Here is a 55998-nt window from a genome sequence, read left to right as displayed (position 1 = left end):
ACGACCCGATCGCCGCGCTGCGCCGGGTCGAGGAGGCCGACGCGGCGCTCGACGAGGCCCTGGAGGGCGCACGGGAGCGCGAGTCGGGCACTCGGCGGGCCCGAGCGCTCCTCGATCAGGCGATGCTGACGGCCCGCTCGGCCATCGGGGCGGCCGCCGACTACATCACCACGCATCGGGGCGCCGTGGGCTCCGAGGCCCGTACGCGCCTGGCCGAGGCCCAGCGCCGCTGGGAGAAGGCGCGGGTCCTCGCCGACGCCGGGGACCCGCAGGCCGCCCTCGCGGAGGCCCAGCAGGCGGACGCGCTGGCCCGACGTGCGCAGGAGCTCGCCGAGCAGGACGTCCGGACGTACGGGAACCCGAACGGCCTGGGCGGTGTAACAGGGGTGGGAGGAAGTGGTGGCGGCGGGCTCGGCGGGGCCGTGCTCGGCGGCATCATCCTCGGCGGACTGTTCGGCGGGGGAAGGGGAGGCGGACATGGGGGGTTCGGTGGCGGTTCGGGGCGGGGTGGCGGGGGCTTCGGGGGCGGAGGTTTCGGCGGCGGGCCCGGCAGCTTCGGCGGCAGCGGCACGCGCGGCCGGCTGGGCGGCGGCGGCCGGTTCTGAGAACCGCGCGTCCGGCGCCCCGATTTCTGTCCCTCTCTCTGTTCCTCTCTCTGTTCCTCCCAAGGAGAAGTGCCATGAGCAAGCAGACGATTCTCGGCCGGGTCACCCAGCTGGCGAAGGCCAACATCAACGCGCTGCTGGACCAGGCGGAGGATCCGCAGAAGATGCTGGACCAGCTGATCCGCGACTACTCGAGCAACATCTCGGAGGCCGAGGAGGCGGTGGCCGCGACGATCGGCAACCTGCGGCTGATGGAGCAGGACCACCAGGAGGACGTGGAGGCGGCGAAGGAGTGGGGCGGCAAGGCGCTGGCCGCCAGCCGCAAGGCGGACGAGCTGCGGGCCGGCGGGCAGGCCGCGGAGGCGGACCGGTTCGACAATCTGGCGAAGGTGGCGCTGGGCCGGCAGCTGCAGTCGGAGAAGGAGGCGCGCACGGCGGAGCCGACGATCGCCTCGCAGACCGAGGTGGTGGACAAGCTCAGGACGGGCCTCGACCAGATGAAGGCCAAGCTCGGCGAGCTCCGGGCGAAGCGCGACGAGCTGGTCGCGCGGGCCAAGTCGGCGCAGGCGCAGAACCGCATGATGGACGCGGTGAAGAGCATCGACGTCCTCGACCCGACGAGCGAGCTGAGCCGCTTCGAGGACAAGGTGCGCCGGGAGGAGGCGAAGGCGATGGGCAAGCAGGAGCTCGCGGCCTCCTCGCTGGACGCCCAGTTCGAGCAGCTGGACGCGCTCGGCGACAGCGCGGAGATCGAGGCCCGGCTGGCCGCGCTCAAGGCCTGATCCGCTACTGGCTCGACCGCTGGTCAGAACATGCTGAGAAGCTGCTCCACCGTGGGTTCCGCCGCGTCGTCGCCGTCGGGCAGGGCCAGTTCGAACCAGACGGTCTTCCCGCGCGGGGTGCGGCGGGATCCCCAGGAGGAGCTGAGCAGCCCGACGAGCTGGAGGCCGCGGCCGCCCTCGTCGGTGTCCCGGGCCCGTCGGCGCCGGGGCTGGACCAGGCCCGCGTCCCAGACCTCGCAGACGAGGGTCCGGTCGCGCAGCAGGCGCAGCCGTATCTCGCCCTCGCCGTAGCGGAGCGCGTTGGTGACGAGTTCGCTGACGAGGAGTTCGACGGTGTCGACGAGCGGTTCGAGGTCCCAGGCCTTCAGCTGGGTGCGGGCCAGTTCGCGGGCCCGGCCGACCGAGCGGGGTTCCCTGGGCAGCGACCAGTCGCCGACGGCCTCGCTGGGCAGGCCCTGGATCCTGGCCATGAGGAGGGCGATGTCGTCCTCGCCGTGCCCGGTGTCGAGGCTGTTGAGGACCCGGTCGCAGACATCTTCGAGCGGGCGGGCGGGGTCGGTGAGGGCGCGTCGGAAGGCGCTGAGCCCCTCGTCCAGCGGGTGGTCGCGGGACTCGACGAGCCCGTCGGTGTAGAGGGCGAGGAGGGCGCCCTCGGGGAGCTCGACCTCGACCTCCTCGAAGGGTTCGCCGCCGACGCCGAGCGGCATCCCGGGGGGCACGTCGAGCAGCAGGGCCTCCTCGCCGGGTTCGACGAGCACGGGCGGAAGATGGCCGGCGTTGGCGAAGGTGCAGCGTCGGGTGACCGGGTCGTAGACCGCGTAGACGCAGGTGGCGAGGTAGACCTCGGAGAGTTCCGGGCCACGGGACTTGTGCGTGCGGGACTGCTGGGTGCCGATGGGGGCGCCGAGGCCGCGGGCTATCTCGTCGAGGTGGGAGAGGACCTCGGCGGGTTCCAGGTCGAGCTGGGCGAGGGTGCGGACGGCGGTGCGCAGTTCGCCCATGGCGACGGCGGCGCGCAGGCCGCGTCCCATGACGTCCCCGATGACGAGCGCGGTGCGGTGGCCGGGCAGTTCGATGACGTCGAACCAGTCGCCGCCGACCTCGGTGGCGGTGGTGCCGGGGAGGTAGCGGCAGGCGATGTCGAGTCCCGCGGCCTCGGGGTCGCCGGGCGGGAGCAGGCTGCGCTGGAGGATGAGGGCCCGCTCGTGCTCGCGGCGGTAGAGGCGGGCGTTGTCGATGCAGACGGCGGCGCGGGCCGCGAGTTCGACGGCGAGGGCCCGGTCGCGCTCCCCGAAGGGCTCGCTGCCCTTCGCCCGGGAGAACTGGACAAGGCCGACGACGGTGTCGTGGGCGACCATCGGAACGACCAGGGTGGACTGGGCGAGTTCGCCGTCGGCGCCGGGCACGGTCCGGATCCGTCCGGTCCGCAGGGCTCCGGCGCACGGCGAGTTGAAGGGGTAGCGGTGGACGGCCCCGACCTCGATCGGTACGGGTCCGCAACAGCCGCTGCCTGTCCCGTGCCCCTCGTCGGTCCTGAGGGGGGTGTCGGCGACGGCGCTGGCGAAGGCGACCCTGCGGAGCTCGGCGCTGCCCGCCCCGTAGCCGACGTCGTGGGAGCTGCCCCAGCGGCCGGGCGGTGCCTCGTCGCCGGTCAGCAGGCCCTGGTAGAGGTCGACGGAGGCGAGGTCGCAGAAGCCTGGGACGGCGACGTCGAGGAGTTCGCGGGCGGTGGCCTCCAGGTCGAGGGAGTTGCCGATGCGGGCACCGGCCTCGTTGAGGAGGGCGAGGTTGCGGCGGGCGCTGGCGGCCTCGCGGGCGGCGTTGTGGCGGCGGGTGACGTCGATGCCGAGGCCGGCGACGCCGATCGGGCGGCCGGAGCCGCTGTGCACGCGGTAGAGGTTGATGGACCAGTGCCGGCGGTCCCGGGCGCCGGGGGCGGCGCCGACGATCTGGAGGTCGGTGACGGACTCGCCGGTCTCCAGGACCCGGCGGAGGGCGCTGGTCATCCGGTCGGCCTCGGATCGGGCGAGGTAGTCGTGGACGGTCCGGCCGCGGTGGTCGTCCGCCGAGCCGCCGAAGACGGTGGCGAAGCGCTGGTTGGCCCGCTTCACGGTGAGGTCGGTGCCGAAGAGGAGAAAGCCGAAGGGGGATTGGCCGAAAATCGCCTGGGAGGCGGCGAGGTCGGTCTCGATGCGGCGGAGTGCGCGCACGTCGACGACGATGCACAGCGCGGCCCGCTCGCCGGACTCGGTCTCGCTCGGCATGACGTACATCTCGGCGATGCCGTGGGGTTGCTCCTCACCGGGCATCCGGAAGGGGACCAGGCCCGTCCATTCCTTGCCATCGAGGATCTCCTTGACCCGCCGGTGCCCGCGCTCGCGCAGGTCGGCGGGCATGAAGGCCTCGACCGGGTCCTTGCCCCTGGCCTCCTCGGCGGTCACGCCGAAGAGGTCCACGGCTCGCCGGCTCCACTGCTCGACGAGGCCGTCGGGCCCGATCGAGAAGGACGCGACCCGGATGTAGTCATAGATGGAGCCGGGCGGGCTGCTCTGCCACACGAAGCCGCTCGCCGTCTCGGATATCTCGCTCACGCGACCGTCCCCTCCAGCTCACCGCACCGGACCGGCCATGCCCGCAGTATTCAATACGGCAGGCCCCGACGGCACGACGTTCACGATCACAGGGTGGTCTCGTTCGCTTCGGGCCGAGTGCCGGTGATCGTTGTCCCTCCCTGTTTACTCACCAGGGAGAGCCAGCTCGAACCATACGGTTTTGCCCGTCCTTCCTTTGCGGGTGCCCCAGCGCCGTGCGGAACAGGCCACCAGACCGAGTCCGCGGCCCCCCTCGTCCTCCGGCCCGGCGGGCTTCTCCGTCGGGGGATCCGGAAGTGGATCCGAAACCTCCACGAGCAGTGCGGGGTGCGGGTCGGGCTCGGCACCGTCGAGGCGGGGGCGGACCAGACGGACGCCGATCGGCCCGGAGGCGTACCGCAGGGAGTTGGTCACCAGCTCGCTGACCAGCAGGACGGTCACATCGCCGAGGGCCGCGTCGAGCTCCCAGGCCCGCAGGGTCTCGCGCACCGCGTGGCGGGCGGTGCGCACGGCATTGGCCTCTGCCGGGAAGGTCCACTCGGCACAGTCGCCGTCGGTGTCGATCACACCCGATCACTTCCCCAGCCGCGTGTCAGCAGGAAGGCCCACGTCCCCTTCCAGGGGATCAATCAGGACATACCCGCTATTTGGTGCGGGATATCGTGTCGGGCGCAGCCATGGGCGCATGGTGGCACGAACGGCGTAGGGACTCAGTCGTGCGCTCCGTCGGCGGGAGCCTGCGGGAGCCGCAGCGCGGCCTCGGCGACGGCCGGGCGGTCCTGGTCGAGCCAGTCGACCGAGTCCAGCTCGCGCCGGGAGAGCCAGCGCAGTTCATCGTGGTCCTCCAGCGGACGGGGCACACCGGAGAGCAGGCGGGCGGTCCACACCCGCAGAACGTATCCCGGCTTCAGCGGCCACTCGCCGGGGATCCGCTCGCCCGGTTCGGCCTCGACGCCGAGCTCCTCGCGCAACTCCCTGACCAGGGCCTCTTCAGGGCTCTCGCCCGGTTCGAGCTTGCCGCCGGGGAGTTCCCAGCGGCCGGCGAGCTCGGCGGGGGCGCTGCGGCGCGCGGCGAGCAGGCGCCCCCGGTCATACACGGCCCCCGCGACGACGACCACGACACCGGGGTCGGTGCCGCGGTGGTGCTCGGTGGGATCGGTGGGATCGGTGGCGCGTTCCGTCATGGCCGCGAGCGTAGCCGGGGCGGGACGACGGCCACCGGGCTCAGAGCGCCGGGGTGCCGATCCGCTCGACCCAGTAGAGCTGCTTGTGGCCGCGGTCGTCGAGGCTGTCCGCGATCTTCTGGGCCTCGTCCTTGGTGGCGTACCGCCCCACGCGGTAGCGGTTGCCGTTGTCGTCCTGCCGTATGACAAGCCAGGGAAGAACAACGCCACTGTCAGTCATCAGGCCTCTCCCTCTGCCGGTCCGGCCGTCTCCAACGATCTCCGGGAAACCGCAATCCGCATATGCCGGAGCTTACGCCTGACCTTCACACAGCGGATATGCCTTTTCACAAAGAGATACGAACTGGCCGGTAACCGACGGAGGGAGGCCGAAGCCCACGCCCCTGGAGCGGACCAAGGAGGGGCGCCAGGGAGGCATGAGGAAGAAGGAGGGAGGGAGGCGGGGCCGGCAGTGGAGGGAGGGTGCGGGCGTGACGGCTCGTCGCGCGGCCGTGGCCGCCGGGCGGTCACGCGGTCCGAGGCGCCGTCAACTCGCTCTGAACGCCTCCCGCCGTCGACTCGCCGTGAACGCCACCCGGGCGGCCTGACGGCTCATCGGGTGGCACACACCCCCGGGACCCGGGGGCGAGAGGGGGACGTGCCGGCTCAGCGGACCGGCAGGTGGTACGAGATGCGATAGCGGTCGGCGGGGACCACGACGTCCGCCGTCTCGACGGCCCGCCCCGAGGCGTAGTACGTCCGCTCCACGACCATGACCACATGGCCCGGCACGCCACCGAGCGCGAGGAGCTCCTCGGCGAGGCCGGGGCGGGCGCCGACCTCCTCCACCACGTTGTCCACGACCACGTCGATGGCCGCCATCCGCTCGACGACACCACAGCCGCCCAGCGGACCCTCCTCCGGCAGCATCACCGGCGTCCGGCCGGTGACCGCGAGGGGCTCCCACGAGGTGGAGACCATCATGGGCTCACCGCCGTCCCGGTACACGTACCGCGTGCGCATCACGCGCTCCCCCGGCTCGATGTCGAGCCGGGCGGCCACCTCGACGCTCGCCGGCTCCTGCTCACTGCTCGACTCCCAGGTCCCCCGCGCCCCTTCGGCGGCCTGCTCCTGCCGGAAGGGCGTGGCACCGGACGACGGGCGGTAGCCGGAGCGGGCGATCCGGCGCGGCACCGGACGCTCCCGCACATACGTCCCCGAGCCGGAGCGGCCCTCCACGAGCCCCTCGGCCATGAGCACCTTGCGGGCCTCCAGCGCGACGGTGTCCGAGACTCCGTATTCCTCGCGGATGCGCGCCTGCGACGGGAGACGGGTGTGTGGCGGAAGCGAGCCGTTGGCGATCTTCTCCCGCAGATCGCTCGCCACGCGCAAGTAGGCGGGCTGCTCACCGAACGTCACTGGACACTCCCCTCAGGTTGACTGACAGCTACAGACTGACAACCGAGGGTCGCGATTCGCAAGCATGGGCCAAAGTTTCACTCGATGTGATGACGCGCCGGTCGCAGGCCTTGCTACCTGCGGTCACCGGGAGTAGGCGAGGTTCGGGCGGCGCCACACCCTCGCCGCACCCCGTCACACCTCTTGACCTCTATTGGTACAGACCAATACGTTCCTGCCTGTACGGCACTCTCGCGGCCGTCTCACACGGCCCCTCCCGCACGGCCCCTCCCGCACGGCCCCATCCCGCACGGCCCCTCCCGCACGCGCCATCCCGCCTCGCACAGGAACGAGCCCATGCGCCCCAGAGCCCTGACCAAGCTGACCTTCGGCGCCGCCGCCGCGGCCACCCTCGGCCTTCTCGCCACCCTGGCCCCCACGGCCGAAGCGCACCAGCCCTCCCCCACCTCCTCCGCCTCCTCCGCCGGCCACTCCCTGAAGCGCATCGGGTACTTCACCCAATGGGGCATCTACGGACGGGACTTCCAGGTCAAGGACCTGGAGACCAGCGGCACGGCCGCGAAGCTCAGCCACATCAACTACGCCTTCGGCGTCGTCGGCCCGAACGGCAAGTGCCTCATGGGCAACGAGCCCGGCTCCGACCCGTGGGCCGACTACGTGCGCCCCGTCGACACGGCCGACTCGGTGGACGGCGTCGCCGACACCGCCGAGCAGCCCCTCGCCGGCAACTTCAACCAGCTGCGCGAGCTGAAGGCGGAGAACCCGGGCCTCAAGGTCATGATCTCGCTCGGCGGTTGGAGCGGATCGGCCCACTTCTCCGACGCCGTGCGCACCGACGCCGGCCGCAAGGCGCTGGTCGCCTCCTGCATCGACACGTACATCAAGGGCAACCTGCCCGTCGACGGCGCCCGCGGCGGTGCCGGCGCCGCCGCCGGCGTCTTCGACGGCATCGACCTGGACTGGGAGTGGCCCGGCTCGGAGGGCGCCCCCGGGAACGTGATCCGACCCGAGGACAAGCCCAACTTCACCAAGCTCGTACGGGAGTTCCGCACCCAGCTCGACGCCTACGGGCGCTCGCTGCCGAAGCGCAAGCGCTACGACCTCAGCGCGTACGTGCCCACCGCCCCCGCCAAGATCGACGCGGGCTTCGAAGTCGCCAGGATCATGCGGGACTTCGACTTCGTGAACCTCCAGGGCTACGACTTCCACGTCTCCGGCGAGACGACGACGGGCCAGCAGTCCGCGCTCTTCGCCAAGAACGACTGGAGCGTCGACGGGACCGTGAAGTCCTGGCTGAGGCGCGGCGCCCCCGCCCACAAGCTCGTCGTCGGCATGCCCTTCTACGGCCAGGGCTGGACCGGCGTCACCGGCGGCGGCGACGGACTCGGGCAGCCCGCGGCCGCCCCGGCCCCGGCCACCTGGGCGGCCGGTTCCGAGGACTACAAGCACCTGAAGAAGCTCGCCGACTCCGGCGCGTACAAGCTCTACCGCGGGCAGAAGAACGGCCACGCGTGGCTCTTCGACGGCACCACGCTCTGGACCTACGACGACCCCACCGTGCTGCGCACGAAGGCGTCCTACGTCCGCCAGCGGGGCCTCGGCGGCGCCATGGTCTGGTCGCTGGACGGCGACACCCCCGACGGTGAGCTGATCACCGCGATCGACCGGGGCCTGACCCGGCGCTAGGGGGTGTCCGGAAAGTAGCGCCGTCTGCCCGCAGGGCAGGGCCCGCGCCGTCAGTTCCAGCGGACCAGCGAGACCCGGTGGTCGTCCGCGCCGTCGATGGGCAGGTCGAGCGCGGCGACCTTCACCGGCTGGGCGCCCGGGGTGGCGAACTCCGAGCGGTACAGCACCCACTGGTCGTGGGCGTTCCGGGACAGGAACACGAAGCTCTTGCCGTCCGGGGAGGGCGTCGGGTCCGAGGCGTTCCGGTCGCTCTCGGGCAGCAGTTCCACGATCTTGGTGACGCGCTGGTGGTCCGGGCTGAAGGTGAGCTGCGTGAGGCTGTCGTAGTGGCAGACCAGTGTGGTGTCGTCGCGCCAGAAGGCGGGGTTGCAGTTCTCCGGCTTGTCGTTGTTCCCCTTGCCGAGGGCCGCCGACTCGAACTGCTTGAGGTGCTGGTCGCCGCCGATGTTCGGCCGCCACAGCCCGAGCCCCTCGCTGTCGTTGTGGATCGCGACGACACCGGAGGGCGAGATCGGCGACTGGTACCCGTCGGCCGCCAGGATCGTCCTGGCCATGGCCCCGCCCTTGGCCAGGCGGGCCCCGATCTGCTCGTACGGCACCGACTTCTGGGTAGCCGGACCACCCTTGGCGTCCCGGAAGTACATCGGCTCGCTCGAACCTATGTGATCGGGGTCGGAGTTGTACCAGAGCTCGTCCGTCTCAGGGTGGAAAGCGACGTCCTCCACGCCCAGGTCCTTGCCGAAGGCGTCCGGGTCGGGCGGTGCGATCTCCTGGCCCGTCGCCGTGTCGACGGCGGCGGCCCGGGAGCTGTCGGAGATGCCCGCGAGCATCGAGAGGTCCTTGCTGAACGCAGAGGTCGCCGGCTTCGTCGGGCCGTCGCCCTCGCAGCCGGACGCCGGCTCGAAGTCGCTCGGCGTCACGGCGTAGCGCTCCGCGACCAGCTTCCCGTCCTTGGCGGAGTACGAGCGCAGCGTCACCCCGAAGACGGTGTCGCCCTGGCTGTCCGGCCGGTCCGTGCAGAACATCACCGAGACGGTGCCCTCCTGCCCGAGGGGCGCCTTCTTGACGTCAGCAACGCCCTTGGAACCCCCCTCGGGGGCGTCGCCGAGCGCACCGCCGAGGCCGGTGTCTCCGCTCTCGCCACACGCGCTCAGCAGCAGCGTCGCCGCCGCGAGGGCCAGTCCTGACCTGAACCGTCGTCCCACCGTGATTCCCCGTTTCTTTGCTCATGCATAGTTCTGGCATGATCATTCAACCAGCCCGGGGAGGGGCTCAGTTCACCGTCTCAGGCCGCGCTTCCCGGAGCGTCCGCCACGGGCGGGGTGTCCGTCAGGCCGAGCCCGGCCCGCGCCTTCGCGCCCAGGTCTCCGGGCAGGGAGTCCCAGGCCGGCTCGTACGCCTCCCAGTAGGCGTCGGCGTCGGCCGCCCCTGCCAGCTTCCGCCACTTCCGCGAGGCCGCCGCGAGTTCCTTGTCGAGGGCCTCGACCGGGGCCGTGGAGGCGCCGGGCCAGTCGTGCGCCCCGAGTCCCGCGCGGGCCCCGTCGATCGCCGCGAGCATCTCCCCCGACCACGCCTTGTTGGCCTGGAAGTCCTCGTCGGGGTCCTCGGCCGGCTCCCGGTCGCCCACCGTCTCGATCGGGTTGACGCTCTTCAGGAAATGCTCCTGGTCGGCGGTCAGCGTGCTGGCGTCGGACCGCACCGAACCACTGAAGCGCCCGGTCTCGCTCCCGAACGCGCAGGTCACCGTCCGGTCGCCGAAGCGCCAGCTCTGGGCGCTCGGCATGTAGTAGAACACCAGCACGTCCACGGGGACGGCCCAGGTGTCCAGCGCGTAGGCGGAGTTGATCGCCTCGCAGCGCTTCTCCGACACCGCTTCCAACTCGGACTCGCCGGGCCACTTGTCGTAGCCGGTCAGCTTGAAGGTGCCGGTGGCCTCTCCGTCGTGCGGCTTCGCGCAGTCGACGATCTCTACCTCCGTCGCGTAGTCCTCCAGCTTGCCCTCGTCGCCGAAGCACTGCCCGGCGCGCAGCGAGAACGGGGACTTGGTGCGCGACGCCTCGTTCACGCCCTTCCTGAAGCCGTCCACGGCCGAGCCGATGGCGCCGGTCACGAGGCCGGCGGTGATCAGCAGGGTGCTGACGAGGGAGAGGACGATGCCCGTGACGGCGATCCCCTTGCCCGCCTGGCCCTTCTTCCTGATCTGCGGGAGGGCGATCACGCCGAGGAGCATCCCGAGCGGCGGGAGGCAGCAGACGATGCCGGAGACGAGGGAGGCGATGGCGAGCCCGTTGGTGGTGCGCCGGGGCTGCCCGTACGGGCCGGGGGCGCCGGGCATGCCGGGCACGCCGGGCTGTCCGTAGGGGCCGGCCGCGTACGGCCCCCCTGGCGAGGTGTACGGGCCGGGGGCGGGCCATCCCTGGGACGACGGGGGCTGCTGGGGCGGCTGGGTCGGCTCCACGGCTGGCGTGCTCCTGTTGGGGCGACTGGTGCGAACAGACGAACGAGCGCGCATCGTACGTGGTCGGCCGCCCCGCCGCCCGACCCGGGTGTGCCGAAGGGGTGGTCGCCGGCCGGCGACCACCCCTCGGTGTGAGACGTGGATCAGAACGCATCAGACCGGATCAGAGCCGATCGGAGCGATGAGAGCGACGAGAGCCGTCGGAGCGGATCGGAGGAGCTCCGAGCCGATCAGAACTGCAGGGCCCAGGAGTCGATCTTCCCGGTGTCGATGGACGCGTTGTCCGTGACCCGGAGCTTCCACGTGCCGTTGGCGACCTCCGAGGAGGCGTTCACGGTGTACGTGGTGTTGATGTTGTCCGAGCTGCCGCCCGTGCCGAAGCCCTTCAGGGTGTACGCCGAGCCGTCGGGGGCGATCAGCTGGACCTGGAGGTCACCGATGTAGGTGTGGACGATGTTCACCGGCACCTGGAGGGTGGCGGGGGCGTTGCCCGTGACGCCGCTGACGGTGACCGGGGACTCGACGGTCGCGTTGTCGGCGATGGCGTAGTCCGCGGTGTTCTCGAACTTCTTGCCGGGGGGCGGGGTGGTGCCGCCGCCACCGACGAACAGCAGCCGGTTCGGGGAGCCGGTGCCCGGGTTGGTCACCACGTTCGGCGTGGCGGCGTTCACCAGGGCGGTGCCGACCTGGGCCGGGGTGGCGGTCGGGTTGTCCCCGAGGTACACCGCGGCCGCGCCGGCGACGTGCGGCGACGCCATCGACGTACCGGAGATGGTGTTGGTGGCGCTGTCGCCGGTGTTCCACGCCGAGGTGATGTTGGAGCCCGGGGCGAAGAGGTCCAGGACGGTGCCGTAGTTCGAGAAGCTGGAGCGCGCGTCGGTGTTGGTCGTGGAGCCGACCGTGAGCGCCTCGGTCACACGGGCCGGGGAGTAGTTCGACGCGTTGGCGTTGCTGTTGCCGGCGGCGACGGCGTACGTGACGCCGGACGCGATCGAGTTGCGGACGGCCGTGTCGAGGGTGGAGTCGGCGCCTCCGCCGAGGCTCATGTTGGCGACGGCCGGCTTGACGGCGTTCCGGGTGACCCAGTCGATGCCCGCGACGACGCCGGCGGTGGTGCCGGAGCCGTTGTTGTCGAGCACGCGGACGCCGACGATCTTGGCCTTCTTGGCCACGCCGTAGGCGGTGCCCGCGACGGTACCGGCGACGTGGGTGCCGTGGCCGTTGCCGTCCTGCGCGACGTTGTCGTTGTCGACGGCGTCGAAGCCGTTGAAGGCGCGGCCGCCGAAGTCGCTGTGGGAGATCCGCACACCGGTGTCGATGATGTACGCGGTGACGCCCTGGCCCGCGGTGTCCGGGTAGGTGTAGCTCTGGTTCAGCGGAAGGGCCCGCTGGTCGACGCGGTCCAGGCCCCAGGACGGCGGGGAGGGCTGGGTGGCGTCGATCTTGAAGACACGGTTCTGCGCCACGGACTTCACGGCGGGGTCGGCCGCGAGCTTCCTCGCCTGCGCCTCGGAGAGCTCGACGCTGTAGCCGTTGAGCGCGGAGGTGTACGTCTTCTTGATCTTCGCGCCGTACTCGGCGGCGACCGCGCGGCCCTCGGCGGTCTCGGCCTGCGCCGACTCCTCCAGGGTGACGATGTAGCTGCCCGCGATCGCGCCTTCGGCTCCGGCGTTCTCGATGACGCCCTCCGGGGCCGCCGGTGAGGCGACGGCCGGGAAGGTGGAGGCGGAGCCGAGGGCGAGGGCGGCGACGGCTATGGCCGCTGCGGTGGCGATTCTGCGGCGCGAATCACGCATCACTGACATGTGAGGGGTCCTCCTCATTGGTGGTGCGCTGCTGTGGGGGTACGGCAGGGACATGACAAGACGACGCATCGGTCGCGCCGCCCTCGAAGTCCGGCTACCGAGCGAAAGATTGACCGATCCATAGGAATCTCACAAGAGCTATCGCCACCCCGTAACACCCGTGCCACACGGCTGACATGCTGATCTTCATGACCGCCTACGTGTGCCCCCGCTGCCTGATCCACTCCCCCGACGACGCGCTCACCTGGTGTTGTCCGAAGTGCCGTGGCCCCTGGGACCTGGACTTCACGCCGGCACCGGCGTCGCTGCCGCCACTCACGTCCCTCGCGTCACGTGTGAATTCCTTGTGGCGGTACACGGAGGCACTGCCTCCCATGCCGTGCGGAGCCGAGGTGACCCTCGGCGAGGGCCGCACGCCCCTCGTCCCCCTCACGGAGTCGGTTTCGGCCAAACTCGACTTCCTCATGCCGACCTTGTCCTTCAAGGACCGGGGCGCCGTGATGCTCGCCGCGCACGCCCTGCGCCTGGCGCGGGCCGGAGGCCTCGACCGGGTCGTCGCCGACAGCAGCGGCAACGCCGGCACGGCGATCGCCGCGTACGGGGCACGGGCCGGACTCGACTGCCTCGTGTACGTGCCCGAGGGGACGTCCCCGAAGAAGCTGGAGCAGATCCGGGCGCACGGAGCCCGGGTCGTCGAGGTGCCCGGCGACCGCGAGGCCACGGCCCGGGCGGCGCGCGAGGCCGCCGACGCGCCCGGCACGTTCTACGCCTCGCACGTCTACAACCCGTACTTCCTGCACGGTACGAAGACCTATGTGTACGAGCTCTGGGAGGAGCTCGGCGGCCGCCTCCCCGACACGATCGTCGTGCCCGTCGGCAACGGCACGCTGCTCCTCGGCGCCGCCCTCGCCCTCGACGAGCTGCACCGGCAGGGCCTCACGGAGACCCGGCCGGCCCTCGTCGCCGTCCAGGCCGAGGCCGTCTCCCCACTGGCGGCCGCCTTCCACGCGGGCGCGGACGACATCGCCGCCCCCGCCCCCGCCCACCCGACCCTCGCCGAGGGCATCGCGATCCCGGCCCCGCCCCGCGCCCGCCGGATCCTCCGGGCGGTACGCGAGACGGGCGGCACGTTCCTGACGGTGTCCGAGGACCAGATCCGCACCGCCCAAAGGGACTTGGCGGCCCGGGGTCTCTTCGTCGAGGCGACGGGCGTGGCCTGCTGGGCCGCGGTCACCGCCACCGCACCGCGCCCCGGACTCACCGTGGTGCCGCTGTGCGGGGCGGGCGCGAAGACGGGGCTGGTCGCCTGAGCGAGGGCGGCTCGCGGGCCCCGACTGGACCCGCCCCTCAGCAGGTCCGTCCGCGGTCCGCGACGGTGGATCGGAACTCGTCGACGGTGGATCAGAACTCGTCGGCGCCGTTGCGGAGTTCGTGCGTCCAGTAGCCCGTCTTGGCGGCGGACTCGTTGACCGCGAGGCCGCCGGCGGGGGCCTTGACGACGATGCTGCCCTCGGCCGGGCCGTCGGTGGCGAAGAGGTTCACGTTGAAGCTCTTCACGACCTTGTTGCCCTCGCCCACGCCGCCGAGCGCGACCCGCACGTTGGCGTAGGCCGGGGCGCCGGGCTGCAGGACGACCGGGGCGGCGGGCTTGCTCTTCGCGACCGCCGGGACGTCCTTGGCCGTCTGGATGTCGCCGAAGGCGATCAGCGGGTACTGGAGGAGGGTGCAGGAGCGGCCGGAGGTGTTGGTGGCCGTGAGGGTGATGTGCTCGGTCGGGACCTCGTCCGCCTTCGCCGCGGTGATCCTGATGTCGCCGTAGGCGCAGGCCGGGGCCTTGGCACCGGTGGACGCCTTGGTCTTGGTGTTCGTCTTGGCGGCGGTCTTGCCGCCGGTGGAGCTCTTGCCGCCGGTGCCGGTGGCGGAGGCCTCGCTCACGCCTTCGGAAGCGGAACCTCCGGAGGTGGAGCCGCCGTCCGTGGACCCGCCCGCCGTGGACCCGCCCGCCGTCCCGGCCGCGGCGTCGTCGCCCGTACCGGTGTCCGCCGCGCCCGAGTCCTGCCGCGACTGCGAGCTGCTCGCGCTCCCGGCGTCCTTGGCACCGGCGCCGGTGTCGCCGCCACAGGCGGTCAGGCCCAGCGAGAGGGCGGTGACGGCGGCGGCCAGGACAGTTGCCTTGATGGTCGTGCGCATGGTGGTTCTCCCCCGTGAAACGGTCGGTCGACGCGGTACGTCCGTACTGCGTGCTGCGTGCTGTATCCAGCTTCCGACCCGGCGCTGCCGTCCCGCTTGCGTACCGCTAACGATCCGCTGACAGCCGCGAAAGCTGCTCCGCCGCCCGCGCGGAGCCCTCGGTGAAGCCGGCCGCGTCGGCCGCCGCGATGGCTCGTTTCAGCTGGTCGGCGGCCTCGTCGAGACGGCCGATGCCGGCCAGCGCCTCGCCCCGGACGATCTGCAGCTGTGCCCGGACGACCACCGCGTCGGTGGCGACCAGTTCCCCCGCGCGAACGGTGTGCGCGAGCGCCTCGTCGTACTCCCCGGCCTGCAGGCAGTGCGTCGCCAGGTGCTGGAGGGTGAGCACCTGGGTGGACGGATGGGCGGCGCGGTCGGCGAGCGAGACCGCGTGGACCATGAGCAGCCCGGCGCGCTCGCGCTCCCCGGTGGAGTCCAGGACGGCGGCGTAGTTGACGTACGCGATGGCCTCGCTGACGGTGTCCCCGGCCCGGGCGGCGAGGATCGGCGCCTTCTCCAGGTGGACGAGCGCCTCGGCGTCCCGGCCCTCCTCGTGCAGCACCCACCCGAGGAGCGCCCGGGTCCGCGACTGGGCGTCGAAGTCGCCCTCGTGCTCGGCGGAGACGAGCCCGGCCTCCAGGAGCGGCGTCCAGCCGTCCCCGATCCGCATGAGCATGAGCGGCCACATCACGAGGGCGAGCCGCCAGGCCCGGTCGTGGTGGCCCAGCGCCGCCGCGGCGGCCACGGCGCCCTCCAGGGCGGGGCGTTCGGCCGCGTACCAGTCGAGGGCCGCCGCACGGTCCTCGAACTCCCGGGTGGCGGCGGGCCGGCGGGCGTCGGCGGGCAGCGAGTAGCAGGGCTGGGAGCCCGGTTCGGCGGCGGCGTCGGCGGCGAGCCCGGTGTAGAGGTAGTGGTCGAGGAGGCGGGGCAGGCCCTCGGGGTCGGCGTCGGGGGCGATACGGCGGGCGTAGAGGCGCACGAGGTCGTGCGGGGTCCAGCGGCCGGGCACGGCCTCGGTGAGGAGGTGGGCGGCGGCGAGCCGGTCCAGATCGGCCGAGGCGTGCCCGGGGGACGTGCCGGCGAGCGCGCCCGCCGCGAAGCGGTCCAGGTCGGATCCGGTGTGCAGGCCGAGCGCGCGGAACATCCGGGCGGCGGAGTCGGGCAGTTGCTGCACGGTGAGGCGGAGCGCGGCGGAGACGCCGACGTCCTCCACGTCGAGGAGGGTCAGCCGCACCTGCTCGTCGGCGAGTTCGCCGACCATCGCGTCGAGCGTCCACTGCGGGCGTTCGGCGAGCCGGGCGGCCGTGACGCGCAGCGCGAGGGGCAGTCCGTCGCAGAGTCCGGCGAGCCGCGCGGCTGCGGCGGGTTCGGAGGCGACCCGCGCCTCGCCGAGCACGGTGGCGAGCAGGGCGGTGGAGGCGGCGGGCGGCAGGTGACCGAGCGGCACGGGGCACGCGGCGTCGGAGGCGATGAGTCCGCTGAGCCGGTCGCGGCTGGTGACGACCGTCGCGCAGAGGTCGCCGCCGGGGAGCAGCGGTCTGACCTGCTCGGAGGAGCGGGCGTTGTCGAGGACGACGAGCAGGCGGCGGCCGGCCGTGAGGGAGCGGAAGAGCGCGCCCCGCGCGTCGGCGGCCTCCGGTATCCGCAGCGCCGGGACGCCGAGCGCGAGCAGGAACTCGCGGAGGACGGCGGCGGTCTCGGGCGCCGGGGTGTCGCTGAAGCCGCGGAGATCGGCGAAAAGTCGACCGTCGGGGAAGCCCGCGCGGCGCTCGTACGCCCAGTGGACGGCGAAGGCCGACTTGCCGACGCCGGCGGGTCCGGTGACGAGGCAGAGGGGTGCGACCACGCCGCCGACGGCCCGGTCGAGGGCGGCCAGCTCGGCGCCCCGGCCGGTGAATCCGCGCGGCGCGCGCGGCAGCTGCTCCGGCGCGGCGAAGGGGACGGACGCCTCGACCGGGAGGGCCGGGCGGGGGACACGGGCGGCGGGCTCGGCGGCGCGCAGGAGCGTCGCGTACGCCTCGGCGAGCGCCTCGCCGGGGTCGACGCCGAGCTCGTCCGCGAGCAGCCGGCGCGTGCGGTGGTACCAGTCAATGGCGTCCGACTGGCGTCCCGCACGGCCGAGCGCCAGCATCAGCGCGGCGGCGAGGGATTCGCGCAGGGGGTGGGCGACGGCCTCGGTCCGGAGCACGGCGGCGGCCCGTCCGTGCTCGCCGAGCGCCCCGTAGGCCGAGGCCAGGGCCTCCACGGAGGACAGCCGCAGCTCCTCGAGCCCCCCGGCCGCCGCCTCCAGCGGCCGGCTGTGCACGGTCCCGGTGAGCGCGGGACCCTGCCAGTACGAGAGCGCCTCGCGCAGCATCCGCACGGCGTCACCGGGCCGTCGCTGCACCCCGGCGAGCGCGACGAGCTCCTCGAAGCGGTGGGCGTCGACGAGCGATTCCGGCATGCGCAGCACATACGCCGACCCCTGGGTGGCGAGCTCGACGCCGTACGCCTCCGCCCCGTGCTCGGCGAGCAGCGCCCGCAGCCGCGAGACGTGCCCCTGGAGGACGGTCTTGGCGTGCGTGGGCGGCTCGTCCTCCCACAGGGCGTCGATCAGCTGCGTCACGTTCACCGCGCCGTTGGGCCGCAGCAGGAGCATGGCGAGCAGACTGGACCGCTTGGCGGGCCCCAGGGCTACGTCGCCGTCCTCCGTCACCAGCGCAACGGAGCCGAGCAGCCGGAACTCCACCTTTTACCTCCGCAATCCCTTGTCCCCCGTCCCCCGATCCCCAGCAGACGAGGATACGTGGGGTAAGAGGGGCGCCCGCGACGTGAAGTTCCCCGAACCGGCGCTCGCCGTCCGAATCCGCACGGGCCCACCGCGAGGAGAAGAGGAGAACCGGCCGGCTGCGTTCAGACGACCGTCGTCGGACAGCGGTCGAGGAGGGCGTGCATGCGGGAGACGGGGAGGGAGGGGTTGGCCGCGGCGCCCTCCGCTGTGCGGGGATCGGCGAGGAGGGTCTCCAGGGCCTGCGGTGACAGGTTCGGGTTCGCGGCGGCTGCCCGGGACACCGAGGCGTCGGGGTCGTCCACCGGAGGGTCGGGCAGGGCGGGATCGGCTGCGGCCAGGGCGCGCACCTGCGGATCCGGGTGGCCGATGAGATGGGTCAGTCCGGTGCGGGGGAACGCGGGCAGGGTCAGCAGGTGCGGACGGTGGGCGGGGCGGGTCACGAAGACGTCCAGGAGGAGGTGCGGCGGAGCCGGCGGGTGGTGGCAGGCCAGCCTGATCCGTACCTCCTCGTCCTCGTCCCGCGCGAGCGCCTCGACGAGTTCCGCGGGCAGGCCGGGCCAGGTCGCCGCGACCCGGCGGAGCACCGGCTCCTCGGACACCGCGCAGGCGGCGAACCAGTCGGCCGACGGTTCGACGTCCGGGCCGGTGTCCGGCTCGATGATCGGGCAGACGCAGTCGGGACCGTGCCCGACGAGCCGGATCGCCCCGTACTCGCCCCACGTGCGGGGGAAGGGGTGAAGACGCATGCGCATGCGCACGTACGCGTCCGGGTCCTGCCCCAGCTCCGCCACCAGTTCCGGTGCCAGGTCGGGCCGGGCGGCGACTTTCGCGCGGATCCCCGGCTCGGGGTGGCGGGCGAGCCGGGCGACGGCGGGGGCCGGGGTGTGCGGGTTCCGGGTCAGGGGCTCCACCGTGCCGTCCGCGAAGCACCGCTCGACGAGCGCGGGGGACAGGGCGCACGTGCCGAGCACATGCTCCCTGCTGAGCGAGCCGATGGACGGCAGCTCGGCCTCCACCCGTTCCGGGTCCAGCACCCAGCCCGCCTCCCGCGCCGCCTCACGGACCGCGGGATCGGGATCGTCGAGGAGCCCCGCCCGCTCCACCGGGGTGAGCGACTGCCACCGCCAGGTGGCCCGTATCCGGAGTTCGGGATGCTCGCGGCCGGCCATGGAGCGGTAGAAGGACTGCGGGATCTGCCGGGACGATTCGAGCTGTGCCTTGATCTCGCTCGCGGTGAGCATGCGGTCCTCGCCGCCGTCCTCGGCGGTCAGGAGGGTGGCGATGATGCCGTCCGGCAGTGGCCGGACCCGTCGGGGGCGGGGAAGGGGGCCGCCGGCCAGCCACCAGCGGACGATCCCCGACGGGTCCTTCGCCAAGGGGGCGAGCCGCGCAGGGTCGACGTGCCGGTTACGGGCGAGCGCGCGGCGGATGCCCTTGTCCGGATGGCCCAGGGCAGCGTCGGTGACGGCGTCGGGCAGCTCACGCCCCTCGCACATCGACGGCCCGACCGCACTGTCCACCAGACGTATCAGCAGGTCGGAGGGCGCCGCCGGATTGAAGGCGAGGCCCCGCAGCCACGGTTCACGCAGAGAGTCGGACACCGCGTCATCCTGCCACCCACCGCGCGCACCGAGCCCGACACAGGCCCCCCACCCACGAGACACCCACGAGGCACCGACGACGAAGGGACCGCCCCTTGGAGGGGGCGGTCCCTTCGACCCTGCGTGCATGCGACGCGCTCGGCGAATCGCCTGCCGTTCGGCAGCGAACAGGTCAGACGTTGAAGCGGAATGTCTGCGGACTGATCCTGACCTGCGGCGGAGCCTCCTCCAAGGCCCTGACCTGGGATTTCCCGGTTGGCATGTGTTGGCTCCCGACGGCCGTTTACGAGTGTCCTGCGGACTGGCTGCGGACTGGCCGGGGATCCCGAGGCAGAGAAATCCATGGCACACCGGCGGGACCTGCCACGAGACTGCGCAGGTGAGCGACTCCCACCCCTGCCCGTGCTGCGGGCACCGCGTGCTGGGCGAGATACCCGGCTCGTACGAGATCTGCCCCGTCTGCTTCTGGGAGGACGACGGGGTCCAGTTCCGCTGGCCCACCATGGCCGGCGGGGCGAACAAGGTCTCCCTGATCAAGGCCCAGCGCAACTACCAGGACTTCGGCGCCTGCGACGAGCACGGCCGCCGGTTCGTCCGCCCGCCGGCAGAGAACGAGCCGCTCGACCCCGCCTGGCGCCCCATCGACCTGACACGGGACTCCTTCGAGGACTGGGCGGCCCAGGACCGTGCCCCGTGGCCCGACGACCACTCGGTGCTCTGCTGGTGGCTCCCCACCTTCTGGCGCCGGGACCACTCCGCGTCATGACCTCCCATATCGAGACGCTCGTCCAGCGGCTCGACGGCAAGGCCGACGAGTCCTACGACGCCCGCGCGGAGCTGATCTGGATCGGCGCCGACGCCATACCCGCCGTCATCAACGGCCTGCCTTCCCTCGGCGGCTTCGGTCAGCTGACCGCCATTGAGGTCTTCGAGGAGGTGGGCGATCCCCGTTGTGGCCCCGCTCTCATCGGCCTGCTGGACAGCGACAATCCGACCGTCCGCGAATGGGCGGCCATGGCCCTGGCGAGCCTGGAGATCGACGGCGCCATCGAGCCCCTGCGCCGCGCCTACCGCGCCTGCCTGGAACGGGCGACCCCACCGGGCTGGACCGAGTCCGTCGGCATCCGCTGGGCGCTGACCGAACTAGGCGCCCGTAGCCCTGTCGTCCCCCCACTCACCGCACGTGTACGAGCCACCGCCGCAGATGACGCCCCTGGCTGGCCCTCGACCCACTTCACCGAGATCATCAACGACCTCGCCGACCATGCCCAGGTGATCCTCTACTCCCAGTTCTGGCGCGTGGACGCCGGCGGCACGTACGGCATCTCCGGCACTGGCCTGGACTGGGAACTCGACTGGACCGCGCCCTGGGCACATCTGGTCGAAGAGTCCCGCACCTGGTCCCTGCTGGAAGCCTCCGAAGCACCTGTCGGCGACAACATCTTCGTCGCCCCCACCTGGATCGACCGGACCGACCTGCACCCGGAGAGGTGACCGATGCCGTCCCAGCACCCCGAGGAGATCGGCTACGGCCATGTGATCGAGAGCTACGTGACGAGGACGTACGGCGGCCTCCCGCGCTATCTCGCACTGAATGGCGGGCGGTTCCTGGGCCCCCGGTGGTGGCACACCACCCGCTTCACCCGACACCTGCTGAATGACGCCGCCGCGATCACCGACGAAGAACTGGAAGCTCTCCTCGGGTACGAATGGCGCTCGCGCCTCACCGCCGCCTGGCTGATCGGCGTCGACCGCCGCGAACGGTTCCGGGCACGCATCGGCGACCTGCTCCTGGCCAGCGAGGTCTGCTACTCCGGCAGCGCCTACTGCTTCGCCCTGGCCCGCTTCGGCACCCACGCCGACGCCGAGATCCTCACCGCCTATCTCGACCACTACCTTCCCCGCACCGACCTCCACTACGACCAGCCCGCCGCCCTAGGTGCCCTCCTCCGCCTCGACGCCCTCCTCGGCGCCCACCACGCCGACCGCTTCACAGAGCCCGACGGCCTCTGGGACGAGTGGGTCAAGGGCGTGGGACGCCTCGGCTACCCCAGCCACATCCCCGCCGAACAGCGCCGCTGGACGGACCTCCAATGCGAGTTCGCCAACGGCTGGCGACGCCTGTAGGTCGCGTGCAATCACTGCCCCCAGGCCCCCTAGTTCCCACCAGTTAAGGGCCTGAACAAGCCAAACGCACACAGGAAAGCCGGTTCTGCCCGACGATGGAAATGCGGAAGACCGCCGACACGCGGAGACAGGGGGAACCATGCGCATCGACGTGCGGGTAGGGGCCGAGGCAGACGAGCTGCGTTCACTGCACCAGTGGCTGGGGGCAGACAGAGAGATCCGCAGGTCGTCCTCCTTGACACTCCAAGAGAAGCCTCCCGAGCCAGGGCAGATGGGCGGTTTGCTGGACGTCATCCAACTGGTGACTGACAACGGATGGAGCGCTGCCTCCTTCGTGGTGGCGCTGGCCGCCTGGAAGCGAACCAGGCCCCAGGACCCGCGGATCGAGATCAGGCGGGGTGACACCGTGATCGTTCTTACCCAGGGCAGCGATGCCGAGATCGAACGTGTCATTCGTGCCCTTGAGACCTCGACCGAGGATGAGGCACCTGGGACATGAGCGTGTTGCCCGACCCCGGCGCGACCCGAGCCGTGCTGATCGGCACCAGCCACTACGACCACCTGGAGTCGCTGCCGGCTGTGTCCAACAACCTGACCGCTCTGGCCGAGGCGCTGACCGGACCCGCCTCTTGGACCCTGCCGCAGGAGCATTGCACGATCCTCTCCAACCCCACGACCGCAGAGATGACCATGGCCGCAGTGCGAGCCGCAGCCGAGCAAGCGCGCGACACCGTGCTGATCTACTTCGCCGGTCATGGGCTGGTCGACCCCGAAGGGGACCTCTATCTGGCCATGCCGCAGTCCAAGCAGCAACGCGTGGAGACCGGACTGCCCTATCGGTGGATACGGCAGGCTCTCCTGAACGGCCGGGCCGATCGATGTGTCGTTGTCCTCGACTGCTGCTACAGCGGTCTGGCCCTCGGGACGATGGGCGGCCCATCAGATCTGGCCGATCAGGCGGCCGTGGAGGGAACATTCCTGCTGGCCGCTGCTGCAGAAACACGCCAAGCACTCGCCCCGCCGGACGAGACCTTCACCGCGTTCACCGGCGAGCTCCTCGACACGCTTCAGACGGGCATCCCCAATGGGCCTGAGCTGATCGACTTTGGAGCGCTGTACCGACACTTGCGCATCAGGCTGGCGGCTAAGGGGCGCCCCGACCCACAGGCGAGAGACAGGAACACCGGGGCCCGACTCGCTCTTGGCCGCAACCTGGCCTGCCTGCCGACAACCGCGACCACCCCTTCTGCCGACGGGAAGCCAGCCACAGGGCGCTCCTGGCCGAGTCCCTCGGGAATCCGCACTGTCAGGGGTTTCTTCAAGTCGTTGGCCGATGTTCGTGTGACGAGCGGTCTCACCCATCAGATGGTCAGCCAGCGTTCCGGTGGACGCATCTCGCCCGGTACCGTCAGCAGGCTCTTGAACCGCGAAAGCCTGCCCAAGACCTGGCCCACCACAGCGGCGTACCTGTCCGCCTGTGGCGTGCCAGATCAGCAGGTCGCTGAGTGGCATGCCGTCTGGACGCGGTTGCTAACGGATACGACGACCGACACCGCGCCGCACACCGTCCCGCACCCGCGCCAGCACCAGAAGCCCACTACGTTGCAGCGGTTGACCGGAAGACTATCTCGGCGAAACGGTCGCAGTCGAGATCACCGTTCAGGGAGTAGCTGAGGCAGTCGGAGACGCCTGCTGCGGAGCCGGAACAGGTGCCTCGCTGTCATCACCGAAGACCGTGTTCCAGGCAGCAATAGCCAGCAACGCCGCAGCAATCACAAGGCCCGTCGCAGGCTTCTTCACCTGCTTGGCGGCCGGCGGCCGCACCCAGTGCCCTGCCCGGTAGTAGGGCTTGTCGCTCTTCTGCGCCACTGCGCTCTCCCCCCGACAACGCTGCCTTCCGTTCCTTCGACAGTTTCGCAGCGTCCGTCCTGAGGAGAGGGCAAACGGCTGCGTCCGGCTGATTCTGTTCCCTGCAGAACCGACCGCTCTTCTGCCCGCCGGCGTACACACTGGGCACGGTCCAAGACCCACGGCAAGTAGGCGGGCTACACGTACGCCCATCCACCACTAGGGCATCCGCCGGGACGTTCAGACCTCCTCTGAGCCCGGAGAAGAGACGATGGCGGGACCTTCAGCAGGCCACCCTCAAGGCGCTGGCAAGCCACCCAAACTGCGGCTTCCGTCTTCGGATGGTCCGCAAGCCACTCGGGCCTCAGTCAGCCGTACGGTCGTGGCGAACCTGTCGAGTGAATGGCGGTAGTGGATGCTCTCCCTGAAGGAGTTGCGCAAGTAGCGGTGGAAGGACAGACGTACAGGGCCACTCGGATGAGACCCGCCCTATGATCCTCGCGTGTCGGGGAATCCAGCAGAGCACCACTACGCCCACGCCGCTGTGCGGCACTACGACGACGCCGTCTACCTCCACGACGGCAACCGCCTACCCAATGCCGATCACCATTTCGGTTTCGCGGTGGAATGTGCCCTCAAAAGCATGGTCCTGCGCTTCACGCCGGCCACCATGAACCCCAGAAAGCCGAACAAGCCTCCGGCCATACGCCCCTGGGTCGCAGATCCGGTCACGGGTAAGGCTGTCCACGACTACGGCCACCTGCCCTGGGTCACCGCCGACCTGGCCCTACTGACGCACGGCAGATCCGCCGCCCGCCTGTCCGCCGCGCTCGGCAACCTGACGGCCTTCGACTCCTGGTCAGTCGATGACCGCTACCTTGACGGCACCACAGCCGTCGAAGCGCACGTAGCGCAGCGGCGTACCGTGGCGAGGGAAATCCTCGTCCTGCACGAGCAGGCCCTGATCACCGGAAGGCTGCTGTGACTCTGTCCCCTCACCCCGTCCTTTTCGACGAGGCCCGCCCCCGTGCTCTCGGCGTCGCCTACGAGGTGGCCGCCGAGGGCTTGGACGTGCTGCTCGTGCGGGACGTGCTGGGGCGGTTCACCCTGGTTGTTGACGACCGCGGACGCCAGGCCGAGGCGGACTGGGCGGGGGCCTGGACAGAGCGGCTCGCTGCGGCCCTCCGCCCATACGCCACTGACCGGCCACTCCTACTCGCCTCCGCCCTATTTTCGGCAGACGACCTACTGAACTCTGCAAGGATCCAGCCGGACCCAGAGCACCGCCCAGGAGAAGGCCACGGCAATGTCCGTCTCCTGGACAACACCGTGGTTGGAGAAGACTGGGGGCAGGTCTCAACGCCCGCTCTCGAAATGGATGGCTCGCGTACTCATCGCACTGCCCTCTACGGCTTCAAGGGCGGTGTAGGGCGGACCACCGCCACTGCCGTCCTCGCTCGCCATCTCGCTGACCGTGGGCACATCGTCCTGGTCGTCGACCTCGATCTGGAGTCTCCTGGTGCTGGCCCACTGCTCAGTGCAGGAGCCGAGCTGCCCCGTCACGGTGTTGTTGATCAGCTTGTTGAGTCGGCTGTGCACAATGCCGCCATCCTGGACCTGGTAGCACCCACCGGCTACACCCCCCGAACCGGCCGGGGCGAGCTCTGGGTGGCACCCGCACGTGGCCAGGGCTCGGCGGGTGTGCCCTACTCCTACGTCGACAAGCTCAATCGCGTGTACGCCGACATTCCAGGCGCGGACTTCGCCGACCGCTTGGAAACCGCCGTCCGGGCCTGTGAGAGTGCCGTTGCACGGGGCAGCGAGAGTGGCCGCCGCCCGGATGTGGTGTTGCTGGACAGCCGGGCTGGTATCCACGACATCGCTGCCGTCACCATCTCCCGGCTCTGCGACCTCGCCCTCCTGTTCGGCACCGACAACAGGCAGACCTGGTCTGGCTACGGCGATCTCTTCGGGGCATGGAACGCCTCCGGCCAGGCCCGCCTCATCCGCGAGAAGCTGCGTATGGTCGCGTCCATGGTCCCGGACTCCCCGCAACGCCCCATGGATGCATACCTGAAGTCGTTCCGCGAGCACTCCTGGGAATGCTTCAGCGTGTTGTACGACGACGACGCACCCCTACTGGCGACCGGCGAGCTCCTCCCCGGGGCCTTCTCTCCTTCTCTGGAGGACGACTCGGCCCCCCACCACCCGATCCCCATTCTGTTCGAGCCGGGACTGGTTGGCCTGGACGCGGACAGCGCCCCAGGCTGGCAAGACCGCGCCTTCGTCCAGGCCGCGTACCGTGACTTCCTGGAGACCGCCATTCTCCTGATCACCGCCGAGCCGCAGAATGAAGGAACCTGATGACCACCGCATTGGGCGCCGAGGAGTATCGCGACCTCCTCTCGGACACGCTGCCCGAGGCGACCGACGCCGACACGCTCTTGCCTGACCTCCACACGTTGTTTACCCCAGACGGCCACCGAGCAGCCCTCTATGTCGATAGCACGGTCGTACGCGGTGGACGGGGCGTCGGTAAGACCTTCTGGTACCGCTCACTGCTCGACGACACTCTGCGTCAGGTCGCGGCGCAGGAGTATGGGATTGAACGGCTGCGTCGGCTCACTGTCTCAGCCGGGTACGGAGCGTCTGTTAAGCCCGACCTATACCCAGGCACAAGTGTCCTGCGGCAGCTCGCAGAGGCCAATATTCGGCCTTACGACATCTGGTACGCGGTACTACTGACGGCACTTGGCCAGCCGGAACTACGAGAGCTGGTGGAGTGGCGCGACCGGGTTGCCTGGGTACGCGCCAACCCGGGCGCGTCAGAGCGTACGGTGCAGCAGGCCGACCAACAGGCTCAGGAGGAGGGCACCACCCACCTGATTCTCTTTGACGCCCTGGAACACCTCCACCGGGTACGCGCCCAGGCAGACCGCCTTGTCAGTGGCATCCTGGAGCTGGCCCTCGCAATGCGTCTTGGTACCCGCAACATCCGCTTCAAAGTTTTCATCCGCCCCGACATGTTCGACGGCGCCCTGCTCCATTTCCCCGACGCGTCCAAGCTGACAGCCAACGCCGCCAGCCTCTCCTGGTCCCGCGCGAGTCTGTACGGGTTGCTCTTCCACTACATGGGCAACCACAGCAGCGACCGTGCGGACCGCTTCCGTCGCCTCACCGGCGGCTGGGAGGCCGACGCTGGCGGGCACCGCCACCTCCCTCCTGCACTCCTAAGCGGTGACGAGCAGTACCAGGCCGAGCAGTTCGCGCTCATCGCCGGCCCTTACATGGGTGCCAACTACCGCAAGGGGAACACATACACCTGGCTTCCCAACCACCTCATGGACGGCGTCGAGCAGGTGAGCCCGCGCAGCTTCCTCAGCGCGCTGGGCAAGGCTGTCTCGGAGACCCGTGGCAAATACGCGGGCCACGAGTACGCCATCCACCACGAGGGCATCCGCCGGGGTGTCCAGACCGCCTCGGAGACCCGTGTACGGGAAGTCGGTGAGGATATGCCGTGGGTGCGTCTGGCTGTCGACCCACTCGCCGGCCGACAAGTACCCATCGACCAGGAAACCGTCCTGGAGCTGTGGCAGGAGGTCCGGTTGACCGACGCTCTACTCAAGGAAGCTGAGCGATACGAGACCCAGGACGAGGACACCCTCGTCCGAACCGGTCCTCGCCACCCCGACGACCCGGGCCGCCTCGTCGAGGAGCTGATCACCCTAGGCGTTATGCGCCGCCGCCGCGACGACCGCATCGACCTGCCCGACGTGTATCGCATCGCCTTCAACATTGGACGCAAGGGCGGCGTGCCACGAGTCGCGGGCTGAGTGCCTCGGGAATGGCACTGAGGCACCTCCGGCATCGGGCGTCAGGGAAGTCGACCTTCGAACGACCCCACGCCGGAAGCGACGGATCAGGTTCTCGCCCTACGGGATCATGAAGTCGAACTCGGCAAGCAATTGGCGCGTGGTAAGAACCTCGAGACCGCGTTCGCGAGATCGATTCGCCAGTCGACGCTCGTTGGTCACAAGCGGACATGCCTCGAATCGGGCAGTCGCCGCGATAAGAGCATCACGAGTGTGATCGATGTTGCCGGACCGAAGAGCTTCCAGTACGTCTTCGTCTTCGTCTGCCCCCACTCGGCAGAAGTTGACCCGCGAGAAGTCGACTGCGGTATCACCCGTAGGCACCACGCGGCCGAGGGAAGCCATCAGCAAGACCAACCAGGCCCGTCGCTCCATGTCCGGTATCGCCACCAGCTCATCAACCGTGACGTGGGTATAGAGAATTTCTAGGCGACCGGTTTCAACCGCGTTCTCTAGCACTTCGTAGGCACCGGGCGTGTCTGCCACCGGATCGATTGCGTTCGAGTCGAACACCACGCGTCGCATGGGCGAACGCTACTACTTCGAGGACCGCAGCTCAGACGGATTCTGGAACCGGCGGCAACTTGGACACGAGTCAACTCCACCCATCGGTTGATACCTGAGGACCTCCATCGAGGTAGCGGTTGAGGGCACTGGCCGTCGTCGACACAAACGCCGCTGGAATGGCGTCGGCGTCGACCCAGCGGACCTGGGAATGCTTGCGCGGTTCGCGGTTCTCGGGTTCGCCGGTCCATTCGTGGGCGGCGAAGACGACGGTGAGGAAGCCGTTGGGGGCCTCGACGCCCCAGGCGCCGTGGATGATGTGGGCGATCTTGAGGGACTCAGGCTTCACGGTGAGGCCCGTCTCCTCGTAGAGCTCGCGGACCGCGGTTTCGGTGATGGGTTCGCCAGGTTCGCTCTTGCCGACGGGAAGGTCCCACATGCCCTGGGCGAACTTGGCGTTCTCGCTGCGCTGGAGGAGGACGACGCGATTGGTGGCCTTGTCGTGGACGATGACGGCGGCGACCAGCAGGGTCATCGATTCGAGCGCCGGCTTGAGGGCCTTCGGCTGGTCGTTGGTCTGCTGGGCCACGATGTTCCCTTCGTCGGGCGGGTTGTTGGGCATGTTAGGCGAGGGCCTCGCGGGCGCGGCGGGCGAGATCGGCGGCACCGGGAACGCGGCGGCGCTGGTAGACCGCGAGCGTGGAGCGGATTGAGGTGATCGCCTTCCGGGCCCGATCGGAGGTCATGCCCTCCATCAGGACCAGGGCCTGGGTCCAGGCGGCGACGGCCTCGTCGGCGCGGGCCTGGGCGGCGAGGCTGTCGCCGAGGTCGGCGTGGGTAAGGGCGTGGACGCGCTTGTACTTCTCCGGGTCCCAGCGGGTGAGGGCGTCGCGGTGCTGCTGTTCGGTGCCGATGTGGTCGGCGAGGTCGGTCAGGGTGCGGGCGGTGTGGCTGGCCACAGTGCCGGCGGCGGGGCCGCTCACGCGGGAGTAGCTGGGCTGGGGGCCGTCGTCACGGAGGAGGGCATCCTCGGCGGCGAGCAGGGCGCGTGCGGCCGACGAGTTCTCCTCGATGGCGGCGTAGGCGCGGGCGTGGGTGATGTGGAGGAGAGCCTCGGTCTGGCCGTCGACGTGGCCGAGACCTGTGCGGAGGGCGCCTTCGACGAGGTCGACGCAGTGGTGGGGCTGCTTGAGGCTCAGGGCTTGGTGGGCGAGGGCGCGCATCATCCAGGCGGCGTGGCCGTGGGGGTCGGCTTCGCAGGCAAGCTTGTAGCCGACCTGGTAGTAGCGCTGGGCGGCGCCTTCCTGGCCGAGGTCGTGGTGCTTCCACCCTGCGAGGTAGGCGAGTTCGGCGACGGCTCCGAAGGCGGCTCGGCGTAAGGCTTCGCTGGGGAAGCGTCCGCGCAGCATGGGGGCGGCGGTGTCGGCGAGGTACGCGGTGACGGTGGTCAGGCCGTGCCCGCCACCGAGACGCTCGTCGGCGGCGCTGAAGGCCGCGGTGATCTGGCGTACGACGTCCACGTCATCCGCGCCGACCAGGGACGTGCCAGTGCGGGCGCGGAGCATGCGGGCGGTGGCTTCGTGGTCGTAACCGAGCGGCATGGCGACGCCGGCGGTGGTGAAGGCCGCGATGGCGAGGAAGCGGCGGCGTTCGACGTCGGCGCGGCCCAGGTCGGTGACCGCGAGGACGGGGTCGGATTCCGCCGGCTCTTCGTCACCACCGGCCTGGAGGCCGATCTCGGTCTGGGTGACCGTGCGCCCCGCTCGGCGGGACAGCGCCTCGGCCAGGTACTGACCTACCCGGCCGGACGGGGCGCGGGTGCCGTTCACCCAGTGCGAGATGGCCGACTTGTTGGTCTGGAGGATCTCGCCGTTCTCGACGGCGATGCGCCGCACGTCTCTGGCGAGGGCCTCGTAGGTGCAGTCGACCGCCGCGATGACGTCGCGCAGACGGGAGTTGGGTTCTCTCGGCGCCGCCACGATCGCCTCCGCCCTGGAGCTGTAAACCGCGTATACCGCTTCAACTGGCTTCCACCGTACCCACTGAGCGTGACCACCGGTTCACTTATCAGCAGCCGCCCGGAACGGCGCAACCGTGATCCAGGCTCCCCCTTAATCCGGGCGGCACCCCGAAGTTCCGTACGCCCACACCGGGCTCGGGCATTCCTGTGCCCGAACCTGGCCGATCAGAGACGGAGAACACGGTGACCACCATCGACACCACGACCATCACGGTCGAGCTGCCCGAGGCGTTCGACCCGCGCTGGAACCGCCTGCCCGGCATCCACGTCGACGGCCGGCGCATCACCATCGACCCGGCCGAGTACTTCTTCCGCTTCGAGTCGAACACCTGGCTCGTCGCCGACTGGGAGCTGATCAAGTCCCAGCTCCTGAACGTGGACGAGACGACCGAGAGCGCGGTCGAGCAGCTCGCGCTCGACTTCATCAAGCAGCACAGTGAGTCCACGTCCGACGCGGCCCGCGTCCTGGCCACCGCGTACGAGGTGTACGCGCATCTCTTCCGCGACGAGCACCTGGCCGGCCTCAACCTGCCGCAGATCACCGCCGACCACCTGCGGATGCTCCGCGAGGCCGCCACGCTCATGGCGCTCAACAAGGTCGAGCTCGACGGGCACATCTCCAACGTCGGCCCGTGCTGGTTCTTCCCCGCCGCCACCTCCGTCGTCTTCGACCTGGACGACGAGACGGGCGGGATGCTCGACGAGGTCTACCACGGCGGCTGGTTCAACGAGCACCGCCGCATCGAGTCCATCAAGGCCCACGCCGCGCTCGGCGGCCGGCTCGTGCACGGCTGCCAGTCCGTGCCGGACCAGTCCGGCGGCGTGGTCGCGCCCTACGGTGCCTCGATGGCGAACTTCCGCGACGACCTCGCCGCGTTCAAGGCGGGCTGGATCGAGCAGGTCTACGCCCACCGCGTGAACCCCGCCGCGTAACCCACCCGATCAGGCTCCGGGGCGGGCCGGCATCCCTCGCCCGCCCCGGACGCCACCACCCATCCCCGGAGCCCCACGTGACCACAAACCCCAGCGCCGAACTCCTCGACAACCTGCTCACCGCAACCGGCCAGACCACCGCCGTACGGGAGGAGGTACGCGTGTGGTCCATGTCCGGCGTCGAGCGCGTCACCTTCCCCGACAGCACCACGGCGATCTTCAAGTACGCCAAGAAGCCCTTCGACAGCGAGGACCAGGCCCTCCGCCTGGCCCACACCCTCGGCGTTCCCGTCCCCCAGGTCCACGCCTCCGCCGTCCTGGACGGCTGGCTCGGCATGCTCATGGAGGACCTCGGACGGTCCGTCCGCGAGGCCGACGACCTCGACGGCGTCGCTGCAGCCGTGGTCCTGCACGGAACCCGTACGGCTCCACCCTTGCCCGTACTCGACCAGGACCGGCTGCGCACGCTGCCGGCCCGGGCGCTGGAGCATCTCGAACGGCTACGCAAGGCCGACCGGTGGCAGGACGCCGACGACATCGAGGACGCGCTCGACCAGATCGCCAAGGCCGCCGAAGCCCGCTCGGCCGGAGCGACGCTGGAACCGTTCGGCTGGGTGCACTCCGAGTTCCACCCCACCAGCCTCCACATCGGCGAGCGCGGCTGGCGGCTGCTCGACTTCGCCCGCGCCTTCACCGGCCCCGGCCTGCTCGACCTCGCCAGCTGGCACGGCACCATCGAGCCCCCGCACCCCATCCGCCTCCGCGTCTTCCTGGAGCAGTACGTCACCGCCGGCGGCACCCCCGACGCCCTCGCCCCGCGCGGCGGGCTCACCGCCGAGAACTGGGCCCTGGGCTGGCACCGCATGTGGGCCGTCGAGTGGTTCATGGAGCAGTCCATCCGCTGGATCAACGACCCGGCCACCGACCCCGCCTACATCAAGGCCGTCCGCCGCCACCTCACCGACGTCCTCCACCTCCTGGAGATCTGACGTGCTCGCCCAGGCATCCCCCTGGCACGCCCACGCCCTCCAGCGCACCGCCGCCGGACTCGCCGAACCCCTCTCTGTACCCGCCCGGATGGAATGGACCACGAGACCCGGCCAAGGTCCCGGAGCCGAAATCCTCGGCCCCGACCTGCGCGGCAAGCGACTCCTGGAACTCGGCTGCGGCCCCGGCCACAACGCCGCCCACCTCGCCACCCGCCACGGCTCCCACGTCACCGGCGTCGACCTGGTCGGCCTGCAGGTCCGCCGCGCCCGCTCCCACTACGGACGGCTGAACAACCTCACCTACGTCGCCGGCCACGCCCTGCACTACCTGCACGCCACCGACGAGCAGTTCGACGCGATCTACTCCGTCTTCGGCGCCGTCGGCCTCGTCGCCCCCGAGCTCCTGCTCCCGGCCATCGCCCAACGCCTCACGCCCGGCCGGGTGCTCGCCTTCTCCGTCCCGCACCCGCAGCGCGGCGGCCGAAGCCCCTCGGGCGACGACCGGCCCCGCCGCGACCACGTCACTCTTCCCGATCGCACCCGCCTACCCATCGCCCGCTGGGAGTTCGCCAATGACCGGTGGGAGAGGCACCTCAGCCGGGCGGGCTTCTGGCTCACCTCTGCCCAGGAGTTCCACGACCCCCGCATGGGCCACTGGCCCACCACCCTGCTGATCCGCGCCCGCAAGCTCTGACCAGCCATTCGCCCGGCTTCCCTTGGAGGAACCGATGCGCCCGCCCTACCTGCTCCTCGACATCGACGGCGTCCTCATTCCCTTCCCCGACGCAGAGGGCTCGGCCCCGGCCACCCACGCCCGCCACGACGTCGTCCCCACCGGCCGCAGCGCCGACAACCCGGTCACCGTCTGGCTCAACCCCGGCCACGGCCGCCTTCTCATGGACGTGATTCGCACCGGCCTGGTCACTCCCGTCTGGTGCACCAGCTGGCGCCAGGACGCCACCACCCTCATCGGGCCCCTTCTCGACCTCCCGGCCCTGCCGCACATCGACCTGCCACATCCCCAGATCACCACCAGCCACCCCAACGGCTACCTCTGGAAGCGCGACCACGTCGACGCCTGGCTGGGCGACGCCCCCGCCGTCTGGATCGACGACGACTTCACCGGCCTCGACCACGCCTGGGCGGCGGAGCGCGCCGCCCGCGGGACGGCGACCCTCCTCGTTCAGCCCGACCCACACCTCGGGCTGCAGCCCGACCACCTGACCGAGGTGACGAAGTGGGTCGCTCAGTTACCCGTAGTCCGAGCCGCCTGACGACTGATGCCCTCGCTGCCACGGACAGCGAGGGCATCAGGGTGCGTAACGGGCGGCCCGAACGCGACCTCGACTGGTGGGCTGGCGTATTCGGGCCTCCTCGTCATGAGTCACGCCACGTCAGGCCGTCGGCCCGTTGAGGCGGTACTCCTCGGAGGGCATCGAGTCCCATTCGGTATTCGCGCCGTCGCGCGTCACCATGAACAACGGGCGGGATCGGAGGACCGGCCCGACTAGTTGCCCGCGCATGACGACCCCGGGATCATCCGGTCCTGCGTAGCCCTCGGGCGTGTAGCGGAAGTACACGTCCATTGCCTCGGCATACGCGATTGCGTCGCTCTCCAGCTCCGACAGGTCGCGCCCGACCAGCGGGATTCCGTCGTATGCGACCTGGGGACCGTACACGGCGTCGACAGCAATGCAGAAGAGGCCCACAGCTTGACTCACATAGGTTGTGACGGCAGATGGAGGAGGAGCCGCCCCGTGACGGCGGACCTCGACCTTCCAGGTCGGCGAGAAGATCGCGTGGTCCGGTGCACAATCGCTGACCTTCGTCTGGCCGAGTGTCTCAGCCGCCTCGACCACTTCGTCGACGGTCATACCGAACCGGAGCGGTCCCACGCCGACAGCCGGCGCATAGGACCACTCGTCCCGTCCGGCGACTCCGAAATCGGCTTCGGCCTTGACCGCCATAGTCGCCCCTCTAGAGACACCTGAGAACTCACCGGCGCCCATCATGTCAATCACCGACCAGCAGACTGTCGGGTGCGGCCGGGCGCGAAAGGCTGTGAACTCAGCGATCGCCTCCGGCGACGGCTTCCGGTGCCCACGCGAGGGCTGGATAACGGGTCCCGCTGATCGTCTACGAAGTCGCCGACGTGGCGGCCGACGACTGCGGAGTGGGCCACGGCCGGTCGTCAGGTGTCGTTGCGGGGCGGCCGGCCAGTACGTAGTCGCGGTACTCGTCGCCCGCCATGGACTGGTTTACCCAGCGTTCGAGTGCGGCTCCGGTTTGGCTCTCGGCAGCGTGCATGGCAGCACGCGGCTCACTCGTGGTTGCCAAGAGCAGGCCGAAGTCCTCTTCCTCGTCGTCGAACAACGGTGGCAGCGAATCCAGGTCGCCAGTCAGGGGTTCGCAGTCGAGAGCGGTGTGGAGGTAGACCTCGTAGGACCCTCGGGACGGCCGTATTTCGACCCAGCGGACCCCCGGCCTCACGGGGGTTCCAGCCGGTCCGAGGAACTGCTCGACGGAACGCCCCCGCTTGAGGGCGCCGAGGATGAATGGTTCTGCGAGATAGCGCACGCCGGAAGGCTACGGCGTGATGAGGATGCGCGTCCGCAGAAGGGCATCTGACCGGGGTCAGCGGTGTCGACCGTGCTCTTTGGGCCTCGTGGCCACTGGTGCGACCGGAGGATGCGGCGTGGCAGACCTGGCCGATGTGCCGCTGGTGGTGCTTCGGCTGCGAGCTGCTTGCGTCCGTCGGTTCGGTTGAGCGGTGATGCGCCAGTTGAGGACCTCGGCGGGGCGCTCGGCGCTGTCGAGCTCTCGTTGGGTGCCCACCTCGGCCAGGAGACGTCGGGGGTTGTGGCCGGCGGTCTCGGCGTGGGCGAGGGTTGTGGTCAGGGCGATCCAAGTGGGGTCGGCGAGGATCCGGTCGGCGTGGTCGGGGAGGGTCGCGCGAACGTCCTGTTCGTAGCGGCGGGCGGTTGCGTCTCGTGGTGCGCGGTGGGCCAAGTCGGCCAAGACGGGTGCGGCGGCCTGCTGGTAGCCCGCCTGGAGGTGGCGGAAGGCTTCCTCGGCCGCAGCGGCCTGCTGCTCGTGGCCGCGCTGTTCGTGCCACTTGGCGGCGGCGCGGGCCAGGTGCACGGTGGCGAAGAGCAGGGCGATGGCGAGCCCGCCCGGTTCGTTGGAGGCGTAGGCGAGTTCCTTGGCGGCCTTGCGCAGGGCAGTGGCGGCCTGGTGGTCGGCGCGGGTGGCGGAGCGGCGGGCGCGGTTGAACGCCATTGCCGCCGCCTGCAGTTCGGCCCGGTGTGGGCCGGTCGTGGCGCTGGCGATGTTGTACAGGGCATCGCCGAAGGCGGCGAGGTGGCCCTGGGCGGCGGCATCGTCATCGGAGTCGAGGATGGTGCGTGCCGTGTGGATGCCGGTGGTGGTGTGGTGCCATGGGGCGGCGGGGTCCGCCCGATACCGGGGGTGGTCGGCCACCTTCTGGTCGGGGAGGCGTTCGCGTAGGCGGTTGATGGAGAGGTCGGGGGCGAGTTTCGAGCCGCCGTACCAGACGGGTTCGCCGGCCGCGTTGGTGTCGCCGGGGGCGGCGAGGCTGTAGCCGATGACGTCGCCGGTCTCGGGGCCGATGCGGGTTTTGACCTTGATGCCGAGGGACTGCAGCACGGTGAAGTAGTCGGCTTCGTTGTGTACGGCGGCGGCGACCGCGTATGCCTGCTCGCGCAGCCACTGCCGTGCCGTGACCGTCTGGCCCTGGCGCTCGGCCTTGGCGCGTTCGGCGCCGGTGGGAGTGCGGGGCGCGGTGAGGTCGCCGGGGTTCAGGCGGCGCAGGCCGAACTCGGCTTCGATCTTGCGGCATTCGGCTTGGGCTCGCTGTCCGTCGTGGTGGGTGCGCGGGCGGCGGCCGTCGGCGCGGACGGTGGTGGCCATGATGTGGATGTGGTCGTCGGCGTGCCGCACCGCGATCCACCGGCAAGCCTTCTCGTCGCCTTCGGGAGCGATGCCAGCGGCGTGAACGATGCGGCGCGCGACCTCGGCCCACTCGGCGTCGGTGAGGTAGCGGTCGCCGGGCGCGGTACGGACCGGGCAGTGCCAGACGTGCTGCGGCGGCTTCTTGCCGCCCAGCTCGCGGGTGCGCAGGTCGACGTGGGTGTCGAGGCGCTTGGCGAGCCGGGTGTAGGTGGCTGCCGGGTTGCGGCCGGGGTCGGGGGCGCCGGCCATGTCCCAGGCGGCGACGATGTGTGGGTCGGTGTGTTCGTCGCGGCGGCCGGGGCCGAAGAGGTAGACGATCAGTCCGCGGGTGTCGGAGCCGGTGGAGACGTCAGGAACCATGTGCGGTGCCTTCCGTCAGGAGCTGGTCGATCAGTCGGTAGCTGTTCTCGGCTGCTTGCTCGACGCGGTCCAGCACCGCCTCGGCACGCTCGGGCACGGTTCCTCGGTGGATGGCTGCGGTGATCTGGTTGAGGTTCCTGCCGATGCGGTCGAGCGCGACCGTGTGTGCCTCGACGGCCTCGATCAGCGGGCGGACCGGGTCGTCCTCCGGGCTGCCGACCAGCCCCGCCTTGCCGAGGGCGACGGCCAAGGCGGCGTCCCCGACGAATCCGGCGAACTTCTGACCGCGCTGGTGAGCGGCGGCGCTGATCACGCTCACAGCGGTCCGGGTGAAGCGGATGGTCTTCTCCTGGTCGCGCTTCTCCACCGTGCGCTTGCGGTTCATCAGCGCAGGCAGGACGGGGGCATTGAGATCCCGCCAGGAGGGTTGCTCGACGGATGGCTGGACAGCCGTCGGCGGCTGAGTGGAAAGGGCGACGGAGTCGGCTGCGGGCGGGCAGCTGGTCTCGGCTGCACCCTCCTCCGGCTCGGGCGCCCCCTGGCGCTCGGCCTTCTCCTCCGCCACCCCTGGGGCGGGGGCAAGCGCGGACGAAGCCTCGTTAGAGGCTCGTTCGCTCCAGCTTGCTGCTGCTCGGCGGGTCAGGCCGAAGAATCCCTTGCGGCGGCGGGTGGGGGCGTTGTCGGTGCTCGTTTCGGGCATGGTGGTGCTCCGGTGGTCGTGTGCGGTGGGGCTTCGTCACGTCCGTTGCATCCGTCCCGTAGCTGGTCAGGACAGGTACGGAGGCGGTCGCAGGTACGGAGTGATCCGTATCGGCAAGGAACTCCGTCCCCGCGCTGACCTGCGCGGGGACGGATGCGACGGATTGATACGGAGCTGGTGTCAGCGAGTGGGCCTCGGGCCGGTAGGCCCGCCGGGCGGGCCGATGGGCAGCGTCCCGGTCGGAGGGGCCGGTGGCTTGCCCGGGGCTCGACGTGCGAGCACGGCCTCGTCGGCTGCGGGTGCCGGCTGGGCAGGGTCGGGGCAGTAGCGGGCCCAGGCGTCGAGGAACTGGTTGCGGGCGTACGCCTTGGCCTGCCTGCCGTTCTCGAAGCGGTGGTTGGCCGGGCTGATGCCGAAGTCGCGGAGCAGGTTGGCCAGGTGGTAGGCGTTCAGGCCCTTGGTGCCGTACTCGGCCCAGGGTGCCTCGGCGTCCTGGATGAGGGCGGCGAGCAGGTCATGGCTGCGCAGCGCCTCCTTGTCGCCCTGGTGCTCGAAGACTCGGCGGATGTCCCGGAGCAACCGGGTCTTCAGCGTCGCCTGCTCGTCCTGGACCACCTCGTTGCGGGTCATCGCCAGGCAGGCGGCGCGGGCCTGGGCGGGCCAGTGGCCGCCGGCCAGGTCGGCGACGATGACCAGGGGCTCCCAGGTGTCCGCGGCCCGGTCCTCGACCGGCATCGGTGGCACCAGCCGGTGCGCTGTCCCGCGCAGCGGGGTCAGCCACGCGGCCAGCTGATCCCGCAGCGCGTTCAGTTCCGGGACGGAGTGCCGGGATCGGAAGGGAGCGACCTTCTCGCCGGGCTTGCGCTTCTGCATGCGGAGCACGACGGCTCGGTCCATGATCGTGTCCGGCAGGTCGCCGATGCCTGCCAGCGCGGCCATGGCGAAGGTCGGGAACGCGGTCGGCTTGTGCTCAGGGCCGGATATCCGCCAGGCGGGGCGGTTGCGCTGGTGTCCGGCGTTCAGCAGGCCGCGCAGGTCCTCCTTGTCGCCGGCCTTCGGGCCGAAGATGGTGTCGGCCTCGTCCACCAGGAGCGTTGGCGGGTCCTCGCCGATGATCCGGAAGACCACCGCCGACGAGGTGTTCACCGTCATCATCGGCTTGTGCACGGTCTCGTGGAGCACGTCCAGGACCCGGGACTTGCCGCAGCCCTTGGTCGGCCCCACCACCGCCAGGCGCGGCGCGTGCTGGAGGGCGGGCTGAATGTGGGAAGCCGCCACCCACAAGGTGACCGCGGTGAGTGCCTCCTCGCTCGGCAGCACGACGTACCGGCCGATCGCGGCGCGCAGCTCGTCCAGTACGGCGGTCCCGTCCTGGTCCCGGTCCGCCGTGAGGCCGGCACGCTCATGATCCTCGGTCCCCGGTCCGGGTTCGGGGACCGTCCCCGGAGCATCGTGGTGACCGCGGAAAACCGGGACCGACGGTCCGGGTTCGCCGACCGACTGACCGGAACTCTTCGTCCGGTCCTCGGCTTCCAGACCGGGTCCATGGTCCGGGTTCCCGGTCCGGTCCGGTGGGCCGCTGAGCTGCGCGTTCTCCGTCGGTCCGGGTTCCTGGTCCGGGTTGTCCGGAACTTCGGTCCGGGTTTCGGTCGCGGGCCGGTCCGGTTCCGGACCGACCGGACCAGCGGCACGGTCCGGTCGATCGCCGGTCCCCGGAAAGGCGGGTCGGCCGTCCGCTCGGTCCGGACCGAGCCACGGGATGCCCTGGCCGGGGACCGCAGCGGCAGGCCAGACGACCTTGTGGGATGTGTTCGAGGTGGAGGGGGACGTAGAGTCCTCCATCGACGTTCCTCTCAGGTGAGGGACGGGACGGGCAAGGTCCCGCCCCTCGCCGGTTCGTTCGTTCAGGGATGGGCGACGTGCAGGGGAATCTCCGGCCCTCGGCGTTGGCGCGCCGGGGGCCGTTGCTGTGTCCGGGGCTGCGGGCGGCTCACGAGGCCAGGCCCCACTCGTCTCGGCCGTCGATCAGCGTGTGCTCGTAGCGCAGCAGCTCGGCCTCGGGGTAGAGCACCCGCTTGCCGACCTTGATGCCGCGCGGCCCCTTCTTGATGTGGCGCCAGTAGCGGACGGTGCTCTCGGCTGTGCGGTAGCGCTCGGCGACCTCGGTGGTGGTCAGGTATCGCATGCATTCCCATTCGGCTAGGCGACGATTCGATCTGCATAAAGTTGTACCCCAGGATCGGCGGTTACCCAAATCGGGAAGCCCATGTTTCAATTGGGATAGCGATGGTGATGATGGAGGTTCAATGGCAGGCGACAAGCCCGAGGGTGGCGAAGTGCCGCTGCTCTACAGCGAAGGGAACGTGGCCGCACGCGTCGCCCTGGAGCGCGAGGTCAGAGGGTGGAGCACGACCGAGCTGGCGGAGCGGGTGACCAGAGCCGGCATCAAGATGAACCAGACGGCGGTCTGGCGCATCGAGAACGGCACCCCCCGCCGACGCATCAACCTCGACGAGGCCCTCGCCTTCTCACGCGTCTTCGAGCTTCCTCTTGAAGAGCTGATGTCCCCGCCCCTCGAGGGGCTCGACATCGACAGCCGGCGGCTCGTCCAGGAAGCCGTCGAAGCGTTCTACGAGGCCCGAGACGCGCGCGACCGCCTGCATCACGCCGTGGTCGCCATCGCCGACCACATCAAGGCCCACCCGGACAGCTCGCGGGCGATCCACGAGCAGTGCCTCCGCCTCATGGGCGACGAGCGGGACGCTCGCACGCTCAGCAGCGACATCGAGGACGGCGGCCACTACTGACAACCGACACGAAGGAGAGGCCACTTGGCCAACATCCAGAAGCGCCCCAACGGTAAATGGCGTGCTCGCTACCGCGACCTCGACGGCAAGGAGCACGCCCGCCACTTCGAGCGCAAGATCGACGCCCAGCGGTGGATCGACGAGGTCACGGCCAGCCTGGTCACCGGGCAGTACGTCGACCCGCGATCGTCGAAGAAGCCCTTCAAGGAGTACGCGGAGGAATGGCGGGCCATCCAGCCGCACCGGCCTTCCACGGCCAAGGCGGTGGCCCAGCACCTGCGCTGCTACGTCTACCCGGCCTGGGAGAAGCGGGCACTCGGCGCCATCAAGCCCGGCGACGTACAGAGCTGGGTCACCAGTCTGACCACCACGCACGGGCTGGCCGCCAGCACCTCACGGACGGTCTTCAACACGGTCAACGCCGTTTTCAGGGCGGCCGTCCGTGACCGGATGATCCCTCACAACCCGTGCGCCGAGGCGAAGCTGCCCTCGGTACCACGGAAGAAGATCGTGCCACTGGCTGTCGAGCAGGTACGGACGCTGTCCGAGGAAATACCCGCCCGATACAAGGGCCTCGTGCTACTCGGCGCGGCCACCGGACTCCGCCCCGGCGAACTCTTCGGCCTCCAGCTCCGGCACGTGGACCTGCTGCACGCGACCGTCTCGGTCGAGCAGCAGATTCAGCAGACCGCCAAGCACGGCGTGTACGTCTGCCCGCCCAAGACCGCTCGCTCGCACCGCACGGTCCCGCTCCCCCGCGTGGCAGTGGATGCGATGAAGGCCCACCTGCGGGACTTCCCCGCCGATGGGCACGAGGGCTGGATCTTCACGGCGCCGCAAGGCGGACCCGTGGTCTACACGCACTTCATGGACGCCTCCTGGCGGCCCGCCTGCGCGAAGGCCGGCATACCGAAGGGCACCGGACCCCACGCCCTCCGGCACCACTACGCCAGCCTGCTGATCAAGCACGGCGAGTCCGTGAAGACGGTCTCCGAGCGTCTCGGCCACACCAATGCGGCCATGACGCTGAACATCTACACCCACCTGTGGCCCGACTCCGAGGAGCGGACCCGGGCCGCGGTCGACAAGGCGTACGCGGACCAGTCCGCAGATGCCCAGCCGCAGGTCGACGAAGCGGCGTAGCCGCTCCCCCGCGCGCTGACCGACGTCAGCACGCTGCGGACTCTGTGCGGACCGCAAAGGCCGCCCAACCCGCTCCGTCGCAGGTCAGACGGCCTTTCGCCGAACGTATTAGACGTTGAAGCGGAACTCCACCACGTCGCCGTCCTGCATCACGTACTCCTTGCCCTCCATGCGGGCCTTGCCGGCCGCGCGGGCGTCGGCTACCGAGCCGGTGGCGACCAGGTCGGCGAAGGAGATGACCTCGGCCTTGATGAAGCCCTTCTGGAAGTCGGTGTGGATCACACCGGCCGCCTCGGGGGCCGTCGCGCCCTGCTTGATCGTCCAGGCGCGGGATTCCTTCGGGCCGGCCGTCAGGTAGGTCTGGAGGCCGAGGGTCGCGAAGCCGACGCGGGCGAGGGTGGCGAGGCCGGGCTCCTCGGCGCCGACGGACTGGAGGAGCTCCATGGCGTCCTCCTCGTCGAGCTCGGCGAGGTCCTGCTCCAGCTTGGCGTTGAGGAAGATCGCCTCGGCCGGGGCGACCAGCGCGCTCTGCTCGGCCTTGAAGGCGTCGTCCGTCAGCTCGTCCTCGTCGACGTTGAAGACGTACAGGAACGGCTTCGTGGTCAGGAGGTGGAGGTCGTGGAGCGGCTCCGCCTTCTCCGAGCCCTGGACGATGCCCTGCGAGAAGAGGGTGTCGCCCTTCTCCAGGATCGCCTGGGCGGCCTCGACCGCCGCGACCTTCGGCGCGATGTCCTTCTTGATCCGCATCTCCTTCTGGAGGCGCGGCAGGACCTTCTCGATCGTCTGGAGGTCCGCGAGGATCAGCTCCGTGTTGATCGTCTCGATGTCGTCCTTCGGCGAGACCTTGCCGTCGACGTGGACGACGTTCTCGTCCTTGAAGGCGCGGATGACCTGGCAGATCGCGTCCGACTCGCGGATGTTCGCGAGGAACTTGTTGCCCAGGCCCTCGCCCTCGCTCGCGCCGCGCACGATGCCCGCGATGTCGACGAAGTCGACCGTCGCCGGGAGGATGCGCTGGGAGCTGAAGATCTCCGCGAGCTTGGTGAGGCGGGCGTCCGGGACACCGACGACACCGACGTTGGGCTCGATCGTGGCGAACGGGTAGTTGGCCGCCAGCACGTCGTTCTTGGTCAGGGCGTTGAACAGGGTCGACTTGCCGACATTCGGCAGACCGACGATTCCGATCGTGAGCGACACGGTGGCGACTTCCTGAAGTGTGGATGGTGGGCCGATCCCCCAGTTTACGGGCGGGCCGAACCGGCCAGTGACGCCGACCTTCGGTCGATCTCGGGCGCAACGTCACCCAAAGGGCGTGTCTCGGACCGGGTTCCCCGCCTCTTCCGACCTACGTTGGTGGTGTGGAGCAGCACAGGACAAGTCAGCCGCAAGGCCGCCGACGGCCGCAAAACCCCGTCACGCCGCCCGTGGCGCCGCCCGCCGCGCTCGTGGACGGCGCGGCCGTCGAGGGCGTGGCCGTGTACCGCGTGACCGGCAGGGCCGGGCGGGGCGCCGGCGACGGCCGCGTGGAGCGGGCCGGGGCCGCGGGGGCCGCCGGTCCCGTGCGCGGTTCCGCACGGCCTTCGGGCACCCGGCCGGTGCCGCCCGTCGTCCTCGCCCTGCGGCGGCTCCCGGCGCCCCGGCTCACGGGGCTCGGCGCCGGCCTCTTCGCCGCCGCCGTCATGCTCGTCGTCGGTTTCCTCGACCGGCTGATCCTCGACGGCTCCCCGATCGTCTTCGGGCTGCTGTTCCTGCCGGTCAGCGCCCTGACCGCGCTGTGGGTCCGTACCGCCGACCTCGTCACCGCCCCGATCAGCGTGCCCATCGCCTTCGCCGTCGGGGTCGTCCCCATCGCGGGCGGTACGGGTGGGCTCGGCGGCCAGGCCATGGCCGTCGTGACCGCGCTCGCCGTGCACGCCGGCTGGCTCTACGGGGGCACCCTCGTCGCCGGGCTCATCACGAGCGTGCGGAAGGTACGGGACATGGGGCGCCGACAGCAGCGTCACGCCGCCGCCGGGGCCGGGGCCGGGGTCGGGGCCGTCGGTTCCGGTGCCGCCGGGCGGACCACCCCCGGTGCCGGCGAGAAGGCCGGCGGGCGCCCCCCGGCGCCCGGCCGCCGCCCCGTCGCGTAAGGCCCCTGCCAGGGGCGCGCGGCCCAGGAGCACGCGGCCCCGGAGCACGCGGCCCAGGAGCACGCGGCCCAGGAGCACGCGGCCCGGGGGCTCGCGCCCCGTCACTCGTGCGCCGCCGGCGCTCAGGCCTCCGCCGCCGCCATCGCCGCGCCCACGATCCCCGCGTTGTTCTGGAGCTCGGCAGGGACGATCTCCGCGCGGATGCCCTCGATCAGCGGGAGGAACTTGTCGGCCTTGCGGCTCACCCCGCCGCCGATGATGAACAGCTCCGGCGAGAACAGCATCTCCACGTGCGCGAGGTACTTCGTCAGCCGGCGCTTCGCCCAGTGCTCCCAGCTGAGGTCGTGGTCCTCCTTGGCCTTCGTCGAGGCCCGGGTCTCCGCGTCGTGGCCCTTCAGCTCCAGGTGGCCCAGCTCCGTGTTCGGCACGAGCCGGCCGTCGACGAAGAGGGCCGAGCCGATGCCCGTGCCCAGTGTCAGCAGGATCACCGTGCCCTTGCGGCCCCGGCCCGCTCCGAAGGTCATCTCCGCGACCCCGGCCGCGTCCGCGTCGTTCAGGACGGTCACCGGGAGCCCGCCGAGCCGCTCGCTCAGGAGGGTGCCCGCGTCGACGCCGATCCAGGTCCTGTCGACGTTGGCGGCGGTACGGATCGTGGAGCCGGTCACCACGCCCGGGAAGGTCACCCCCACCGGTCCGGTCCAGCCGAAGTGCCCCACGACCTCCACGACGCAGCCCGCCACACCGTCGGGTGTGGCGGGCTGCGGGGTGAGTACCTTGTGGCGCTCCTCGGCGAGCGCTCCGCGCTCCAGGTCCACGGGGGCGCCCTTGATGCCCGAACCGCCGATGTCCACTCCGAAGACGTTCATGGTCATGGACCCACGGTAAGGGCTCTGGCGTGGAGTTACTCCTTGGCGGCGGCCGCGGGCTCACCCGCGCCGAGCTTCTCCGCCACGGCGCGCAGGTCCTTGTTGCGGAGCTCCTTGGGCAGGGAGAACGTCAGGGACTCGTCCGCCGTCTTGACGATCTCGACGTCCGCGTAGCCGCGCTCGCCGAGCCACTCCAGGACCTCCTGGACCAGGATGTCCGGGACGGAGGCGCCGGAGGAGAGGCCGACGCTGGTCACGCCCTCCAGCCAGGCCTCGTCGATCTCGCTCGCGAAGTCGACCAGGTACGCGGCGGGGACGCCGGCCTGCTTGGCGACCTCGACCATGCGGATCGAGTTCGAGGAGTTCTTCGAGCCGACGACGATCACGAGCTCCGCCTGGCCGGCGAGCTCCTTGATCGCGATCTGGCGGTTCTGCGTGGCGTAGCAGATGTCGTCGGACGGCGGCGAGATCAGCTGCGGGAACTTCTCCTTCAGCGCGTCGACCGTCTCCATCGTCTCGTCGACCGAGAGGGTGGTCTGGGAGAGCCAGACGACCCGGGAGGGGTCGCGGACCTCGATCTTGGCGACGTCGCCGGGGCCGTCGACCAGCTGGATGTGGTCGGGGGCCTCGCCGGAGGTGCCGATGACCTCCTCGTGGCCCTCGTGGCCGATGAGGAGGATGTCGAAGTCCTCGTTGGCGAAGCGGACGGCTTCCTTGTGGACCTTGGTGACCAGCGGGCAGGTGGCGTCGATCGTCGCGAGCCGGCCCTGGCGGGCCTCCTCGTGGACAGTCGGGGCGACGCCGTGCGCGGAGAACATCACGATGTTGCCCGGCGGCACCTCGGTCGCCTGGTCGACGAAGATCGCGCCCTTCCGCTCCAGCGTCTGGACCACGTACTTGTTGTGGACGATCTCGTGGCGTACGTAGATCGGCGCCCCGTACTGCTCCAGGGCCTTCTCCACGGCGATCACGGCACGGTCCACGCCCGCGCAGTAGCCGCGGGGGGCGGCGAGCAGGACACGCTTCGGGCGGTTCGTCGCGGGGGCGGACTCGGGCGTCGACGCGGGCGTTGCAGTCATGCGCCCCATCGTAAGGCCGCGTCGGTCAGCGCTTTGATCGGTGCCGTGGCCGAGACTGACCGCATGGCCGAGGAACCGCAGGTGGCTGCGCACGAGGGGCCCCGGGGACACGGGGAACACACGGATCTCCGTCGGAGCCTCGGCTTCCGTGACCTGGTCGTCTACGGGCTGCTCTTCATCGCGCCGATGGCCCCGGTCGGCGTCTTCGGCACGCTCGACGCCAAGTCCCACGGGGCCGTCGCACTGGTGTACGTCGTGGCCACGGTCGCCATGGCCTTCACCGCCTTCAGCTACGCCCAGATGGTGCGGGTCGCGCCGCAGGCCGGCTCGGTCTTCACGTACGCCCGCAAGGGGCTCGGCGAGGGTCCCGGCTTCGTCGCCGGCTGGATGGCGCTCCTCGACTACCTGCTGATCCCGGCCGTCGCCTACCTCTTCGCGGGCATCGCCATGGAGGCGCTGGTGCCGGAGGTGGACCGGTGGGTGTGGACCGGGATCGCCGTGGTGGTCACGACGCTGCTCAACCTGTGGGGCGTCCGGGCCGCGGCGCGGGTCGGTTTCGCCGTGCTCGCGATGGAGATCGTCGTCCTGCTGGTCTTCGTCGTGTCGGCGGTGGTGGTGCTCGTACGGGACGGGGCGCGGCGCGACTGGTGGTCGCCGCTGACAGGTGACGTGTCGTTCTCGCTCGCCGCCGTCATCGGCGCGGTGTCGGTCGCGGTCCTGTCGTACCTGGGCTTCGACGCGATCGCCTCCTTCGCGGAGGAGGTGACGGGCGGTTCGGCGAAGGTCGCGCGGGCGGTGCTGTTCTGCCTGGTGCTCGCGGGCGCGCTGTTCGTGGCGCAGACCTGGCTCGTGGCCCTCCTCGAACCGGTCTCCTCGGCCGATCTGGCCGCCGATCCGGTGAAGCAGGGTTCCGCCTTCTACGACGCCGTGGAGGTGTCGGTCGGCAGCTGGCTGCACGACGTGGTCGCAGTCTCGAAGGCGATCGGCGCGGCCTTCGCCGCCCTCGCGGGGCAGGCGGCCGGCGGACGGCTGCTCTTCGCGATGGGCCGCGAGCGGCGGCTGCCGCACGTCCTCGCCCGGACGGACTCGGGTGTGCCGCGGGTGGCGCTGCTCGTGGCGGCGACGGTGACGATGGTCGCGGCGCTGTGGGCGGCGCGGCGGGACGACGGCCTGGACCACCTGGTGTCGGTGGTCGACGTCGGCGCCCTGACGGCCTTCGTGCTGCTGCACGCGAGCGTGGTGGGCTGGTTCGCGGTACGGCGGGCGGAGGGGCCGCCGCACTGGCTGAAGCACGTCGTCATGCCGGTCGTCGGGGCGGCGATCCTGATCGCGGTGATCGTGGAGGCCTCGGTCACCGCGCAGGTGGTGGGCGTGGTGTGGCTGGGGATCGGGCTCGTCGTCCTGGCCGTCCAGGGCACGGCTCGGACGCCGGCGGCGCGGCTCTGAGGTTGTCGCCGGGGCTGCGGCCGTGCCCGCCTCCGTACGGGCCGTCGCCCTCCTCGTCGTACACGTTGTCGTACCGCGCGGTTACGCTCGGTCCATGGCTCTGACTACGTCCGCCGAAGCACCGCTTCCCGTCGGTGAGGTCTCCCGGCTGATCGGGGGCTGGATCGACCGGCTCGGAGCGATCTGGGTCGAGGGGCAGATCACGCAGCTGTCGCGGCGCCCCGGCGCCGGGGTCGTCTTCCTGACGCTGCGGGATCCCTCGTACGACATCTCCATCGGCGTCACCTGCTACCGCCAGGTCTTCGACTCGGTCGCGGACCTGGTGTCCGAGGGCGCGCGGGTCGTCGTGCACGCCAAACCCGAGTGGTACGCGCCGCGCGGGCAGCTGTCGCTTCGGGCCGTGGAGATCAAGCCGGTCGGGATCGGCGAGCTGCTGGCCCGGCTGGAGCAGCTGAAGCGGAGCCTGGCGGCCGAGGGGCTCTTCGCGCTCGACCGGAAGAAGCCCCTGCCGTTCCTGCCGCATCTCATCGGGCTCGTCTGCGGCCGGGCCTCGGCGGCGGAGCGGGACGTCCTGGAGAACGCGCGGCGCCGCTGGCCGCACGTCCGCTTCGAGGTGCGGAACGTGCCGGTGCAGGGCGTGAAGGCGGTTCCGCAGGTCGTCCAGGCGGTGAAGGAGCTCGACGCCCACGAGGACGTGGACGTGATCATCGTCGCCCGGGGCGGCGGCAGCGTCGAGGACCTGCTGCCGTTCTCGGACGAGCAGCTCGTACGGGCCGTCGCCGACTGCCGTACGCCGGTGGTCTCCGCGATCGGGCACGAGCCGGACTCGCCCCTCCTCGACCTGGTGGCGGACCTGCGGGCCTCGACGCCGACGGACGCGGCCAAGAAGGTCGTCCCGGACGTCGGAGAGGAGCTCGACCGGGTGCGCGGGCTGCGGGACCGGGCGCTGCGGACCGTGCGGGGGCTCCTGGAGAGGGAGGAGCGCGGTCTCGCGCACGCGCTCGGGCGGCCCGTCATGGAGCATCCGCAGCGGATGGTCGAGGTCCGCGAGGACGAGGTCGACGCGCTGCTCGCGCGGAGCCGCCGGGTCCTGGGACACCTCCTGGACCGGGCCGACTCCGAGCTGTCGCACACCCGGGCGCGGGTCCGGGCGCTGTCGCCCGCCGCGACGATGGAGCGGGGATACGCGGTGCTCCAGCGGGCGGACGGCTCGGTGGTCCGCGCCCCGGAGGAGGTCGCGGAGGGCGAGGAGCTGCGGGCGCGGGTCGCCGAGGGCGAGTTCGCGGTGCGGCGCGTGGACGCGGGCGCGGGCCCCGGCGGGGCCGGTCCGGCCTGAGCGGCCCCGCGCGGGCGAGGACATCGAGAGAGAAGCGGACACACGGAGGTGGAGCACATGGCAGCCGGTACGGAAGAGGCGGCGCTCGGGTACGAGCAGGCGCGGGACGAGCTCGTGGAGGTCGTCCGGCGGCTGGAGGCGGGCGGGACGTCCCTGGAGGAGTCCCTCGCGCTCTGGGAGCGCGGCGAGGAGCTGGCGAAGGTCTGCCGGCGGCGGCTGGAGGGGGCCCGGGCGCGCCTCGACGCCTCCCTGGCGGCGGAGCGGGCGGCGGAGGCGGAGGCGGCGGGCTCGGAGGAGTAGCTCTGCCGGCGGTTCCTGCCCTGCAGTTCCCGTCGGACGGGCCCCGGGCGGTGGCCCGGCATGCCCTGACGTAGACTCACAGTGAAACGGATCACTATCCGGATAGTTTAGTTGAAGTTTCACCAATCATCGGCGTACTGTCGAGGACGTCGCTCGGACCCCTTACGGGCGATCCTCTTTTGCAGTTCGGAAGGTACGCAGCATGTCTCTCGCCCTTGACTCCGCCGCCCAGGACCTCCTCTTCCGTGAGGCCCGCACCGCCAACACGTTCACCGACGAGCCGGTGACCGACGAGCAGGTCCAGGCGATCTACGACCTGGTGAAGTACGGCCCGACCGCCTTCAACCAGACCCCGCTGCGCATCACCCTGGTCCGCTCCCCCGAGGCCCGCGAGCGCCTGGTCCAGCACATGGCCGAGGGCAACCGGCCGAAGACGGCGACCGCCCCGCTGGTCGCGATCCTCTCCGCCGACAACGAGTTCCACGAGGAGCTCCCGGCCCTGCTCCCGCACTTCCCGCAGGCCAAGGACGTCTTCTTCTCGGAGCGCCCGGTCCGCGAGCAGTCCGCCGTGCTGAACGCCGCCCTCCAGGCCGCCTACTTCATCGTCGGCGTCCGCGCCGCCGGCCTGGCCGCCGGCCCGATGACCGGCCTGGACTTCGCCGGCGTCCAGAAGGAGTTCCTGGACGCCGACCACACCCCGCTGATGGTCGTCAACATCGGCAAGCCGGGCGAGGACGCCTGGTTCCCGCGCTCCCCGCGCCTGGCCTACGACGACGTCGTCACCACCGTCTGACGTCCACGCCGGACCACACGCACCACAGGAAGGGCCCCGCACTCGGTGAGTGCGGGGCCCTTCCCGTATGCCTCGATCGCGCGTCGGAACGGGGGTGCCGGTCAGGCCTTGTGCGGCTTGAGCGAGCCCGCCATCTCCGCCAGCCGCTCGAACGACGCCGTGCCGGTCACGACCGTCGTCGAGCCGCCCTCCGCCCTGACGAGCGCGTCGTACTTCGGCCCCTCCCAGCGCTGCCACACCTGCCCGGCCACCGTCTGGGTCTTCCCGGTGTCCTTCGCCTCGTGCGTGACCTCGGGCACGTACTTGCCCGGCGCCGCCGTCGACTGGTGGATCGCCACGTACTGCGTGTCCGGGGAGAGGAACCCGAGCTGCCAGGCGTCGCTCTTCTCGCGCTTGTACGAGACGACCGTCGCCTTCCAGTCCGCTCCGAGGCCCTCGGGCGCCAGCACCGGATACGGTGCCGCACGCTGGGCCGTCAGGAGCTCGACGCGGTAGTCCTTCGCCTGGACCGGAGCCGCGTTCTCGTCGTGCGGGATGAAGAGATACATCACTCCCGCAGCAACCATGATCACCCCGAGGGACTGGAACATCCCTCGTACCGTCTGCCTACCTCGCATACCTGCCACGCCCCACATGGTCGCATCATGGTGCTCTGCTCAAACGTGGGCCCCTCTGCTCATTTTGTCGACGTACCGATAGAGTCGGAGCACCCTCGTTCTTCCGGCCGTCGCCGTTCCCGGCCGTCGCCGTACAGAAAGGTGCGCTTCGATGACCGAGAGCCATCACCTGCCGCCCGAGCTCGTCGTCTCCCCCGAGGCCCCCGACCGCAACCTCGCCCTCGAGCTGGTCCGCGTCACCGAGGCCGCCGCCATGGCCGCCGGCCGCTGGGTCGGCCGCGGCGACAAGATCGGCGCGGACGGCGCGGCGGTCAACGCCATGCGGACCCTGATCTCCACCGTCTCGATGAACGGCGTCGTCGTCATCGGCGAGGGCGAGAAGGACGAAGCCCCGATGCTGTTCAACGGCGAGCGGGTCGGCGACGGCACCGGTGCCGAGGTCGACATCGCCGTCGACCCGATCGACGGCACCACGCTCAACGCCAAGGGCATGCCGAACGCGATCGCCGTCCTGGCCGCCGCCGACCGCGGCACCATGTTCGACCCGTCCGCGGTGTTCTACATGGACAAGCTGGTCACCGGCCCCGAGGCCGCCGACTTCGTCGACATCAACGCCCCCGTCTCGGTCAACATCCGCCGGGTCGCCAAGGCCAAGAACTCCTCGCCCGAGGACATCACGGTCATGATCCTGGACCGCCCCCGCCACGAGGGCATCGTCAAGGAGATCCGCGAGACCGGGGCCCGGATCAAGTTCATCTCGGACGGCGACGTCGCCGGTTCGATCATGGCCGTCCGCGAGGGCACCGGCGTCGACATGCTCATGGGCGTCGGCGGCACCCCCGAGGGAATCATCTCCGCCTGCGCCATCAAGTGCCTCGGCGGTGTGATCCAGGGCAAGCTGTGGCCGAAGGACGAGGCCGAGCGGCAGAAGGCGCTCGACGCGGGCCACGACCTCGACCGCGTGCTCTCCACGAACGACCTGGTCAGCGGCGACAACGTCTTCTTCGTCGCGACCGGCATCACCGACGGCGAGCTGCTGCGCGGTGTCCGCTACCGCGCCGAGACGGCGACCACGCAGTCGCTGGTCATGCGCTCGAAGTCCGGCACGATCCGCCAGATCGACTCGACGCACCGGCTCTCGAAGCTGCGCGCGTACAGCAAGATCGACTTCGACCGCGCCAAGTGATCCGAGCGGCCGACTGATCCGCCGGCCGATCTGTCGAGCGGCTGACGGGTCCGGCGGCCGATCCGTCGAGCGGCTGACGGGTCCGCCGGTCGATCCGTCGAGCGGCTGACGGGTCCGCCGGCCGGTCCGTCGAGCGGCTGACGGGTCCGGCGGCCGATTCGTCGAGCGGAACGGCACGAAGAGGGGCGCCCCCATGTGCGGTGGGGGCGCCCCTTCCCGTACGGGCAGCGACGGGGTCCGCTCCGTCAGCCCGCCTGGGCGATCCGTCCGTCGGTCGCGGACGCCTTCCTGAGCTCCACCTCGCGCCGCCGGCGCCTGGCCAGGACCACACGGCGCTCCGCCGCGGTGAGCCCGCCCCACACCCCGTACGGCTCGGGCTGGATCAGCGCGTGCTCCCGGCACTCGACCATCACGGGACAGCGGGCACAGACGCGCTTGGCCGCCTCCTCGCGCGCGAGCCGTGCAGCGGTCGGCTCCTTGGAGGGGGCGAAGAACAGCCCGGCCTCGTCCCGGCGGCACACCGCCTCCGCGTGCCAGGGGCCGCCCTCGTCCTCCCGGGCAGTAGTGCGCTGAGGGGGTACGGCGGCGACCTGGAGGGGCTGATGCGGCAGTGGCAGCACGGTCTACTCCTGACGACGGCTTCGCGAGCGAGCGGCGATGCAGCAGCCCTACCCGCTGTGCGCGCGCCTATGCACTGCGTGCCGCCCCGTTCCGCTCTGCGGATACCCGTGGGCGAAATCCGGTCACCGGCCGACCGGGTCGGTGGCGGTCGGCGGCCCGGTCAGTGGCCGAGGTGTTTGCGCAGCTTGCTCTGGAGGTCGGTGATCCACTTGCCGCGCTTGGGCCTCGCCTCGACGTTCCCGAAGACCGAGTAGCCGTTCACGACGACGACCGGCGCCTGCGGATCGACCCCCTCCAGGGTCACGACCTCGAAGTTGCCGAAGATCCCGCTGCCGTTGCCGCGCAGGCTGACGTTCTCCGGGACCCGCACCTCGACGTTCCCGAAGATCGACGTGGCGTTGATCGTCGTGACGCGCTGCGCGAAGATCGCCTCGGTCAGATCGATCTCGATGTTGCCGAAGAGCGCGAACGCGTTCGTCCTGCGGCTCACCCGCCAGCGGCCCTTGCGGGTCGTACTGGAGAAGATCGCGACCAGGCTGTCCGCCTCGCCGTCGGCATCGGCCGGATCGTCCTCGTACACGGGATCGGGGTCCCGGCGGGCCCGGGCGCTCGGCAGGTCGCGGACGATCGGCTCCAGCTCTCCGACCGTCTTGGCGCGGTAGACCGCGTCGATCCGGTCCGAGTGCTCCTCGGGATCGATCCGGCCCTCGGCCAGGGCATCCCGGAGGATGTCCGCGATCCGGTCCCGGTCCGCGTCGGACGCCCGCAACGAGCCTCGCGGGTCGGCGAAAGCGGTCTCGGCCGGGGCGGGCTCGGCGGGAGCGGCCGATCGCTGCGGCTGCGGCTGCTTTTCGGGTTCGGGCTTCTTTTCGAGGTCCACGGAGCCAGCCTAGCGAAACGCGATAGATCGCGACCAGTGGGCGGGGCCGGACCTGTGGAGGAAGAACGCGACGAACCGGCGCGCGGAAGCGGCGGGTTGAGGCCATGGCGGCCGGAGCCCCGGCACCGCACGCACGACCGCCACCCTCCGGAACACGCCACATCGGCGCGGTCCCGCCTCCAAGTGAGCCTTACCTCACAGGATCGGGGCCGCGCCCTCGTTCTACGCTGGAGTGCGCGCCGCCAATGGAGGCGGCGCTGCTGTCTGCCGAGTGAGGAATGGCCGCCGTCATGCCAGAGTTTGCGTACTCCGATCTGCTCCCCCTGGGAGAGGACACCACGCCCTACCGCCTGGTGACCTCCGAAGGTGTCTCCACCTTCGAGGCCGACGGCCGTACGTTCCTCAAGGTCGAGCCCGAGGCGCTGCGCACGCTCGCCGCCGAGGCGATCCACGACATCCAGCACTTCCTGCGCCCGGCCCACCTGGCCCAGCTGCGCCGGATCATCGACGACCCCGAGGCCTCGTCGAACGACAAGTTCGTCGCGCTCGACCTGCTGAAGAACGCGAACATCGCCGCCGCCGGCGTCCTCCCGATGTGCCAGGACACCGGCACCGCGATCGTCATGGGCAAGCGCGGCCAGAACGTGCTGACCTCCGGCCGCGACGAGGAGGCCCTGTCCAAGGGCATCTACGACGCGTACACCAAGCTGAACCTGCGGTACTCGCAGATGGCCCCGGTGACCATGTGGGAGGAGAAGAACACCGGCTCGAACCTGCCCGCGCAGATCGAGCTGTACGCGACCGACGGCGGCGCGTACAAGTTCCTCTTCATGGCCAAGGGCGGCGGCTCCGCCAACAAGTCCTTCCTCTACCAGGAGACGAAGGCCGTCCTCAACGAGGCGAGCATGATGAAGTTCCTGGAGGAGAAGATCCGCTCGCTCGGCACGGCCGCCTGCCCGCCGTACCACCTGGCGATCGTCGTCGGCGGCACGAGCGCCGAGTTCGCGCTCAAGACCGCGAAGTACGCCTCCGCGCACTACCTGGACGAGCTGCCCACCGAGGGCTCGGCCGAGACCGGCCACGGCTTCCGCGACAAGGAGCTGGAGGAGAAGGTCTTCGAGCTGACGCAGAAGATCGGCATCGGCGCGCAGTTCGGCGGCAAGTACTTCTGCCACGACGTCCGCGTCGTCCGCCTCCCCCGCCACGGCGCCTCGCTGCCCGTCGCGATCGCCGTGTCCTGCTCGGCCGACCGCCAGGCCGTCGCGAAGATCACCGCCGAGGGCGTCTTCCTGGAGCAGCTGGAGACGGACCCGGCGCGCTTCCTGCCGGACACGACCGACACTGAGCTGAACAGCGGCTCCGCCGCGGGCCTCTCCGAGGAGAGCGACGTCGTCACCATCGACCTGAACCAGCCGATGGACGACATCCTCGCCGAGCTGACCAAGTACCCGGTCAAGACCCGGCTCTCCCTCAACGGCCCGCTGGTCGTGGCGCGCGACATCGCGCACGCCAAGATCAAGGAACGCCTCGACGCGGGCGAGGAGATGCCGCAGTACCTGAAGGACCACCCGGTCTACTACGCGGGCCCGGCCAAGACCCCCGAGGGGTACGCCTCCGGTTCCTTCGGTCCGACGACGGCCGGCCGCATGGACTCGTACGTGGAGCAGTTCCAGGCCGCGGGCGGCTCGAAGGTCATGCTGGCCAAGGGCAACCGCTCCGGCCAGGTGACCTCCGCGTGCGACACGCACGGCGGCTTCTACCTCGGCTCGATCGGCGGCCCGGCGGCCCGCCTCGCGCAGGACTGCATCAAGAAGGTCGAGGTCGTCGAGTACGAGGAGCTCGGCATGGAGGCGGTCTGGAAGATCGAGGTCGAGGACTTCCCGGCCTTCATCGTCGTGGACGACAAGGGCAACGACTTCTTCCAGAACCCGGCGCCCGAGCCGACCTTCACGCACATCCCGGTGCGGGGTCCCGGCCTCGGCTGACCCTCTCGGTTTCCGCTTTCGACAGAGCCCCTGGTCCGTGGGTACGGACCGGGGGCTCTGCCCGTCCCCGGTCGGTGCGCGCCGACCGGGGGCTCTGCCGTCCCGGTCGGATTCCGCTCAGAATCTCGCTACCGACCGGTAGACCTCCCGTTACCTACCGGCCAGTATTGAGCGCGAGCATGTCAACCACTGAGCCGGTAGACCACTCGGGAGCCCCCCATGCCCTCCGTACCCCCCACCACCCACGCCTCCGCCCACGCGACCGGCCGTACGGCCGCCCGCAGGCGGGTCGCCGCCGGCACCACGGGCGCGCTGGCCCTCACGGCCTTCCTCGTCGTCGGTCCCGCGCCCGCCGCCTCAGCGGCCGACCCGGACACCCACCTGGTGTCGACCGCCGCCCTGGAGGACGTGGACTACGCGACCTGGCGCAAGGACGTGGCCGCCGTCGTCGCCCAGGCCCGCCCGTACATCGAGGAGCGCGCGAAGGACGCCGGGCACGAGAAGCAGGCGATCGTCCTCGACATCGACAACTCCTCGCTGGAGACCGACTTCCACCCCTTCTGGGAGCTGCCGACCCCGGCCATCGCGGACGTCCGCGACCTGGTCCTGGACGCCCACGCCAAGGGCGTGAAGGTCTTCTTCGTCACCGCCCGGCCCGGGATCATCCACTCCCTCACCGACTGGAACCTGAAGCGGGTCGGCTACCCGGTCGACGGTCTGTACGTGCGCTCGCTGCCCGACCTGTTCGCCGAGGTCAGCGCGTACAAGACGGAGAAGCGCGCGGAGATCGAGGCCAAGGGCTACACGATCATCGCGAACATCGGCAACAACAACACCGACATCGTCGGCGGGCACGCCGAGCGCGCCTTCAAGCTCCCCGACTACGACGGCAAGCTCTCCTGACCATCGGGACGGCCCTCAGCGCGTCAGGCGGAAGTCGAGCCGCGCGTACTCCCCGTCCGAGGTCGAGCGGATCTGGCCGCGCACGCCCTCGAAGTCGCCGGTCCCGCCGGTGACCGCGATGTCGAACGGGGCGGGCTGCTCGGTCTCCGTCGAGAAGGGGAGGATCACCTGGCCGGCGATCTGCCCGACGGCACCGCCGGTCAGGACGAAGACGCCCGCGCACACCAGGTCGCCGGGGCTGCCGGGGCCGCCGACCCGCGCCACCGTGCAGCTCACGGCGTCCCGGCCGACCTTCTCGCCGCCCTTGGTCCGGTACAGGTCCTCGGCGAAGGCGTAGGTGTCGCCGACGGCGGGGGCGGGAACGCCCTCGCCGGTGTCCTCCCCCTCTTCGCTCTCCTCGCCGACGACCTCCTGGGCGTAGAGGGTGAACTCGAGGTCCACGGCCTGGGCCGCGGGCACGGAGACGGGAGTCGCGGAGACCGGGGCTGCCGCGCCGAAGGCGACGAGTGCGACGGTGGCGGCGCCGAGCGCACCGGTCCTCCTGAAGCTGCGGGACATGACCTGCCTCCTCGCGGACGGTGGCTCTCCCCCTCGGCTCGCTTCATTGTCCGCCTCCGGTCCCGGGCCCGCCCGCCCCCGCCGCTACCCTGACGGCCATGGAACACCCGATACGGATCATGGCCCCGGCCGCCGCCCTGCTGGTCAGCGGCGTGCTGACGGCCGGTTGCGCCGCTCCCGAGCCGCTGCCCGAAGTCACCCAGGGCGCCCGGCCGACCGCGGCGCCGGCCACGCCGACGGCCTCCGAGGGGCCGGAGGACGCGACGGCACCGAAGGCCGCGGCGCCCTCCGGTGCGACCCTCGGCGGTGCGGGCTCGGCCTGCGCCCTGCCCGTCTCCTTCGCGCTGGCGGAGAAGTGGGAGCCCGAGGCGATCGAGGACCCCGAGAACCCCGAGTTCGCCGCGCTCACCCGCCAGGGGCCGGCCACGGTCCGCTGCGAGGTGGACGCCAAGCCGGCCGGGCACGTCGGCTACCTGCGGGTGTGGACGGTGGCGAAGGGTCCCGCCCGGGCCGCCCTCGAAGGCTTCGTGAAGGCCGAGGAGAAGTCCACCGCCGTCACCTACCGGGAGACGAAGGCGGGCGCGCTGCCCGCGACCGAGGTGACGTACACGGTCGCCGACGAGCTGCTGGAGGAGCCCAAGGAGGAGCGGGCCTTCGCCGTCGCGACCCCGAAGGGGACGGTGATCGTCCACCTCGGCGGCCTCGACACGGCGGAGCACCGGGCGATGCTCCCGGCGTACGAGCTGGCCAGGACCACGGTGAAGGCCGGCTGACGGACGCGGCCGTCCGGGCAGGACCGTGGCCCCCCGTCCCGCACCGGACGGGGGGCCACGGCGTCTTCGGAGGCCCTACGCGAACTTCTGGTTCGCGGAGCCGTCGCAGTTCTGGAGCCGGACGGGCTCCTTCGCCGCGCCC

At 70.8% G+C, this 55998-nt stretch carries 56 protein-coding genes (2 of these 56 only partly in view); 27 read left to right on the top strand and 29 right to left on the bottom strand.

The features are described 5' to 3' along the window. Positions 1-605, top strand: the 3' portion of a protein-coding gene (locus IE124_RS24605; protein WP_189510231.1) for a TPM domain-containing protein. The gene continues 1513 nt to the left of window position 1, outside the view; the window shows 605 of its 2118 coding nt (coding positions 1514-2118); its start codon lies beyond the left edge, outside the window; the stop codon is at positions 603-605. A gap of 74 nt (positions 606-679) precedes the next feature. Beyond that, the gene (locus tag IE124_RS24600) at positions 680-1387 is read left to right on the top strand and encodes a PspA/IM30 family protein (RefSeq protein WP_189510229.1); all 708 of its coding nucleotides are present in this window, start codon (positions 680-682) and stop codon (positions 1385-1387) included. A gap of 23 nt (positions 1388-1410) precedes the next feature. Here IE124_RS24600 and IE124_RS24595 read toward each other — a convergent pair whose 3' ends face one another. The 5 genes from IE124_RS24595 to IE124_RS24575 all read right to left on the bottom strand — a co-directional run bounded on the left by IE124_RS24595 (position 1411) and on the right by IE124_RS24575 (position 6560). Next, positions 1411-3978 (bottom strand): SpoIIE family protein phosphatase, encoded by a 2568-nt coding sequence (locus IE124_RS24595; protein ID WP_189510227.1) that lies wholly within the window; start codon positions 3976-3978, stop codon positions 1411-1413. A gap of 144 nt (positions 3979-4122) precedes the next feature. Then, positions 4123-4545 carry an ATP-binding protein gene (locus IE124_RS24590; RefSeq protein WP_189510225.1) on the bottom strand — a complete coding sequence of 141 codons (423 nt, stop codon included), beginning with the start codon at positions 4543-4545 and terminating at the stop codon, positions 4123-4125. A gap of 143 nt (positions 4546-4688) precedes the next feature. After that, complete coding sequence (locus IE124_RS24585) at positions 4689-5162, bottom strand: (deoxy)nucleoside triphosphate pyrophosphohydrolase (RefSeq protein WP_189510223.1); 474 nt, start codon at positions 5160-5162, stop codon at positions 4689-4691. Positions 5163-5202: 40 nt separating this feature from the next. Continuing rightward, positions 5203-5382, bottom strand: a complete 180-nt coding sequence (locus tag IE124_RS24580; RefSeq protein WP_189510221.1) for an SPOR domain-containing protein — start codon at positions 5380-5382, stop codon at positions 5203-5205. 425 nt (positions 5383-5807) lie between these two features. Further along, the gene (locus tag IE124_RS24575; protein WP_189510219.1) at positions 5808-6560 is read right to left on the bottom strand and encodes a GntR family transcriptional regulator; all 753 of its coding nucleotides are present in this window, start codon (positions 6558-6560) and stop codon (positions 5808-5810) included. Between the two features lie 336 nt (positions 6561-6896). Between IE124_RS24575 and IE124_RS24570 the strand changes: the two genes are divergently transcribed. Then, positions 6897-8246, top strand: coding sequence for a glycoside hydrolase family 18 protein (locus tag IE124_RS24570; RefSeq protein ID WP_189510217.1), 1350 nt, complete (start codon positions 6897-6899; stop codon positions 8244-8246). A gap of 50 nt (positions 8247-8296) precedes the next feature. Here IE124_RS24570 and IE124_RS24565 read toward each other — a convergent pair whose 3' ends face one another. From IE124_RS24565 to IE124_RS24555, 3 genes are all read right to left on the bottom strand, one after another. Then, the gene (locus tag IE124_RS24565) at positions 8297-9451 is read right to left on the bottom strand and encodes a hypothetical protein (protein ID WP_189510216.1); all 1155 of its coding nucleotides are present in this window, start codon (positions 9449-9451) and stop codon (positions 8297-8299) included. Between the two features lie 80 nt (positions 9452-9531). Next, complete coding sequence (locus tag IE124_RS24560; protein ID WP_189510214.1) at positions 9532-10704, bottom strand: DUF4190 domain-containing protein; 1173 nt, start codon at positions 10702-10704, stop codon at positions 9532-9534. 230 nt (positions 10705-10934) lie between these two features. After that, complete coding sequence (locus IE124_RS24555; RefSeq protein ID WP_189510212.1) at positions 10935-12509, bottom strand: S8 family peptidase; 1575 nt, start codon at positions 12507-12509, stop codon at positions 10935-10937. A 176-nt stretch (positions 12510-12685) separates the two neighbouring features. Here IE124_RS24555 and IE124_RS24550 point away from each other — a divergent pair, with 176 nt between their 5' ends. Then, positions 12686-13819: a threonine synthase gene (locus IE124_RS24550; RefSeq protein ID WP_189510211.1), complete on the top strand. Its 1134-nt coding sequence runs from the start codon at positions 12686-12688 to the stop codon at positions 13817-13819. 91 nt (positions 13820-13910) lie between these two features. On the opposite strand, the gene IE124_RS24545 is transcribed toward IE124_RS24550, so the two are convergent. From IE124_RS24545 to IE124_RS24535, 3 genes are all read right to left on the bottom strand, one after another. Next, on the bottom strand, positions 13911-14699 hold the full coding sequence (locus IE124_RS24545) for a DUF4232 domain-containing protein (RefSeq protein ID WP_189510209.1): 789 nt from the start codon (positions 14697-14699) through the stop codon (positions 13911-13913). A 106-nt stretch (positions 14700-14805) separates the two neighbouring features. After that, positions 14806-17466 (bottom strand): AfsR/SARP family transcriptional regulator, encoded by a 2661-nt coding sequence (locus IE124_RS24540; protein ID WP_189510207.1) that lies wholly within the window; start codon positions 17464-17466, stop codon positions 14806-14808. 164 nt (positions 17467-17630) lie between these two features. Further along, positions 17631-19109, bottom strand: coding sequence for a hypothetical protein (locus tag IE124_RS24535; protein WP_189510205.1), 1479 nt, complete (start codon positions 19107-19109; stop codon positions 17631-17633). Positions 19110-19488: 379 nt separating this feature from the next. Between IE124_RS24535 and IE124_RS24530 the strand changes: the two genes are divergently transcribed. The 5 genes from IE124_RS24530 to IE124_RS24510 all read left to right on the top strand — a co-directional run bounded on the left by IE124_RS24530 (position 19489) and on the right by IE124_RS24510 (position 22910). Further along, positions 19489-19875 (top strand): CPCC family cysteine-rich protein, encoded by a 387-nt coding sequence (locus IE124_RS24530; RefSeq protein ID WP_189510203.1) that lies wholly within the window; start codon positions 19489-19491, stop codon positions 19873-19875. Further along, positions 19872-20603, top strand: coding sequence for a HEAT repeat domain-containing protein (locus IE124_RS24525; protein ID WP_189510201.1), 732 nt, complete (start codon positions 19872-19874; stop codon positions 20601-20603). Before IE124_RS24530 ends, IE124_RS24525 begins: the two co-directional genes overlap by 4 nt. A 3-nt stretch (positions 20604-20606) precedes the next feature. After that, positions 20607-21236, top strand: a complete 630-nt coding sequence (locus IE124_RS24520) for a DUF6000 family protein (protein ID WP_189510199.1) — start codon at positions 20607-20609, stop codon at positions 21234-21236. Positions 21237-21375: 139 nt separating this feature from the next. Next, complete coding sequence (locus tag IE124_RS24515) at positions 21376-21735, top strand: effector-associated constant component EACC1 (RefSeq protein ID WP_189510197.1); 360 nt, start codon at positions 21376-21378, stop codon at positions 21733-21735. Continuing rightward, positions 21732-22910 carry a caspase, EACC1-associated type gene (locus IE124_RS24510; RefSeq protein WP_189510195.1) on the top strand — a complete coding sequence of 393 codons (1179 nt, stop codon included), beginning with the start codon at positions 21732-21734 and terminating at the stop codon, positions 22908-22910. Before IE124_RS24515 ends, IE124_RS24510 begins: the two co-directional genes overlap by 4 nt. Here IE124_RS24510 and IE124_RS24505 read toward each other — a convergent pair. After that, positions 22896-23105: a hypothetical protein gene (locus IE124_RS24505; RefSeq protein ID WP_189510193.1), complete on the bottom strand. Its 210-nt coding sequence runs from the start codon at positions 23103-23105 to the stop codon at positions 22896-22898. The genes IE124_RS24510 and IE124_RS24505 overlap by 15 nt on opposite strands. Positions 23106-23586: 481 nt before the next feature. Between IE124_RS24505 and IE124_RS24500 the strand changes: the two genes are divergently transcribed. The 3 genes from IE124_RS24500 (at position 23587) to IE124_RS24490 (ending at position 26917) form a co-directional block, all read left to right on the top strand. Continuing rightward, positions 23587-24069, top strand: a complete 483-nt coding sequence (locus tag IE124_RS24500) for a hypothetical protein (protein ID WP_189510191.1) — start codon at positions 23587-23589, stop codon at positions 24067-24069. 86 nt (positions 24070-24155) lie between these two features. Continuing rightward, a complete protein-coding gene (locus tag IE124_RS24495; protein WP_229832818.1) occupies positions 24156-25448 on the top strand; it encodes a KGGVGR-motif variant AAA ATPase in 1293 nt (430 codons plus the stop codon). After that, entirely contained in the window at positions 25448-26917 is a 1470-nt protein-coding gene (locus IE124_RS24490) for a hypothetical protein (RefSeq protein WP_189510187.1), read from the top strand. The genes IE124_RS24495 and IE124_RS24490 overlap by 1 nt, the downstream gene beginning before the upstream one ends. A 99-nt stretch (positions 26918-27016) precedes the next feature. Here the strand turns inward: IE124_RS24490 and IE124_RS24485 are convergent, their stop codons facing one another. The 3 genes from IE124_RS24485 to IE124_RS24475 all read right to left on the bottom strand — a co-directional run bounded on the left by IE124_RS24485 (position 27017) and on the right by IE124_RS24475 (position 29439). Continuing rightward, entirely contained in the window at positions 27017-27481 is a 465-nt protein-coding gene (locus tag IE124_RS24485; RefSeq protein WP_189510185.1) for a PIN domain-containing protein, read from the bottom strand. A gap of 70 nt (positions 27482-27551) precedes the next feature. Further along, on the bottom strand, positions 27552-28082 hold the full coding sequence (locus IE124_RS24480; protein WP_189510183.1) for an NUDIX domain-containing protein: 531 nt from the start codon (positions 28080-28082) through the stop codon (positions 27552-27554). A 1-nt stretch (position 28083) separates the two neighbouring features. Continuing rightward, positions 28084-29439, bottom strand: coding sequence for an NsdA family TPR-like regulatory protein (locus IE124_RS24475; RefSeq protein WP_189510181.1), 1356 nt, complete (start codon positions 29437-29439; stop codon positions 28084-28086). 224 nt (positions 29440-29663) lie between these two features. Between IE124_RS24475 and IE124_RS24470 the strand changes: the two genes are divergently transcribed. From IE124_RS24470 to IE124_RS24455, 4 genes are all read left to right on the top strand, one after another. Further along, positions 29664-30413 carry a hypothetical protein gene (locus tag IE124_RS24470; protein WP_189510179.1) on the top strand — a complete coding sequence of 250 codons (750 nt, stop codon included), beginning with the start codon at positions 29664-29666 and terminating at the stop codon, positions 30411-30413. A gap of 77 nt (positions 30414-30490) precedes the next feature. Beyond that, on the top strand, positions 30491-31402 hold the full coding sequence (locus IE124_RS24465; protein ID WP_189510177.1) for a phosphotransferase family protein: 912 nt from the start codon (positions 30491-30493) through the stop codon (positions 31400-31402). Between the two features lies 1 nt (position 31403). Next, positions 31404-32096: a class I SAM-dependent methyltransferase gene (locus IE124_RS24460; RefSeq protein ID WP_189510175.1), complete on the top strand. Its 693-nt coding sequence runs from the start codon at positions 31404-31406 to the stop codon at positions 32094-32096. 34 nt (positions 32097-32130) lie between these two features. After that, positions 32131-32676 (top strand): HAD domain-containing protein, encoded by a 546-nt coding sequence (locus IE124_RS24455; RefSeq protein WP_189510173.1) that lies wholly within the window; start codon positions 32131-32133, stop codon positions 32674-32676. A 120-nt stretch (positions 32677-32796) separates the two neighbouring features. Here the strand turns inward: IE124_RS24455 and IE124_RS24450 are convergent, their stop codons facing one another. The 6 genes from IE124_RS24450 to IE124_RS24425 all read right to left on the bottom strand — a co-directional run bounded on the left by IE124_RS24450 (position 32797) and on the right by IE124_RS24425 (position 38619). Continuing rightward, positions 32797-33369, bottom strand: coding sequence for a hypothetical protein (locus tag IE124_RS24450; protein ID WP_189510171.1), 573 nt, complete (start codon positions 33367-33369; stop codon positions 32797-32799). A 169-nt stretch (positions 33370-33538) separates the two neighbouring features. Further along, on the bottom strand, positions 33539-33979 hold the full coding sequence (locus IE124_RS24445) for an FHA domain-containing protein (protein ID WP_189510169.1): 441 nt from the start codon (positions 33977-33979) through the stop codon (positions 33539-33541). A gap of 57 nt (positions 33980-34036) precedes the next feature. After that, on the bottom strand, positions 34037-35734 hold the full coding sequence (locus IE124_RS24440; protein WP_189510167.1) for a relaxase/mobilization nuclease domain-containing protein: 1698 nt from the start codon (positions 35732-35734) through the stop codon (positions 34037-34039). After that, on the bottom strand, positions 35724-36299 hold the full coding sequence (locus IE124_RS24435; protein ID WP_189510347.1) for a hypothetical protein: 576 nt from the start codon (positions 36297-36299) through the stop codon (positions 35724-35726). Before IE124_RS24435 ends, IE124_RS24440 begins: the two co-directional genes overlap by 11 nt. Before the next feature lie 315 nt (positions 36300-36614). Continuing rightward, entirely contained in the window at positions 36615-37790 is a 1176-nt protein-coding gene (locus IE124_RS24430; protein ID WP_229832816.1) for a DUF3631 domain-containing protein, read from the bottom strand. Between the two features lie 634 nt (positions 37791-38424). Then, the gene (locus IE124_RS24425; protein ID WP_189510164.1) at positions 38425-38619 is read right to left on the bottom strand and encodes a helix-turn-helix transcriptional regulator; all 195 of its coding nucleotides are present in this window, start codon (positions 38617-38619) and stop codon (positions 38425-38427) included. Between the two features lie 121 nt (positions 38620-38740). Here IE124_RS24425 and IE124_RS24420 point away from each other — a divergent pair, with 121 nt between their 5' ends. Beyond that, positions 38741-39241, top strand: coding sequence for a helix-turn-helix transcriptional regulator (locus tag IE124_RS24420; protein ID WP_189510162.1), 501 nt, complete (start codon positions 38741-38743; stop codon positions 39239-39241). 24 nt (positions 39242-39265) lie between these two features. Further along, a complete protein-coding gene (locus tag IE124_RS24415) occupies positions 39266-40384 on the top strand; it encodes a tyrosine-type recombinase/integrase (RefSeq protein WP_189510160.1) in 1119 nt (372 codons plus the stop codon). A 108-nt stretch (positions 40385-40492) separates the two neighbouring features. On the opposite strand, the gene ychF is transcribed toward IE124_RS24415, so the two are convergent. Further along, positions 40493-41581 (bottom strand): redox-regulated ATPase YchF, encoded by a 1089-nt coding sequence (gene ychF, locus IE124_RS24410; RefSeq protein ID WP_189510158.1) that lies wholly within the window; start codon positions 41579-41581, stop codon positions 40493-40495. Positions 41582-41742: 161 nt separating this feature from the next. Between ychF and IE124_RS24405 the strand changes: the two genes are divergently transcribed. Further along, on the top strand, positions 41743-42513 hold the full coding sequence (locus IE124_RS24405) for a DUF6542 domain-containing protein (RefSeq protein WP_370468812.1): 771 nt from the start codon (positions 41743-41745) through the stop codon (positions 42511-42513). Positions 42514-42635: 122 nt separating this feature from the next. Here IE124_RS24405 and ppgK read toward each other — a convergent pair whose 3' ends face one another. Both ppgK and IE124_RS24395 read right to left on the bottom strand, forming a co-directional pair. After that, the gene (gene ppgK, locus IE124_RS24400) at positions 42636-43379 is read right to left on the bottom strand and encodes a polyphosphate--glucose phosphotransferase (RefSeq protein WP_189510343.1); all 744 of its coding nucleotides are present in this window, start codon (positions 43377-43379) and stop codon (positions 42636-42638) included. Between the two features lie 35 nt (positions 43380-43414). After that, positions 43415-44467, bottom strand: coding sequence for a 4-hydroxy-3-methylbut-2-enyl diphosphate reductase (locus tag IE124_RS24395; RefSeq protein WP_370468811.1), 1053 nt, complete (start codon positions 44465-44467; stop codon positions 43415-43417). A 54-nt stretch (positions 44468-44521) separates the two neighbouring features. On the opposite strand from IE124_RS24395, the gene IE124_RS24390 reads away from it, so the two are divergent. From IE124_RS24390 to IE124_RS24375, 4 genes are all read left to right on the top strand, one after another. Beyond that, entirely contained in the window at positions 44522-45904 is a 1383-nt protein-coding gene (locus tag IE124_RS24390; RefSeq protein WP_370468815.1) for an APC family permease, read from the top strand. 94 nt (positions 45905-45998) lie between these two features. Next, complete coding sequence (xseA, locus tag IE124_RS24385) at positions 45999-47240, top strand: exodeoxyribonuclease VII large subunit (RefSeq protein ID WP_189510156.1); 1242 nt, start codon at positions 45999-46001, stop codon at positions 47238-47240. Positions 47241-47297: 57 nt separating this feature from the next. Beyond that, positions 47298-47540, top strand: coding sequence for an exodeoxyribonuclease VII small subunit (locus IE124_RS24380; RefSeq protein ID WP_189510154.1), 243 nt, complete (start codon positions 47298-47300; stop codon positions 47538-47540). Positions 47541-47742: 202 nt separating this feature from the next. After that, positions 47743-48333 (top strand): malonic semialdehyde reductase, encoded by a 591-nt coding sequence (locus IE124_RS24375; protein WP_189510152.1) that lies wholly within the window; start codon positions 47743-47745, stop codon positions 48331-48333. Positions 48334-48434: 101 nt separating this feature from the next. On the opposite strand, the gene IE124_RS24370 is transcribed toward IE124_RS24375, so the two are convergent. Then, positions 48435-48923 (bottom strand): DUF4245 domain-containing protein, encoded by a 489-nt coding sequence (locus IE124_RS24370; RefSeq protein WP_229832791.1) that lies wholly within the window; start codon positions 48921-48923, stop codon positions 48435-48437. A 178-nt stretch (positions 48924-49101) separates the two neighbouring features. Between IE124_RS24370 and glpX the strand changes: the two genes are divergently transcribed. Then, the gene (glpX, locus tag IE124_RS24365; protein WP_024760872.1) at positions 49102-50136 is read left to right on the top strand and encodes a class II fructose-bisphosphatase; all 1035 of its coding nucleotides are present in this window, start codon (positions 49102-49104) and stop codon (positions 50134-50136) included. Positions 50137-50381: 245 nt separating this feature from the next. On the opposite strand, the gene IE124_RS24360 is transcribed toward glpX, so the two are convergent. Both IE124_RS24360 and IE124_RS24355 read right to left on the bottom strand, forming a co-directional pair. Next, positions 50382-50756, bottom strand: a complete 375-nt coding sequence (locus tag IE124_RS24360) for a WhiB family transcriptional regulator (protein ID WP_189510148.1) — start codon at positions 50754-50756, stop codon at positions 50382-50384. Between the two features lie 161 nt (positions 50757-50917). Beyond that, positions 50918-51637, bottom strand: coding sequence for a DUF1707 SHOCT-like domain-containing protein (locus tag IE124_RS24355; protein WP_189510145.1), 720 nt, complete (start codon positions 51635-51637; stop codon positions 50918-50920). Positions 51638-51927: 290 nt separating this feature from the next. Here IE124_RS24355 and IE124_RS24350 point away from each other — a divergent pair, with 290 nt between their 5' ends. Together IE124_RS24350 and IE124_RS24345 are read left to right on the top strand one after the other, a co-directional pair. Beyond that, positions 51928-53622: a fumarate hydratase gene (locus tag IE124_RS24350; protein WP_189510143.1), complete on the top strand. Its 1695-nt coding sequence runs from the start codon at positions 51928-51930 to the stop codon at positions 53620-53622. A gap of 219 nt (positions 53623-53841) precedes the next feature. After that, on the top strand, positions 53842-54525 hold the full coding sequence (locus IE124_RS24345) for an HAD family acid phosphatase (protein WP_189510141.1): 684 nt from the start codon (positions 53842-53844) through the stop codon (positions 54523-54525). 15 nt (positions 54526-54540) lie between these two features. Here IE124_RS24345 and IE124_RS24340 read toward each other — a convergent pair whose 3' ends face one another. Continuing rightward, entirely contained in the window at positions 54541-55083 is a 543-nt protein-coding gene (locus IE124_RS24340; protein ID WP_189510139.1) for a hypothetical protein, read from the bottom strand. A gap of 98 nt (positions 55084-55181) precedes the next feature. Here IE124_RS24340 and IE124_RS24335 point away from each other — a divergent pair, with 98 nt between their 5' ends. After that, positions 55182-55856, top strand: a complete 675-nt coding sequence (locus IE124_RS24335; protein WP_189510137.1) for a lipoprotein — start codon at positions 55182-55184, stop codon at positions 55854-55856. Positions 55857-55931: 75 nt separating this feature from the next. Here IE124_RS24335 and IE124_RS24330 read toward each other — a convergent pair whose 3' ends face one another. Further along, a protein-coding gene (locus tag IE124_RS24330) for a ricin-type beta-trefoil lectin domain protein (protein WP_189510135.1) crosses the window boundary here: on the bottom strand, positions 55932-55998 show its end. It continues 1478 nt past the right edge of the window; only the last 67 of its 1545 coding nucleotides appear in the window; the start codon falls outside the window, past its right edge — the gene reads right to left on this strand; it ends in the stop codon at positions 55932-55934.

The organism is Streptomyces narbonensis (genome assembly GCF_014649015.1).
Taxonomy (GTDB): Bacteria; Actinomycetota; Actinomycetes; order Streptomycetales; family Streptomycetaceae; genus Streptomyces; species Streptomyces narbonensis.
Note: the sequence above shows the minus strand (reverse complement) of the source record. Positions and strands in the feature narration are given on the sequence as shown.

Coding starts and splice junctions, on each gene's coding strand:
- IE124_RS24600 (WP_189510229.1), top strand. CDS start 680: ATGAGCAAGCAGACGATTCTCGGCCGGGTCACCCAGCTGGCGAAGGCC.
- IE124_RS24585 (WP_189510223.1), bottom strand. CDS start 5,162: ATGACGGAACGCGCCACCGATCCCACCGATCCCACCGAGCACCACCGC.
- IE124_RS24580 (WP_189510221.1), bottom strand. CDS start 5,382: ATGACTGACAGTGGCGTTGTTCTTCCCTGGCTTGTCATACGGCAGGAC.
- IE124_RS24570 (WP_189510217.1), top strand. CDS start 6,897: ATGCGCCCCAGAGCCCTGACCAAGCTGACCTTCGGCGCCGCCGCCGCG.
- IE124_RS24555 (WP_189510212.1), bottom strand. CDS start 12,509: ATGTCAGTGATGCGTGATTCGCGCCGCAGAATCGCCACCGCAGCGGCC.
- IE124_RS24550 (WP_189510211.1), top strand. CDS start 12,686: ATGCTGATCTTCATGACCGCCTACGTGTGCCCCCGCTGCCTGATCCAC.
- IE124_RS24545 (WP_189510209.1), bottom strand. CDS start 14,699: ATGCGCACGACCATCAAGGCAACTGTCCTGGCCGCCGCCGTCACCGCC.
- IE124_RS24525 (WP_189510201.1), top strand. CDS start 19,872: ATGACCTCCCATATCGAGACGCTCGTCCAGCGGCTCGACGGCAAGGCC.
- IE124_RS24520 (WP_189510199.1), top strand. CDS start 20,607: ATGCCGTCCCAGCACCCCGAGGAGATCGGCTACGGCCATGTGATCGAG.
- IE124_RS24515 (WP_189510197.1), top strand. CDS start 21,376: ATGCGCATCGACGTGCGGGTAGGGGCCGAGGCAGACGAGCTGCGTTCA.
- IE124_RS24510 (WP_189510195.1), top strand. CDS start 21,732: ATGAGCGTGTTGCCCGACCCCGGCGCGACCCGAGCCGTGCTGATCGGC.
- IE124_RS24490 (WP_189510187.1), top strand. CDS start 25,448: ATGACCACCGCATTGGGCGCCGAGGAGTATCGCGACCTCCTCTCGGAC.
- IE124_RS24485 (WP_189510185.1), bottom strand. CDS start 27,481: ATGCGACGCGTGGTGTTCGACTCGAACGCAATCGATCCGGTGGCAGAC.
- IE124_RS24480 (WP_189510183.1), bottom strand. CDS start 28,082: ATGCCCAACAACCCGCCCGACGAAGGGAACATCGTGGCCCAGCAGACC.
- IE124_RS24455 (WP_189510173.1), top strand. CDS start 32,131: ATGCGCCCGCCCTACCTGCTCCTCGACATCGACGGCGTCCTCATTCCC.
- IE124_RS24450 (WP_189510171.1), bottom strand. CDS start 33,369: ATGGCGGTCAAGGCCGAAGCCGATTTCGGAGTCGCCGGACGGGACGAG.
- IE124_RS24440 (WP_189510167.1), bottom strand. CDS start 35,734: ATGGTTCCTGACGTCTCCACCGGCTCCGACACCCGCGGACTGATCGTC.
- IE124_RS24425 (WP_189510164.1), bottom strand. CDS start 38,619: ATGCGATACCTGACCACCACCGAGGTCGCCGAGCGCTACCGCACAGCC.
- IE124_RS24420 (WP_189510162.1), top strand. CDS start 38,741: ATGGCAGGCGACAAGCCCGAGGGTGGCGAAGTGCCGCTGCTCTACAGC.
- ppgK (WP_189510343.1), bottom strand. CDS start 43,379: ATGAACGTCTTCGGAGTGGACATCGGCGGTTCGGGCATCAAGGGCGCC.
- IE124_RS24395 (WP_370468811.1), bottom strand. CDS start 44,467: ATGGGGCGCATGACTGCAACGCCCGCGTCGACGCCCGAGTCCGCCCCC.
- IE124_RS24390 (WP_370468815.1), top strand. CDS start 44,522: ATGGCCGAGGAACCGCAGGTGGCTGCGCACGAGGGGCCCCGGGGACAC.
- xseA (WP_189510156.1), top strand. CDS start 45,999: ATGGCTCTGACTACGTCCGCCGAAGCACCGCTTCCCGTCGGTGAGGTC.
- IE124_RS24380 (WP_189510154.1), top strand. CDS start 47,298: ATGGCAGCCGGTACGGAAGAGGCGGCGCTCGGGTACGAGCAGGCGCGG.
- IE124_RS24375 (WP_189510152.1), top strand. CDS start 47,743: ATGTCTCTCGCCCTTGACTCCGCCGCCCAGGACCTCCTCTTCCGTGAG.
- IE124_RS24370 (WP_229832791.1), bottom strand. CDS start 48,923: ATGTTCCAGTCCCTCGGGGTGATCATGGTTGCTGCGGGAGTGATGTAT.
- glpX (WP_024760872.1), top strand. CDS start 49,102: ATGACCGAGAGCCATCACCTGCCGCCCGAGCTCGTCGTCTCCCCCGAG.
- IE124_RS24350 (WP_189510143.1), top strand. CDS start 51,928: ATGCCAGAGTTTGCGTACTCCGATCTGCTCCCCCTGGGAGAGGACACC.
- IE124_RS24345 (WP_189510141.1), top strand. CDS start 53,842: ATGCCCTCCGTACCCCCCACCACCCACGCCTCCGCCCACGCGACCGGC.
- IE124_RS24340 (WP_189510139.1), bottom strand. CDS start 55,083: ATGTCCCGCAGCTTCAGGAGGACCGGTGCGCTCGGCGCCGCCACCGTC.
- IE124_RS24335 (WP_189510137.1), top strand. CDS start 55,182: ATGGAACACCCGATACGGATCATGGCCCCGGCCGCCGCCCTGCTGGTC.